Source organism: Nitrosomonas sp. GH22 (assembly GCF_009833115.1).
Taxonomy (GTDB): Bacteria; Pseudomonadota; Gammaproteobacteria; order Burkholderiales; family Nitrosomonadaceae; genus Nitrosomonas; species Nitrosomonas eutropha.
The window spans coordinates 1-57,671 of the sequence record NZ_QRCA01000008.1 but is presented as its reverse complement, the minus strand read 5'-3'; the positions used below and the strand labels follow the sequence as shown (position 1 = coordinate 57,671).

Sequence of the window (57,671 nt, the reverse complement as noted above, 5' to 3'; positions counted from 1 at the left end):
GCGGGCAAGGATGATGAGACCGGATACCTGGTAAGCAAAATAAAAGGGGGCAGCACTGGTGTATGGGGTCAGATTCCAATGCCTCCAAACGTCAATGTCAGTGATGGGGATGCCAAAGCACTGGCAGAATGGATCTCGACACTTAAATGATCTGATCATCAGCTATAAATTTAAGCCGATACCGGGAACCGTATCGGCTTTTTTGTTTCCGGGCCGCCAATCCAAGCTATCAAGAAAGACCGCTTTATTTGACAACGTACCTGGCTTTCAATACATTTCTTTGAAACATTCTTTTTAAATATCCAGCCATATAACAATTATGCTTACGGTTTTCCTTGATTTCGGCTCCGTCACGCGCGGTGATATTGATCGGGCAGCGCTGGAGCAGGCCGTATCTCCCTGGATTTATCATGACAACACCTCCCGTGAACAGGTTACAGAGCGGATCAAGGGAGCTGAAATCATCATCAGCAATAAAGTGCAGCTGGATCGGACAGCCATATTTGCAGCAGATCAGCTAAAACTGATTTGTGTCGCAGCCACCGGTTATAACAACGTCGATCTTGCTGCAGCCGCTGAGCGCAATATTCCGGTATGTAATGTACGCAACTATGCCACTAGTTCCGTTGCGCAACACACGCTTATGTTCATGCTGAACTTTGCCTGCCGTTTCGTGGAATATCGGCAGCTGATAAAAAAAGGGGGATGGCAGACCAGCACCTACTTCTGCCCGCTTGATTTCGGCGTTATGGAATTGGCAGGAAAGACGCTTGGTATCATCGGGCATGGCGAGCTCGGTAGTGCTGTGGCAAATATAGCCAAAGCATTTGGTATGAAACTGTTGATCGCCGAATATAAATCCGCCTCATCCATCCGGCCTGGGCGCATGGCATTCAATGATGTTATCCAACAAGCGGATTTCATTACGCTGCACTGCCCGTTGTCGGCAGATACCCGGCATTTGATTGGCAAGTGGGAATTTGATCTGATGAAACCCTCGGTATACCTTATTAATACAGCCAGAAGCGGCCTGATCAATGAAGACGACCTGCTGCAAGCCCTTTATTCTGGCCGTATTGCCGGCGCAGCTATCGACGTCCTGCAAGCAGAGCCGCCGGTTAATGGCAATCCCTTGCTGGATTACCCTCATCCCAACCTGCTTATTACACCCCATTCCGCCTGGGCCAGTGTGGAATCTAGACAACGCATGATCAACCTGCTGGCAGATAACATACGTAATTTCCTGCAAAACAAGCCTTTTAACCAGATTAATACAGCGTTGCAGTAATTCTGGATACGCATATAGACCAGGTAATGTCCACCGCCGCACTCTACTGCTTAGAACCTGTTCAAGGAAAAATCTGAATGAAAGCCACACCTCTTGCGATTCCTGATATCTATCTAATCGAACCCAAAGTATACGGCGATGAACGCGGCTTCTTTTTTGAAAGCTTCAATCAAGCCAGTTTTGAAGAAATCATCGGCAGGCCGGTTCAGTTCGTGCAGGATAATCACAGCCGCAGTATGAAGAATGTCCTGCGCGGCCTGCATTATCAGATTCAGCAACCGCAGGGCAAGCTGGTGCGTGTGGTGCAAGGTGAAGTGTTCGACGTAGCGATTGATCTGCGCAAAAGCTCAGCAACCTTTGGCCAATGGACGGGGGAAATCCTTTCTGCAGAAAACAAATACCAACTCTGGATACCTGAAGGATTTGCCCATGGTTTTGTCGTACTGAGCAATACCGCCGAATTTCTCTACAAAACCACGGATTACTATGCACCTGTCCATGAGCGCTGCATTCTCTGGAATGACCCAACACTCGACATTGCCTGGCCAGCAGGTATTCAGCCTGCTCTATCCACCAAGGATGTCCTGGGAACCCCATTTGATCAGGCCGAGGTCTTTGACTAACGCAAGAGCTTCTGCAACACCAATGGAAATGTGCGCCAACTCCTGGCGCAATACGGCTTGAAGTATCCTGACAGCCCGGAAATCTCGAAGAAACTGATTTGACTATGTCCCACCCTTTTTATCAGCATCGCCGCATACTGATTGCAAGCCTAGTCGGCACAACCATCGAATTTTATGATTTTTATATTTATGCCACGGCAGCGGCACTGGTATTCGGACCTTTATTCTTTCCTGCAGAATCTCCGTCTGCACAATTAATGTTGTCATTCCTGAGCTTTGGACTCGCCTTCCTCGCGCGGCCAGTTGGCGCAATATTATTCGGCCATTTTGGTGATCGTATTGGAAGAAAATCAACACTGGTCGCCTCATTGTTGCTGATGGGCATATCAACCCTGCTGATTGCATTCTTGCCCACCTACGCGACAGCAGGCTGGATAGCTCCGTTACTATTGTGCACCCTGCGTTTTGGTCAGGGACTGGGACTTGGCGGCGAATGGGGCGGCGCGGCTTTATTGGCTGTTGAATACGCTCCCCCGGGATGGGGTGCGCGGTTTGGTATGATTCCTCAGTTAGGTGCTCCAATTGGATTCATTGCCGCAAACGGATTGTTTTTGCTTCTCGGTACGGCGTTGAGTGAAACAGACTTTGCAGCATGGGGATGGCGAATCCCATTCCTTACCAGTGCAATTCTGGTTGGACTTGGTTTATGGGTGCGGCTGAAAATTAATGAAACACCCGAATTTACCCGGGCACTGGCAAAAGATCCTCCCATTCCGGTTCCCATCGGCGAGCTGATACGCAAGCATGCCGCTATCACCTTTGCCGGAACGTTTACAGTAGTTGCCTGTTTTGCCATCTTTTATCTTTCAACCGCTTTTGCACTGGCTCATGGCACTACGACACTTGGATACGATCGTGAGCTGTTTCTGCTCACTCAGCTTGCAGCAATATTATTTCTGGCTATTGGTATCGTTCTCTCGGGAATACGTGCCGATCAGCATCACGCAAACCAGGTACTGGTATGGGGATGTGCAGCGACAATTATCCTGGGCTTAATATTTGGACCAGCCTTGGGGGCGGGATCGCTATGGCTGGTCTGGATGGTGCTTTCGCTTGCCCTGTTTATAATGGGGTTTGTTTACGGCCCGCTTGGCGTATGGCTACCATCGCTTTTCCCTCCGCGAATACGCTATACAGGCATATCTGTTGCCTTCAACTTAGGAGGTATTCTAGGCGGCGCACTCGCCCCCCTTGCCGCACAGGCACTTAATGATGCGGGAGGCACATCCTTTGTTGGCCTTTATCTGACAATGGCAGGCATATTCAGCCTGGCGGGATTAAAAATGACTCAACAATTGATACCAAACCAGGTACACAAATTGAATTAAGGGTAGATATCTGTTAATCAACTGCCGCCTTACCACCTTTAACCAGATATGGATTACTCAATGATGATGTCTCAAGAAAAAATTCAGGAAAGGAATCAGACTTCAAAGAAAAATGGATATAAGGCTTGATTGAGGCCAGCGTCACCTGCCAATCAACCAATTCAATGAAAACAACCTGTCCGAATATTACCGCACCCAAGCTGGCGTGTGATTTTGATGATTTGAGATTGAATGATGATATTCTGCTGCAGGACCATGTAAACCCATTTTTACTCAATAGCCGGTTAGCTTCATCCCACAAACGAAGAAAGGTAAACCCGAGTCTGTAGTGAGGGTTTACATAAACATCAAAATCCCATGCTGCTTGCCTGGTTGGTAGCGGAATATAACGCGCTCGCACTTCATCTTCCTGATAAGGACCAAGCATCAGCCAGATAAACCCTAAAAACTCCTCATCCTTAGAAGCAACCAGGCAGATTGCTCCATTTTTGAAACGCTCTCGAATGACGGATATTGGCCGCGGAAAATGATGAATAACCGAATCCTGTTCATCTATTTGTCTGATTACTATTTTCTTACCTCTTGCCAGAGGTAAGAAAGAATTGTTGTTAACAGGCTGTGCAACTAATTGATACTTAAAAATTCTTATATTCCCATAAGATATCTTGAAAAGCAGCCTATGCAAAACTAAAAATCCGGTATTCATCCAACCAATCGCAGATATTGACTGACTAATATATCTGTATATTTTCACTACATTATTGATAATGATCATTATCTAATTACCTCGAGTAACCAAATATTTTTATTGCCTTTTACGACATAATAAATATGTCGTAACCAATTTAATCTTTCGAGAAAATACTATTCTAGATCTCTCTTTTACTTCACTCGGATATAGAAACTACTTTCATGAGTAAAACTTTTCCCACTGTCACTTACTTCATCAATACGCTCCTGTAGAAGAAACATTGCCAATCTCCAATGAGACAACTTCTCCTTGATATTACTGAAATCGGCCCGCCGTCACTGGACAACTTTATTCCTGAAGGGAACGAAGAGTTGCTGTACACACTGAAGAATCTGGTTGCCGACAATCGTCAAGATCGTTTTTATTATCTGTGGGGAAATACAGGAAGCGGTAAAAGCCATCTGCTGCAGGCGGTAACCAATATTTTTCTGGAACAGCAGCGCAATACACACTACATTGATTGCAATCAGGCTGATGAAATTGACTTCAATCTAACCGCAGATTGCATAGCAGTTGATAACATTGAACAACTGGATGATGCTGAACAAATTAGACTGTTTAATCTTTATAACCAGATCCGTGAAAGCAAGTATGGGATATTTTTGGCTGGTGGCACCCGACCGCCTGCACAATTGGGTTTGCGTCCGGATCTGACTACTCGCCTGGGCTGGGGATTGGTATATCAAGTACACGAATTAACGGATGAAAAAAAAATAGAAGTTATGCAAGACTATGCAATCCGTTGCGGATTTGAGTTGCCTCTGGATGTTTGCAACTACTTACTGAAGCATGAACAACGGGACTTATCCTCCCTGATCAGGCAGGTCAGCGCGTTGGATCAGCTTTCGTTGACTAGGCAGCGCCCCGTCACCCTTCCCTTGCTGCGTGAACTGTTATAATCAGCACCGGTTTCGGACGATCGTCAATCTCGGAATATCAGGATGATTGCAGTTGCTCCGTTCAACTTTGAAACGAATCTGCTGTTTTTCCTTACACAGCTTTATTACATCCATTTTTTCTTATACCGATCAGCATCATGAAACTGGCATTATTTGACCTGGATAACACACTCCTGGCTGGTGACAGCGATTTTCAATGGGCACAGTTCCTGATTGAACAAAATGTTCTGGATCGGGAGGTCTACGAAGCTCGTAACATTGAATTTTACGAGCAATACAAAGCGGGCACACTGGATATTCATGAATTTCTGAATTTTCAGTTAAAGCCTCTTTCCCGCCACCCGCGCGAACAATTAAATGAATGGCGCAGTCGTTTTGTCAAACAAAAAATTGCACCATTGATTGCTCCCGGCGCTTGTGAATTAATTGCCGGGCATCAGGCTGAAAAGGATTTGTGCATTATTATTACTGCCACCAATAGCTTCGTAACCGCCCCCATTGCCAGCATGCTGGGTGTTGATCATCTAATTGCCACCGAACCGGAACTGGAAAATGGTGAATTTACCGGCCGCGTAACCGGCACTCCCTCTTTCCGGGAAGGTAAAATAACCCGGCTGGAACAATGGCTGGACATGCATAACCTCACCTGGCTTTCTTTCCTGCAAAGCTGGTTTTATAGTGACTCGCTCAACGATCTGCCACTCCTCAAAAAGGTGACACATCCTGTTGCGGTGGACCCGGATGCCACACTCCATGAACATGCGAAAGAATGCGGGTGGCGTATTATTAGCCTGCGCCAATAGCACCTCAATCAGATAATTTACATTCTTTAACAAGGAGAAAACAAAATGAAACATACTTCCATAGCATTCCTACTACCAGCAATTTTGAGTCTTTTACTTTCATTTAGCGCACAGGCTGCTGACAGCTATCCTGAAAAAGCAGGAGAAAAGCTGGCTACAGGCGTTGCCAATATCGTTACTGGCATTGGTGAAATCCCTAAAAATATGATGATTTCCAGCCAGAAAAAAGGAACTATCTACGGTGTAACAGCAGGATTTTTCGTGGGCATCGTTCAAACAGTGGGGCGGACATTAAGTGGTGCGCTTGATATCGTCACCTTCGTAATACCCACTACTTCCCTCGTTCAACCGACTTATATCTGGAATGATTTCAATCGGGAAACAACCTATTCAGCCTGGCGTATGCGTTGATAATATTGAGTTTGATATCAATTACCCTTGCCAGGATTCGCTCCGACTGGAAGAAACACATGAAGTCAAGACAGACAATACAGCTGGTTCCGATATAATATCGGTTTTGTGAAGGATCGGCAGCATGCGACTCATACAAAAAGCACTCACCTTCGACGATATATTACTGCTTCCCGCTCATTCCGAAGTCTTGCCCAGGGATGTTGACCTCACCACACAGCTAACCCGTTCTCTCCGGATCAGGATTCCGATTGTTTCAGCCGCGATGGATACAGTTACCGAAGCACGACTTGCTATTGCTATCGCCCAAGAGGGCGGGATCGGCATTATCCACAAAAATATGCCGATCAGCGCCCAAGCAGCGCAGGTTGCACAAGTAAAACGCTTCGAAAGCGGCATTGTCACTGATCCGATTGTCGTCTCTCCAGACATGACCGTCAGAAGCGTTCTGGAACTGATTCGGCAACACAACATATCCGGCTTGCCCGTAGTAAAGGGCAAAAAGGTTGTAGGCATTGTTACCAACCGCGATCTGCGGTTTGAAACCAACCTTGATCAGCCGGTCAAAAATATCATGACCCCGAAGAAGCGTCTGGTTACTGTCCGAGAAGGCATCTCACAGGAAGAAGCACTGGCCTTACTGCATAAACACAGGCTTGAGAAAGCACTGATTGTCGATGAAAACTTCGAATTGCGCGGGATGATTACCGTCAAGGACATCACCAGAACAACCGAACATCCCTATGCCAGCAAGGATGAACGGGAACGTTTATACGTGGGTGCTGCAATCGGGGTGGGGGAAGGCAGTGACGAACGTGCCGCCGCTTTGGTGGAAGCTGGTGCAGATGTAATTGTCGTGGACACAGCACATGGGCATTCGCAGGGCGTATTGGAACGCGTGTACTGGGTCAGGAGAAATTTTCCTGAAATTCAGGTAATCGCCGGTAATGTTGCCACGGCTGCAGGAGCCAAAGCATTGGTAGATCATGGTGTTGATGCCGTAAAGGTTGGAATCGGTCCAGGTTCAATCTGTACCACCCGGGTCATCGCTGGTGTTGGTGTCCCGCAAATTTCAGCAATTGATAATGTTGCTACTGCACTGCAGGGTACAGGTGTACCAGTTATCGCAGATGGAGGTATTCGTTATTCCGGTGATATTGCCAAGGCCATTGCTGCAGGGGCAAGCGCAGTCATGCTGGGAGGTCTACTGGCTGGAACAGAGGAATCCCCAGGTGAAGTCGAGCTACTCAAGGGTAGAGCCTATAAAAGTTATCGCGGCATGGGCTCATTATCTGCCATGCAACAAGGATCAAGCGATCGCTATTTTCAGGAAACCGAGCGCCATGAAGCAGAAAAACTGGTACCCGAGGGCGTGGAAGGTCGCGTTCCTTACAAAGGCTCTCTCGCCAATGTCATCCATCAACTGACAGGAGGTGTCCGTTCCAGCATGGGTTATCTGGGATGCCATACCATCAGTGAAATGCATGAAAAAGCTGAGTTTATCGAAATCACGTCTGCCGGAATCCGGGAATCTCATGTGCATGACGTTCAGATCACCAAAGAAGCCCCCAATTATCACGTTGAATAACCCTTTACTGATATGCATTCAGCAATTCTTATCCTGGATTTTGGCTCGCAGTACGCTCGTTTAATCGCACGGCGCATCCGGGAAACCAGTGTTTACTGTGAACTCCACCCCTTTGATGTCAGCCCGCAATTTATTCGGGAATTTTCTCCTGTTGGCATCATTCTCTCCGGCGGGCCGGCATCCATCTTTACCAATGACGCGCCGCGTGTGCCTCAAATTGTGTTTGAACTGGGTGTCCCTGTTCTCGGCATATGTTATGGAATGCAGGCCATGGCAGCTCAGCTCGGAGGAGAGGTGGAAAATGCGCAAACGCGCGAATTTGGCTATGCAGAATTGTTAACAGAACCATGCAGGCTGTTCCAGGACATCAAGGATCGCATCAGCTCTGATGGCAAACCCGCTCTTGATGTATGGATGAGCCACGGTGACCGGGTTAATAAATTACCGCCTGGGTTCACAGCCATTGCCTTCAATGCAGCCACTCCCTTTGCAGCCATGGCTGACGAAACACGCAGGTTCTACGGTGTCCAGTTCCATCCTGAAGTCACTCACACCCTCCAGGGAAAAGCTATCCTCGATCGTTTCGTTCATGATATCTGTGATGCGGGCTATGACTGGAACATGCCGGATTACGTAGAAGAGGCCATTGGCCGGATACGCGCGCGCGTCGGCGGCGATAAAGTCATCCTGGGATTGTCTGGGGGGGTAGATTCTTCAGTAGCCGCCGCACTAATCCACCGCGCCATCGGTGATCAGCTGGTATGCGTATTCGTAGACAACGGCCTGCTCCGCCTGAATGAAGCCAAGCAAACCATGGAAACCTTTAGCCGGAATCTTGCGGTCAACGTCATCTACGTTGATGCTAGCAGACAATTCCTGGAGCAATTGAAAGGAATCACTGATCCGGAACAGAAACGCCGCACCATCGGCCGCGAATTTGTGGAAATCTTTCAGCAGGAAGCCGCAAAAATTGAAAACGTCAAATGGCTGGCGCAAGGCACCATTTATCCGGATGTCATTGAATCTGCCGGCAGCCACACAAAGAAATCAGGATTAATCAAATCCCACCATAACGTTGGTGGTCTACCAGAAACACTTCGCCTCAAATTGCTGGAACCACTGCGTGAACTGTTCAAGGATGAAGTACGAGAACTTGGCCTGGCACTGGGGCTTCCGCGTGACCTGGTATTCCGTCATCCCTTCCCTGGACCGGGACTAGGTGTCCGTATTCTGGGAGAAGTTAAATACGAATATACAGAATTATTGCGTCAGGCTGACGCCATCTTTATTGAAGAGCTGAGAAACGCTGGATGGTATGAAAAAACCTCCCAGGCATTTGCTGTTTTCCTGCCAATAAAATCAGTTGGCGTTATGGGAGATAAGCGCAGTTATGAGTACGTCATCGCACTGCGCGCCGTTCAGACTGAAGATTTCATGACTGCACAATGGGCTGAGCTGCCTTACACCTTGCTTGCCAGAATCTCCAACCGCATCATCAACGAAATTCGTGGCATCAACCGCGTAGTTTACGATATCTCAGGCAAACCCCCAGCAACAATTGAGTGGGAGTGACGGGCACTGGCTGGCAATGTCTAGCAACGGCAGGCATTTCGGCTGAGGGTAAAAGAACTTTCCGCTAAGCGATAGACTGTATGTAAACACAGTATTGCAAGGACGCGGAACATGCCTCATGTGGCGGCCAGGACGGCCAGCCGGGATCGGGATACTGGTCGTTACCAGAGCCACCGACCCGAGCAAACCCTTCTCTATCAGATCGTTGACGAGTATTACCCGGCATTCGCTGCGCTTATGGCAGAGCAGGGAAAGGAATTGCCGGGCTATGTGCAACGGGAATTTGAAGAATTTCTCCAATGCGGGCGGCTGGAGCATGGCTTTCTACGGGTTCGCTGCGAGTCTTGCCACGCCGAGCACCTGGTCGCTTTCAGCTGTAAGCGTCGCGGTTTCTGCCCGAGCTGTGGGGCGCGGCGGATGGCCGAAAGTGCCGCCTTGCTGGTTGATGAAGTACTGCCTGAACAACCCATGCGTCAGTGGGTGTTGAGCTTCCCGTTTCAGCTGCGTTTCCTGTTTGCCAGCCGGCCCGAGATCATGGGGTGGGTGCTGGGCATCGTTTACCGCGTCATTGCCACGCACCTGGTCAAGAAAGCGGGCCATACCCACCAAGTGGCCAAGACGGGCGCGGTCACCCTGATCCAGCGTTTTGGATCGGCGCTCAATCTGAATGTTCACTTCCACATGCTGTTTCTCGACGGTGTGTATGTCGAGCAATCCCACGGCTCAGCGCGTTTCCGCTGGGTCAAGGCGCCGACCAGCCCAGAGCTCACCCAGCTGACGCACACCATCGCCCACCGGGTGGGTCGCTATCTGGAACGGCAAGGCCTGCTGGAACGGGATGTCGAAAACAGCTATCTGGCCTCGGATGCGGTGGATGACGACCCGATGACACCCCTGCTGGGGCACTCGATCACTTACCGTATCGCTGTCGGTTCACAGGCGGGGCGAAAGGTGTTCACTTTGCAAACTCTGCCGACCAGTGGTGATCCGTTCGGTGACGGGATTGGCAAGGTAGCCGGGTCCAGCCTGCACGCCGGCGTGGCGGCCAGGGCCGATGAACGCAAGAAGCTCGAACGGCTGTGCCGGTACATCAGCCGCCCGGCGGTATCCGAGAAGCGGCTGTCGTTAACACGAGGCGGCAACGTGCGCTACCAGCTCAAGACGCCGTACCGGGACGGCACCACGCACGTCATTTTCGAACCATTGGATTTCATTGCAAGGCTGGCCGCCCTGGTACCGAAGCCCAGAGTCAACCTAACCCGCTTCCACGGGGTGTTCGCACCCAACAGTCGGCACCGGGCGTTGGTCACGCCGGCAAAACGGGGCAGGGGCAACAAGGTCAGGGTGGCTGATGAACCGGCAACACCAGCACAACGGCGAGCGTCGATGACATGGGCGCAACGGCTCAAGCGTGTTTTCAATATCGACATCGAGACCTGCAGCGGCTGCGGCGGCGCCATGAAAGTCATCGCCTGCATTGAAGACCCTATAGTGATCAAGCAGATCCTTGATCACCTGAAGCACAAAGCCGAAACCAGCGGGACCAGGGCGTTACCCGAAAGCCGGGCGCCACCGGCTGAGCTGCTCCTGGGTCTGTTTGACTGACGAGCCTGAAGGCCAACGATACCAATCAAAATGCTGCGTTCACAGCGCCGCGGCAGGGATCCGCCGTGCTGGTTGTCGGAAAAGGAGCCGCTAGTGGGAAAGAGGAGGGTAAATTTTCAGCGTTGCTGGCTCCCCGTCAGCCGGATTGGGTTGCATCGCAGGGGTGTCGAAAGAGTCAACTGCGGTCCAAAGCTGTTGGACTTGGGTGAAAAGGGCGTTTATTCTTCCTATACGTTGTCGGCAGCGGGCCAAAAAGGAATACGTCCATGCCCATCGAGGTGAAACCGGCTGTGAGCGCGGGTTCAAGCATATAGCCCGACAGGCGCGTATCCTTGCCGATCACGACACGATGGCGGTGGTCACCGCGACGAAAGACACGGCCAGCCGCCATGCCGACGCGCAAGGCGGTTTCCGCCGTCATCGCGCCTTCGTTGGCTTTGCCACGAATACCGTCTGTGCCGAAATATTTGCGCACCATAAGGTCGATTATCCTGTCGTCGGGTCGCCCTCAAAGGGGACATGCCTGCTGAACCGCGAATATAGAGAAATATCCCGAATGTGCAGTTAACGAATTCTTGCGGTTTCTTTCAGCGCCGCCAATACCGCCAGCCCGTCGCGCAAGGGGCGCGGCTCGTGTGTGCGGATGAAGTCAGCTCCACCTGCGGCGGCGGCAAGCTCTGCAGCGAGTGTCGCGGCCCCGACATCCCCCGGACCACGGCCTGTGAGCGCGCGCAGAAAGGATTTGCGCGAAACAGACAGAAGCACCGGCAAATCGAAGCGCAGCCGCAATTCATCGAACCGCGCCAGCACCGAGAGCGAGGTTTCGGGAGCAGCCCCCAGAAAAAACCCCATGCCGGGATCAAGGACAAGGCGGTTGCGTTTGATACCGGCACCCGTCAGCGCCGCGATGCGCGCGTCAAAGAACGCCGCAATGTGATCCATGATGTCGCCAGCGGGTGCCTCGCGCCGATCTGCCTGCCCGTCTTGCACCGAATGCATAACGACGAGTTTGGCAGATGATTTCGCCAATTGCGGATAGAACGCAGCGTCTGGAAAACCGCGAATATCATTGAGATAGGCCACACCACGCGACAAGGCATAGGCTTGCGTCGCGGGTTGATAACTGTCGAGCGAGACGGGAATGCCATCTGCCTTGAGCGCGTCCAGCACCGGCGCGATACGCGCGATTTCTGTGTCGGACGAAACAGGCGCGGCGTCGGGATTGCTGGATGCCGGACCGAGGTCGATCACATCTGCCCCCTCGGCCATCAGCTTACGCGCCTGCGCAATGGCTGCGTCTGGCGCCAGATACCGGCCTCCATCGGAGAAACTGTCCGAGGTTATGTTGACGATGCCGAAAATGATGAGCGATTTATTCATGGGGGCTTCTATAATAATAATAATCGAGCATGAGTCTCATACGGATGCTCGGGTCGAAAGGGAATCCCCAGGCGAGTAACCTGTTTGCGGTGATCCATTAGCTGCAGGAGCAGAAGAGCATACATCTGGAAGCAAAGCCAGGAAAGCGGCCTATGGAGCTGTGCGGCAGCGCTCAGTAGGCAATTTTTCAAAATATTGTTAAGCCTTTTCTGAGCATGGTATTTTTCATGGTATTACCAATTAGCAGGAAAATAAGCCATTGAATATAAAAGATAAAAATGTCTTGTTTACAATAGAGTGGGAATAAACCGCCACGTATCAATGGTACCCTGTATGTATTTATGTCGTCATTCAATTAAACACAATGGAACATGAATTCTGGCTACAAAGCTGGCGCGAAGGGCGTACCGGTTTTCATCAACTACGCGTACAGCCGTTACTGCAGAAATACTGGCCAACACTTGATCTACCAACTGGCAGCAAGATATTTGTTCCACTGGCTGGCAAATCATTGGATATGGCTTGGCTGGCTGCGCAAGGCTACCGTGTATTGGGTGTAGAGCTTTCACTACTGGCAGTACAGCAGTTTTTTGCCGAGCATGGTCTGAAACCTGCGGTGAGAGAATCTCGCTATGGCACACATTACACAGCCGGGAACATTGAGGTGATCTGTGGCGATGCTTTTGCGCTGGATGCAGCGCTGCTTTCCGATTGCAGCGGTATCTACGATCGTGCTGCGCTGATCGCTCTGCCACCCGAGCTGCGCGTACCCTATATAAACGAACTCATGACATGTCTGCCGGCTGGTTGTAGCGGTTTGCTGATCACACTTGAATATCAGCAGCAGGAAATGGTTGGGCCACCGTTTTCAGTTGAAGAAGCCGAGGTACTGAAGTGCTATTCACCCCGCTGGTGTGTCAAGCTGCTGGAACGAAACGATATCCTTCCCCAAGAACCTGGTTTTGCTGCACGTGGCCTGACAAAACTTGCCACAGCAGTGTACCAACTCCAACGACTTGCTGTATAAATCAACAAACGGCGTGGGGTACTGTTGATAAAACAATACTGCACGGATAACCTCCCTCAAGAAATACAATCTCTCACCATAACTGATCGCATAACCTAAAGTCGGTTGCGGAGCGGGGACAAGCTGGAAGTCAAATTTTTGATATGTTTCTTGAGGTGGAGCACAGCACATTCGCAATAACATTCCTCGCAATAACCCTGCCCTGCATTTGTAATGATCAATCAAAATTGAACTTTTCCCCTACACTGTCGTTGCAAGTAACTCCAGAGTTGATGTAACTCTTATATACGGTGAGCCTATGCAAATAGAGCCAACCAAGGATGCACTACCTCGATGTAATTCCGTTAAATCCAATTAACATGAAATTTAATCCCAATTACCCCAACGACAACAACAAGGGGCAACGTCAACTGTGGAATGCGCTCAAGAACGCTTTTGAGCAGGATGAAGGTGTTGCGTACTACCGATACCCTATCTTCGCAACGAGTAAACGAGGGCGAAGTGAGCCTGATTTCCTCATGATTCATCGCCGCTTCGGCATATGGATCTTTGAAAGCAAGGGCTGCACGATTGGAAATATCGCAGCAATTGAGGGCCACGACTGGCAAATGCGCGACTGGTACGCTGACAGCATGTCTCCTATAAGCCAGATCGAAGCGCAACTATTTGAAGTCAGGGCGTTATTTAAACCAAGCCCGATGTTAGAAAAACTTAAAATACCATTCGAGTACCGGGTTGTACTGCCGTTCATTTCAGCCTCTGAATGGGCTATGCAAGGTTTTTCGAAACATCCAAGTACAAATGGTGTTGTCTGGCTTGAAGAAGATATTTTACAGACATCTTTCAGGCAACAGGTTAAAGCTGTTTCATCTGCCTATATGCCCACACTTGACGATGCTCAATGGGAGCAAATTCTCGGAGTATTTCGAGGTATCGCTACGACCGAGCCACCTAGACAACCCAATCCAGGTGCCCCTGTTTCTTGCCATAGCAGGGTGATTCATGCCGTTGAAAGCCGTTTGCGTATTTTGGATGAGAAGCAAGATCGAATTTCTCAGGAAGTCCCTGAAGGTCCCCAGCGCATGCGTGGAATCGCCGGAAGTGGCAAAACAGTCTTGTTTACAAGACGAGTTGCACAGATGCATGCATCTAATCCGGATTGGGAAATTGCATTTGTTTTCTGGAGTCGTTCACTTTACCAACAAATTCGAAATCTTATTGATAAGCACTACCGACGATTAACCGGCGCAACCCCTGACTGGAATAAGTTGCATATCTGGCATGCATGGGGAAGCAAGGAACTCACCGGATTCTATCGTGAATTGGCATTCCGGTGGAAATGTCGCTTCTTGAGTTTTGGGGATGCAGAGAAAATGACAATCCATGGAGAATCAGCATATGAAGCTGCCTGCCGCAACCTCGAAGAAGAATGCAAAAGTTGTCCATCATTGCTCGACGCCATCGTTATTGACGAAGGACAAGATCTGCCGGCATCTTTCTATCGAATAGCTCATCATGCGCTACGTGCACCAAAACGCCTCTATTGGGCTTATGACGAAGCACAAGGAGTAGATTCTCTGATCGTCCCGAATGCCTCAGAGATATTTGGCAGGGACGAGCAAGGTCGTCCTTGTATTGATCTATCTGGCAGCTATGCGAGCGGCATGCAGAAGGCGCATAATATGAATTGTTGCTATCGAACTCCTCGTCAGATTCTTTTAGCAGCACATGCCATCAACATGGGGTTATTTCGAGAAGGGGGGCCACTTCAAGGAATCACACGTAAAGAAGACTGGATCGCTTTGGGTTACCAAGTGGTAGAAGGTGATTTCAGTGCAGCAAGCGTAAAGGCATGTGCCACCGTTATGCTCCAGCGTCCGGACAAGACAAGTGGCCACCCCATTGACAATCCCGAGTTCGGAGCACCGTTGGACAAATCAACAATCTTGGTGATTCATGAGAGCTTAAGCCAGGCAGAAGATGTTGATTTCGTTGCAACCAGTATTCACCGTGATCTTGAATCAGGTCTTCGTCCAGAAGATATTGCAATCGTTGGCCTTGAGCCCACACGCTATCTGTTCCCGCAAATTGAGGATCGCCTCCGTACACTTGGCATCAGGGTTCTCTCCCTGAACAACCAAAACAAGGATCAATTTCATCAAGCAGGATATGTAACGATTTCAAGTATTCGGCGAGCCAAAGGTAATGAAGCATACAAAGTCTATGCCCTCAATCTTCACATGGCGGGAGCTTTACAAGCCAAAAGCCCGGAAAAAGAGATGATTGCTCGAAACCAGATATTTGTTGCGCTGACTCGTACGAAATTATGGTGTGTTGCTGTCGGGAGACCTGGATCTATCATGAAAGAACTACTGGATACCTCAAAGAACAATGGCTTTCTTCGCTTCCCTGCCTTCAATCAGGCCAGCCTGAAAAGATCAATGAGTGATACGGATGCTTTGCAAGAAAACTTATGTAGCCAAACAACTGTAAGCGCCTAACGACACTATCTGTTATTTTTTCTATACTAAATAATTTAATGAACTCTGGCATTAACGGCAATAGTTCATCGGTACGATCTGGGCCAGACAAAGAATTTAATGAGTCAAACCGCCATGGAGCCAATACTGCAGCGGATACACTGTGCTTATCTACTTTTTTTACAAAACTACAGCATCACCCAGGATGATGCGAGCGCCTCTACCAAATCAACTCAAATCCCATGGCTCCCCAATCTGAACTGACATTGCGCGGTATTGTTATTGGCATTTTTATTACACTGATATTTACTGCTGCCAATATTTATTTTGGGCTAAAGGCGGGACTCACGTTTGCCACGTCGATTCCGGCGGCAGTAATTTCGATGGCGGTGCTGCGCAAGTTCCAGCATGTAACCATCCAGGAAAACAACATTGTACAGACGGTAGCATCAGCGGCGGGCACGCTGTCGGCGATTGTTTTTGTATTACCAGGCCTGATCATGATCGGCTGGTGGCAGGATTTTCCGTTTTGGATGACATTCGGCATTTGCCTGACCGGCGGCGTGCTGGGCGTGATGTACACCATTCCGCTGCGGCGGGCACTGGTGACTAATTCAGACTTACCGTACCCTGAAGGTGTGGCTTGTGCCGAGGTGTTGAAGGTCGGTACCGAGACCGGACGTTCCGGCAATGATGAAGGGAATCACTCAATCGGTCGTATCGGGTTGCGAGTAGTGATTGTTGGGAGCATCAGCTCAGCAGTTTTTGCTGTGATTGTAGCAACCAGGTTATTTGCTGCTTCCGTTTCGCACTACTTCAACGTGGGTACGCGCAGTGTGACGGGATTTGACTTCAGCTTGTCGCTGGCACTATTTGCCGTGGGACATCTGGTAGGCTTGTGGGTCGGGCTGGCCATGCTGGTAGGTGCGTTGGTAGGATGGGGATGGGCAGTTCCACATTACAGCACCTTGCTTGATGTAGCAAACGGTTCGGCTGCACAGTTGGCGCAAGCCGTGTGGTCAGAAAAAGTACGCTTTCTGGGCGCAGGCACCATCGGCGTAGCTGCGGTATGGGCACTGGTCAAACTGGCGCGGCCAGTCATCAGCGGTTTACAGAATGCCTGGCGTTCAACCCGTATGCGCAAGGCCAGGCATGGCGATGCGTTGCCACGCACTGAATGCGATATCCCGATCTCCATCGTGTCTCTAGTCATTGCCATCACCATCGTACCCATCATCTGGCTGCTCATGGATTTCGTCCGCACCAGCGGACTGCATGCGCATGTGATGCCGCTGGTGGCAGGCACTACACTTTTTATTTTACTCATCACAATTTTGGTCGCAGCCGTATGCGGTTATATGGCTGGCTTGATTGGCTCCAGCAACAGCCCGCTATCGGGGATAGGGATTTTGGTCATCATCGTGGTTTCACTGCTGCTGATGCTCGGCTTCGGACACCTGTACCCTGGTGACGAGGCACAGGCGCTAGTAGCGTATGCACTATTTGCCACCTCCATTATTTTCGCTGGAGCCACTATTGCCAATGACAACCTGCAAGATCTCAAGACTGGACAACTGGTGGATGCCACACCGTGGAAGCAACAGGTAGCGCTGGTGATTGGCGTTGTCGCAGGCGCAATTATCATCCCTCCGGTATTGGATTTACTACGCGAGGCCTACAGTTTTGTCGGTGCACCAGGTGCTGAGCCGACACGTGCGCTGCCTGCACCACAAGCGGGTTTGATTTCGACATTGGCACAAGGCGTGATCGAGAACAGCGTCGCCTGGAATCTGCTTGGCATGGGTGCGCTGATTGGAGTTGCAGCTGTAGTCATTGATGAACTGCTGGCACGCACTCAAACAGCTACCAGACTGCCGCCACTGGGGGTGGGACTGGGAATGTATCTGCCAACATCGACTACGCTGATAGTGGTGTCAGGCGCTTTGGCCGGCGCTGTATTCAATCATTGCGCTGAATGTAAATCTGGGCCGCGCGCTGATACTATCAAACAACTAGGCGTGCTGCTGGCATCGGGGATGATCGTAGGTGAAAGCCTGATAGGCGTGGTACTGGCAGCTGTTATTACATTTTCCGGTAGGGATGCACCATTAACATTGGTAGATGACGAATTTGCCAAGACTTCGCTGTGGCTAGGCGGGATCGCGTTTATGCTGCTGTTAGCCGCGCTGTATTACTGGATTATGCAAATGGAATCGCAAGCGACAAATCAAAACGAACACAGCATTACATCGTCAGTTAATGTGCAGGAGTAATCTGGGTATCTCGTGGAGCCATTACATCGAGTCGGCCACCTGGCTGGATTTTTGAAGATGAATGCCTTTCAGACGGATAATTCCTGTGACACATATTTATTTTGAGATCGTAATCGGAATTCCCAGTGATTTGGCGTCGGTAATCGTCAACCGGAACAACACATAAAGTAACTGGAAAGCATTTCGATTCCAGTGAGTATCTGCGCCGGTCGTATCCACTGTGTAATACTTTCCGTGTGAATAAGCAAACATATCAATATTGCCAGGCTGTTTATCAGCAACAATCATGCCCATGGTTTGTGCGGGATTCTCATTACCGGCAAGGGGGGGTGTGCGCGAGTCTTTTTCTACATAATATTCCGCTTCTTCTCCCAGTGCATGGCTCAGGAAGTTAAGTATGCTATGAAAACTCCTGAGCCTGAACGCGCCCTGAATTGGCCATTCTCCCCCCGGATAACCCGGGCGAATATCAAAAGCGACATCATTCTCAACCCATGGATTGATCAGATCATCCAGCTCCGCACGCTCTTCACAACAGAGAATATTAGGATCGTAGTTAGTGATGAGAATCGGACCTGGCAGTTGTTTGCTCAGTGTGTAAATGTTTTTTTCCGAGTCATGATCCACGGCAAAATCTTTTTCAATAGCCTGAAATAATCCTTCTGCTGAAATGCCACTATCAGCAATTTTCCAGCTACGCTCAAATATCAAAGGCTCGGCGTAGAGCTGATTTTGATCCTGAATTGCGGAGAGATGGAGAACGATACGACGAAACATTTCGTAGCCGGTACGATCCGATGGATTATTACGATAGGCGGCTTGGTGCTGATATATATGCTGCCGGAAACGCATGCGGCGTTCCTGCTCGCTGGTAAGTGGAAAATAAGAAAAAAAATGTCCGGCTTCACTTCCCCTCTTACCTGTTTCCTCTGCCGTGCCTTTTTTAGCCTCTAAACGCATCCTGTGATGACGACCTCGTTTTTCAGGTTTTTCAGAGACCGGCGCATCCTGAGCAGTGCTATATAGCCCGGAATCAAGCAAACGGACTTCTTGCGCCATCATGCGCAGCATCAAATCAATATCAAAATGCTGACGCAGTAACAGTGTCAATTTGTGCTGGCTGAAGGGAGTCAACAGGCGTTTGGTAAATTCATCGCTGGCAATCGGATCAATGCTGAAAGTAGGACTCTCCGACACACTGCCACCAAAAATGGGGGCCAGCATGCCGCCGCGTTCTCCGGTTAATGCTGGTGTGGCGCCCGCACTGGCACTAAAATCAAATGTCGCAGCAATGCTGGAGACCCGAGTGAAATGTAGCGGTTCATGATGCTGAGCGCGCGCAATGTTAATTAAAAGTTGCCTTGATTCCGAGCGAAGGGCAGCCTGATCATACAACTCAACCGCCCGATTCAAGGCGATCGGCGACAAACAGCCTGAAATTGTTGCAGCAATACATATAACCAGCCCTGTACGTACCAGCAATTTCATGAAGATCCTCGTCAGAGCAAGCATAATTCAGTAATTTGGGAAGCGAAACAGGTCAGCGCATCTATTCACATCACTCCGCTGCGGTCATTCTATCATGGCTTCCATATAATGCGCATGCAGGCGCCTCAGCAGAACCAGCAAAACCGCGCTGACCGGCAGCGCCAGCAGAATTCCGATAAAACCAAATAACTGGCCAAACGCCATTAATGAAAAGATTACTGCTACCGGGTGTAAACCAATCCGCTCTCCCACCAGCCGGGGAGTAATCAGCATACCTTCCAGCAGTTGCCCTGATCCAATCACAGCCCAGATTATTATTACACTGCTCCATTCCTGAAATTGTGTCAGAGCAGCGAGAGTCGCCAATGTCAGGCCAGTTATTGTTCCCAGATAGGGCACAAATACCAGCACACCGGATAGCAACCCGATCGGCAAGGCGAATTCCAGCCCAACCAGCCATAGCCCTGTCACGTAATAGATACTCATGATGGTGATTACCGCTATTTCTCCACGCATAAATTCAGCCAGCACATCGTCTGTTTCTCTGGACAGAGCAAAGATTTGTTTTTGCCAAGTCGGCGGAATTAACTCCCCCACTTGTTTAATCAGAATATTCCAGTCTCGCAGCATGTAGAACAGCACCACTGGTACTAATACCAGATTTATTAAAAATCCCAGTATCGCCAGCCCACCACTTTTCAAGGTTGGCAGTGCCCTGGCAGCCACTCCACCTGCACTTTGCCAGTGTTCTGTCAGCAGTTGCTTGAGCATCTCAACATCGATCTGCAATTCAATATCAAAATTTCCTTCCACCCAGGGAATGAGACGATTACTAAGCAGATCAAGAAAAGAAGGGATGCGCTCAATCAGGCGCGAGATCTCTTTTTCAAACAATGGCAACATAATCAAAATCATGGTGATAAAAATACCGATTGCCATCAGCATGACAAAAACGGTACTCAGCGTCCTGGGAACTCTTCTGACTTCAAGCCAGGTAACCAGAGGATTACAAATATAGGCAATGACTGCTGCCAGTAAAAAAGGCGTGAGAATGGGGCTAAGCAGATAAATCAGGGCGCTGATAATGCCAATGAGCGCCAGATACCAGAGGAAACGGGAATCCGGGGAATATTTGTTGTCCATTTACGGTAAATTATGCCTCAATACGGTAAAATCATGCCTTAAAAACTCCACTCTAGCCTTAACACTGCGAGAACTCAACTTGACTGTATCCAATTTCACAGATCCTGACAAAAACCAGATTTCCTACCGCGCATCCGGTGTTGATATCGATGCGGGAAACCGCCTGGTGGAGATAATCAAACCTTTTGCACAGCGCACCCTGCGCCCGGAAGCGCTGGGAGGGATCGGTGGATTTGGTGCATTGTTCGAAGTCCCTGGAAAATATCGACAACCGGTACTGGTATCCGGAACGGATGGAGTCGGCACCAAACTCAAGCTGGCATTCCAGTATGCACGACATGCAACTATTGGCATTGATCTGGTTGCCATGAGTGTGAACGATATTCTGGTACAAGGTGCTGAACCACTATTCTTTCTGGATTATTTTGCCTGTGGCAAACTGGATGTAGAAACTGCTGCACAGGTGATTCAAGGCATTGCGCACGGCTGTGAGCAAGCCGGCTGTGCGCTGATTGGCGGGGAAACAGCAGAGATGCCTGGCATGTACCCGGAAGGCGAATATGATTTGGCTGGTTTTGCTGTAGGTGTAGTGGAAAAAAATCAGATCATCGATGGCTCCAGCATCCGAGAAAACGATCTTGTGCTGGGGATCGCCTCAAGCGGGCCGCATTCCAATGGATTTTCACTGATCCGCAAAATACTTGATCGTCATGCAGGGCAACCTGATACTGGGCTTGATGAAACCTGGCTCGTAGATGCGCTCCTGGCACCGACTCGAATTTATGTGAAATCAATACTGGCATTACTGGCAGAATTGCCCGTCAAAGGATTGGCGCATATTACCGGCGGTGGGCTGCTTGAGAATATTCCACGTATCTTGCCAGATAGCGTCATGGCCCATATCGACCAGAGTGCCTGGGTGCGCCCTCCCCTGTTTGACTGGCTGCAACAACATGGCAATGTCACGGACGAGGAAATGCTGCATGTTTTTAATTGTGGAATTGGCATGATTGTAATCGTAGCACCGGAGCATGCTTTGACTGCCACTAATATCCTGCGCAGCGGTGGTGAAACCGTGTGGCAAATCGGTGATATCAAATCGCGTAAATCTGGAACGCCATCTATCGTCATTACCTGAAGGAAAGGATCATGAAATCAATGGTGATCCTTATTTCCGGTCGCGGTAGCAATATGCAAGCGTTACTGAAGGCCGGGCTACCAGTTGCAGCAGTAATCAGCAATAATCCGACAGCAGAAGGATTGGCGTTTGCCCGCGAACACGGTATTCCAGCCCATGCGATTGATCATCATGCTTTCCCTGATCGGAAAACTTTTGATAATGCTCTGGCGGAAATCATTGATTCATACCAGCCTCACCTGGTTGCGCTCGCCGGCTTCATGCGTATCCTGTCAGAAACATTTGTTGACCATTACCAGGGCCGGCTGATTAATATTCACCCTTCTCTGTTGCCAGCATTCCCCGGACTGGATACCCATACACGAGCTCTGCAGGAAGGAGTCAAAATTCATGGTTGCACAGTTCATTTCGTCACCTCGCAACTGGATCATGGCCCCATCATTATCCAAGCCGCCATACCGGTACTAGCTGATGATACGCCAGCAACGCTGGCGGCGAGAGTGCTGACGCAGGAACACCGCATTTATCCGCAAGCAGCAAACTGGTTTCTGCAGGGACAATTGACCTTGATAGAAAATCATGTTGAAACTGGAATAGCCTGTGATAGTCAGAAAGTTCTATATTCTCCCGGGATCACGTCATGAAATTTTTATTTCCCATAATCCTGTTCTGGATAAGCAGTATTACTTGCGCTGCTGATTTGCCTGAACGTATTGATATCGACTATGTACTCAACGGTCTTATTGGTCAGGGCAAAGCACATGAAACTCTGCTTATACAAAACCAAAACGGAGCTCAGCATTACACCCTTAGCAGCGAAATTTCAGCCAGCGGGTTTCTTAAACTGATCAAACGTGGCAGCATTCTTCGCCACAGTGAGGGCATGATTATTCCGGGCGAAGGAATGAAGCCTCTACACTTTTCAGACCAACGTGGCGGAAAACCTGCACGCACGGTTGAATTTGACTGGGGCAAGGAGCGCATCATTTATCGCCGTAAAGGCCGTGAGATGATAGAGAATCTGCCAAAAGGAACACTGGATGAATTAAGTCTTGCTTATCACTTCATTTTCACCGCCCATCCCAAACAGACGCTGACCATATACGAAACCGATTACCGCGTTCTGCGCCCGGTTCACTATGCTGTTACCCATGAAACACTGGATACACCAATGGGAAAACTGGCCACGATCGTACTGACGAAACAACAAGAGCCAGGTGATGCGTTCCGCAAGAAAATCTGGCTAGCAACGGATCATCATATGCTGCCAGTACGTATTATTTCGACAGAAAAAAGCGGGATGGAAGTAGACCAGCTAGTTACTAAAATAGACTACAAGTCTCCAGCAAGTTCCACACAATGACCCATTTAAACTGCTTATGCGCCTGACTCCCGAACGACTGAATCTGCTGATTATCGCCGTACGCAAGGTGTTACCTCTACAAGCTCCGGCAGATGTGCTACTGCGACAGTTTTTCCGGGATTATCCACAGCTGGGACAAAATGGTCGGAGCATGATTGCAGAAACTGTCTTTGGAATCCTGAGACATCGATTTTTCCTGGAAGTACTGACCGGAAAAGCAACTGCTCGTGAACTGGTATTAGCCTATCTGGCCAGATTCCAAGGTATGAATCTACGGGAATTAACCCCACTCATCCGGGAGGTGGAATCCAAATGGATCCAACAAATCAAAGCGGTAAAACTGGAGGAACAACCACTGTTCATACGGGCAGAGTTCCCGGAATGGCTGGTGGGAAAATTGCAGCAATCCTGGTCGGATGAAGATATTTTGTATCTTGGCCAAGTTTTGCAACAACCCGCTCCATTGGATATACGTGTCAACAGCCTACTTGCAAAACGTGAAGAAGTAATTGCTGCACTAAAACAAGAAGAAATTGAAGCTCAGCCCACGCCCTTCTCTCCCGTTGGTATCCGCCTCACTGGCAATCCAGCAATCAACCGGAACGCATTGTTCCTTTCCGGAAAAATTGAAGTGCAGGATGAAGGCAGCCAGATTCTCGGTTTTCTGCTGGCACCCAAGCGAGGCGAGATGGTAGTAGACTTTTGTGCTGGCGCGGGAGGTAAAACATTGCTGCTCGGCGCATTGATGCATTCTCGCGGGCGCCTGTATGCTTTTGATATTTCTGAAAAGCGGCTCAACAACCTCAAACCCCGGCTCAAACGCTCTGGATTATCGAACGTTCACCCGCAACACATTGATAGCGAAAAAGATATCAAGCTGAAACGATTAGCGGGAAAAATTGACCGGGTATTAGTCGATGCCCCCTGCAGCGGACTGGGCACTTTACGCCGTAATCCTGACTTAAAGTGGCGACAAAGTCCGAAAAGTATCAATGAGCTGCAGAAAAAACAAATGGCCATTCTTACGGCCGCCGCAAAATTGCTAAAATCGGGAGGGCGTCTAGTTTATGCAACCTGCAGTCTGTTGCCAGAAGAGAATCAGCAGGTAATTGAACGCTTTTTAGCAGATCATCCACAATTTTCCATACTTAATTGTGGAGAGCTGCTTACACAACAAAAAATCAACTTGCCTGATACAGGTGAATTTTTACAGCTCTCACCGCTATACCACAATACTGACGGCTTCTTTGCTGCTGTTCTGGAACACTCCAGAATGGAGTCCGAAAATTAAAAAGGGGCCTTAGAGAAAAGGCCCCTTCAGAATGCAAGCAGCTAACTTGAGTTACTGCTTGCAGAAATTAATTATTATTGTTATTTCAGATCGTCAATACCGGCACCAAAATTGATATGGAATGCCGCTCCGTCGATTACAAGCGCTGGAACTGATTTTACTCCAGCTGCTTCAGCTTCACCGATACGTGATTTATCCGTACCCAAGTGTACATTTTCAACTGTATATTTTGAAGGATCAATAGCATTGGCGACAGCCTGTTCAGCAGACACACAGACAGGACAACCGGCATGATAGAAAATAGCTTTTGATGCCATGTGTTTCTCCTTAACTAAGATTCATTAAAACGACATTCTCAAAACGGAATATCCTGGTCCCTGTTCGAAACCATACGGCATTTAGAACTGCTTACAGGCATTCCAATTTTTTATTTTAACACATAAAATCAATGAAATGTATTCGCATGGCTTACTGATGCAAATGTATCAATATGGTGGCGGTGATGGCGGATAACCCGACGGCGGTGGAGGAATATATCTGCCCGGAGCAGCAGGTGGATAGGAATAAGTTCCCTGGTTTACATTCCCGCCCGATCCTTCAATCAGCCCGGCAGAAACCGGAACACGATGACCATTGGCATACATGCACTGGATATAGGCAATATCATAACGCTCCTGACTAATAGAACCAGACGACTGCGCAGTACCACTGCCTACCAGTCCGCCTCCCAGCAGACCTGCTCCCGCACCAACAGCAGCACCACGCCCACCACCAAACGCCGCTCCCGCAGCAGCTCCTAGCGCCGCACCAACAGCAGCGCTTTCCATGCCGCTGGATGCCGCTGAACTCCTGGGTGTCTGGAAATCGGTTTGCTGGCTGGCAAACTGTCGACACAAATAATCATCACTGCGAAACTGATCAAAACTTTTACCATTACCCGGTAATATCATGACACTTGGTCCGGTTGGTACATTCACACAGGCCACAAGAAGGATCGCAACTGGAAAAACAATTAATCTGGAGAAGTAACGCATTGTATGCTCCTGTATTATTGGGCAGGTCTGGGAGGAACTTTTATCCATCCACCCGGGCAGCGTTCCACTTCCGGATAATAGCCGGCGGGGTTCTCGCAATAATACCAGTAATTCGTCACGGCTGATTCAGGGGGTGGCGGGGGGGGTGCCGGCTGGACAGGCTGTTGCTGCTGGATATAAATAGGTGGATCAGGCGGCACAATCACAACCGGAGGATATACGACGGGAGGATAAGCGGGCCAGTAAAAGCGGTTGTCCAGGTAACCGTAGGGACGGTAGTAAGGTTGCCGGTAATAGGGATAATAATGCCGCCCGTAGACAAAGTCCCCATAAATCCCGATATTCCGGCCAGGATAGCTAAAATGGCCATAAGACCCGAATGAACCAGCCAAGCCGACACCCAGAGAAAAATTAGGCCGACTCGAATAATGACGATGTCCATGAGAATATCTACTATGGTTATGACCATGGCTATAACTCCATGAAACGTCACTCATTGTTATTCCGGTTAAAATCAGAGACAGATAAAGCCAATCGACCTTTTTCACTCATTGCTCCTCATATATCCGTGATACAGTTATTTTGAGGTGTACAGCTCTTATATTGCCCATTAGGCTGCATCCTTTAATAAAGGTTTCAAGTATACGCCGCTCTGGAAAAGCACATGATAGGCAGGCATTTTTACGAAAACAGAAAAGGCCCGCACTATTTTAATTGGAAACTGCGGTGTACGTTTTTTGAATCAAGAGTTTAATGTCTGACCGGGGAGATTTTTGATGTCTGGATTATTCAGCGCGCTTTCAAGAGCCTCAATTAACCTTTTTAATCCACGCATGTTATGGCTGTGGAGTTGGCCCATATTGGTATCGGCTATTTTCTGGTGGCTGATCGGGATGTTTTTCTGGACGCCACTATCAGGCTGGCTGCTGACTGTCATCCCGGTAGATACGCTCCAGAACTGGCTGGAAACTTCACATCTGCAGGTGATCGCTGACGGGGTGGAGACTGTGATCAACCTGATCATTTTCATGATATTAACGATCACAACCAGCCTGGTGATTACCGCATTGTTTACCATGCCAGCTCTGGTCAGTTTTGTAGCAAAACGCTACTACCCTGATCTGGCTCCGATGCGGGGTGGAACAATCACCGGCAGCCTGCGCAATGTCCTATTGGCCATCGCGATTTTTATCGTAATCTGGATAGCAACCATCCCTTTATGGTTTACCGGAATTGGCCTGCTGGGGCCTCTGCTGGCGGCAGCTTATTTGAATCAGCGGCTGTTTTTCTATGATGCGCTGTGTGACCATGCAGACAACTCCGAGCTAAACAAGCTATCAACCATGAATCGACCGGCACGCTGGAGTCTGGGTTTTCTGACAGGGTTGCTACAATTCATACCATTTTTAAATTTTTTTGCACCCACTCTGACCGCACTGGCTTTCATACACTTCGAGCTAGCACGCCTGGCACAATTGCGTCGCACAACGAATTGATTACCACATAAACCAGGTTTTTCACCCTTTCCACAGAATCAAGTTTTTCCTGTCCGGGTCGATACCGGAAGATATCACACCAGGAAGAATCTGAAATGTCATATGGAAAATTAAAACTTTTAATCATCGGCCATTCCAAAGCTGATGTAAATCAGCTAAGTACCGATTTTAGTCGTAACGGAAAACAGCTGATTTACCAACATGCAAACAGTTTACCCGACGTCCGGGCGGCATTGGATACATCAAGCTGGGATGCAGTCATTGCAGAATATTCAATGGCTGGATTTGATGCCTTGCAAGTGCTGGATCTGCTTAAAACCCGCCACCAAACGACACCCTTTATTCTGTACACCTCGATAACAGATGAGCAAGTAATACTCTCGGCATTACGCAACGGGGCAAGTGACTGTGTACCAAAAGGACATTCGACGCGGCTGATACTGGCTATCAATCGAGGTTTTGAGCTCATGGATCTGAAACGCAGGAAACGTCAGGCCGATAGCCATATTTACCGTATGACCTATTATGATGAACTGACCGGCCTGCCCAAACACAATCTGTTTTGTGAAAAAGCAGCTGCACTGCTGTCAAACAACGCTGTGATTGATGGCATGATCGCTGCTATTTATTTCATCGATATCAACCGTTTGTCACGCATCAATAGTAAATATGGCTACAGCATCAATGATCAGCTAATACAACAATTCGCCAGCCGTTTATCCATCTACTCCGACAACAGCTGTATTCTGGCACGCACCGAAGGAGGTAATTTTGTTTTTCTCAAAACCAGCCTGGCCAACACCAGCCAAGCACAGATATTCGCAAACCAGTTGCTAAAGCTCGCCACCACACCTTTTATCATTAATGATCTTGAATTTTATATCACCCTGACGATAGGAATCTGCCTCTATCCTCGCGATGGCAGGGAAATTGAGGTGCTGCTGGCCAATGCCGAAAATGCATCATCTTTTACCCGAAAAATCTGGCCTAATACCTATAGATTCTATGCCCGGGAAATTGGTGAAGCTTCGTTACAAAAGGTCAAGATTGAGCAATCATTGCAGAAAATCATTAATGACAAAGAACTCGTTCTACATTATCAACCGGTGATTGATCTCATGACCGGAAAAATTATCGGAGTCGAAGCACTGGTCCGCTGGCGTCATCCGGAACTCGGACTCATTCCTCCAGATAAATTTGTTCCTCTGGCTATTGAATCCGGCTCCATTGTCAAAATAGGCAAATGGGTATTACATGAAGCTTGCAGACAAGCCAAATCTTGGCAAGATGCCGGCCTTGAACCCGCTTTCATTGCAGTCAACCTTTCTGCCATAGAACTGGATCAGCTCCAGTTAATTAATCACGTTGCTGAAGCATTACATGCGACGGGGCTTGACCCTTCAAAACTGGAGCTAGAAATTAATGAATCTGTATTAATGCAGGATATAGATGGAAGCACCAGAATCTTGAACGAACTAAAGAAAATGGGTGTAAAAATCGTGATGGATAATTTTGGCACCGGCTACTCATCTCTCAACCATCTGCGGCGCCTGCCCATCGATACCATCAAGATCGGTCAACCACTCGTTCAGGATATCGCCAGCAAATCTGACAGCTCCGTAATCATTACAGCCATTATTGCGCTTGCCCGGAATCTCGGCATGCAAATACGAGCAGAAGGTGTTCAATCACAAACACAACTCGATTTTCTGAAACAAGCCAACTGCCATCACGTTCAGGGATTCTTATTCACTCCCCCACTTTCAGCAGAGCATTTTTTACCACTTATCGAGCAACGCAAAACTGGTACTTTTTCATAACTTTGCACAGTATGGCGGTCACCGCCACATGCATGAAGATGATACGAACCACCTCTGCTTTACCTGTCCCGTTTTCAGAATAAACCTGACAAGTGGAAATTGCTTTATTATTTCTGCTGTTCGGAATGGTGCTGTGAAACGGGTAAATTCCACCAGCAAATCTCGAATTATCCAATCTACCAAGCTGTAAATACTACTTTTTAGAGGTAATAATGAATGTAAAAAAACTATTGGGCATCGTTCTTTCAGGATGTCTATTTTTATCGATAAATGCCCAGGCTGCCGGGGAACACATGACACCACACTACGTAAATGTTGCAGATGTAACAACACTGGAAAAAATAGATACCAAGGTTGGTACTGGAGAAGAAGCCGATATTGGCAAAACCGCCAATGTGCACTATACAGGCTGGTTGTATGATCCCACTGCGGAAGACCATAAAGGCATAAAATTTGACAGTTCTCACGATCGTGGCACTCCCTTTTCATTCCTGCTTGGTGCTGGACGGGTTATCAAAGGATGGGATCAGGGAGTACTGGGTATGAAAGTTGGTGGAAAACGTACCTTGATTATCCCCTCCGCCATGGCATACGGTACCCATGGCGCCGGAGGTGTCATCCCTCCCGATTCAGCGCTGATATTTGATGTGGAATTGATCGGCCTGGAGTAACCAGGGGCTGGGCCCGGCGGGAAAACAGACAAATACCACCTGTCGGGTTATTTATCGCCAGCTTCCTTTGTTTACCTCCCTCCAGGGAGGGATTCCTTTCTGCACTTCATCAACTTATAGTAACAAGCTAACCGGCGTGAATTAAGAATACCTTCCTGCGCCGCTTGTAATAATCTGCAACCCGGCTCTGAAACATGCCGGCAATTCCGGAATTTGCACTGTTTCAGAAAAGGACGAAATTCGACAAACCCCCATGCCAGTGATTCTTCATCCAGTTGTTGCAGACCGAATTCCTGAAAACCAGGGGAATCAATGATGCTACTGTTCGTATCAAGATGAAAAAGACGAACATGGGTAGTCGTGTGTCGTCCGCTATCCAGTGCATCGGAAATTTCTGCGGTTGCCTGCTGCGCCACTGGAATAAGTGCGTTAAGCAGCGTGGATTTGCCCACACCAGATTGCCCCGCCAATAGACTGATCTGTCCGCCCAGGAACGGAACAAGTGGCTGAGCGTTGGCTTCCGCACTGATCTCCAGTACGGGATACCCCAGCTCCCGGTAAAACACCAAGCTTTGTGCAACAACCTGCCTTTGCACATCCTTGTCAATTAGGTCGATCTTGTTCAATATAATGAGCGGCTTGATTCCCTGGTTTTCGGCAACAATCAGACAACGATCAAGCAATTCAAAATTACAAGTTGGAACAACCGCCAGCACAAAAATCAACTGCGTGACATTGGCCGCGATCAGTTTTTCACGAAAGAGCTCGCTACGATAAAAGAGGCTTGAACGAGACAGGATAGTTTCGATAATACCCTGGCCGTCAGTGGTCGGAAGTATTTCAACCCAATCACCACATACCACTCCTTTTTTCTTACCGCGTACAACACAGGAATAAATAGTATGTGCAGTTTCGACTTCAAAATGACGGCCATAGGCTGCTACTACCCTGCCGAGCAATAGCGATCCGGCTTTATTTACGCCAATATCTCTGGCTCTCAAGATATGAGCAACATATCGACTTTCGCCGCACAGATAAAGTCATTTTCCGATAATCCGCCAATGGCGTGCGTCGTATACTCTACACGGCACTGGTTATAACCAACCATCATATCCGGATGATGATCTTCCTGATGTGATACCCAGGCAACCGCATTGACAAAAGCCATCGTCTGGTAATAATTCTTGAAAGAAAAAGTCCTCCTGATTCTGTTATCTGCCAGTTGCCAGCCCTGCTCCAACTGCTTCAACAAATTTTCAGCTTCTTCTTTCCTCAATGGAGGAACTCCTCCCTCGCACGGCTTACATTTCCGGTCAGCCAAGTCACAGATATTAGTCATGCTGCAGCTCCTGTTGTGATTATTTTCTTGAGATGCGCAACCCGAATTGCTGCTGGCGGGTGCGAATCATAAAAAGCAGAATGTAGCGGATCAGGTGTCAGTGTCGCAGCGTTATCCTGATACATCTTGACCAGCGCCTGGATCATATCTGCCGCCGATGATTGCTGAGCTGCATATTCATCTGCCTCAAATTCATGTTTGCGTGAATAGATACTGGATAATGGTTGCAGCAAAAAGGTAAATACCGGCATCACCAGAAAGAACAGCAATAGTGCCATGGCAGTTGATGGCACATCAGTCACCTGAACACCCAGTCCATTATAGAACCACGGTTGCTGCATTAGATAACCCAACACCCATAGAAACAACAGGCTGACTACAAATGACAGTGCAATCCGCTTGATGACATGATGCTGTTTGAAATGGCCCAGCTCATGTGCCAGCACCGCTTCGATTTCCGCAGCTTCCAAACGGTTCAGCAACGTATCAAAGAACACAATCCGCTTGGTTTTACCAAACCCGGTAAAATAGGCATTACCATGACTGCTGCGACGAGAGCCATCCATAACGAACAACCCACTGGATTCAAAACCACACTTCCGCAACAGATTTTCAATACGAGCCTTGAGCAAATCATTTTCCAACGGCGAAAACTTGTTGAACAGCGGGGCAATCCAGTTAGGATAAACCGCCAGTAGAAACAGGTTAAAACCTATCCAGGTCAACCAAGTATATAACCACCAATTATCTCCTGTTTTTTCCATCAACCACAGGACACTCAACAACAATGGCGCACCCAACAATGCCACCACCACAGTCTGCTTGACAAGATCAGTAAAAAACATGGCTCGTGTCATCTTGTTGAATCCGTATTGCTGTTCAATAACGAATGTACGGTAATAATTAAAAGGGATTGCAACTATACTCAGCAGAGCTAATACACTAAAAATGAGTACCATCCCATGCCATAGCGGATCACTGAACCAGGAATACCAGAAGTCCGACAGCAATTCCAATCCACCACCCAGTGTCAACACTAGCAACAAACCTGTGTTGAGCAGTATGCCTGGATAACTCAGGCGTACTTTTGCACAGGTATAATCAGCTGCTTTCTGGTGAGCAGATAATTCAATTTGTGAAGCGAAAGCAGCTGGAACCTGGTCGCGGTTTGCTGTTATATGGCGTATGTGCCGGGTAGCCAGCCACAACTGCACCAGCGTAGTCAATGTCAGCACAAGAATAAAAACAATGGTGAAAATATGCATAAAACCACCTGGAAATTAAGTATCTGAACAGGACATGCTAGGATTTTACTCTTTATGCACCCCCGGAAAACAGAGGAGCAGACCGATCACGACGAGTATACTTGGATGTGACACAATCCTATCTTGAAAATTCACGTAACAAACATTCAGAATTATGGCACAAGACAGTAACAACCTTATCTGGATAGACATGGAAATGACCGGTCTGAATCCGAATACTGACTGCATTATCGAAATCGCCCTGGTCGTCACAGACGCGCAACTCAACACAGTAGCTGAAGCACCGGTACTGGTCATTTCACAACCAGACAGTGTCCTTAACGGGATGGATAAATGGAACCAGTCCACACACGGCAAATCTGGCCTGATCGATAGGGTCAAGGCTTCAACATTGAGTGAAGCCGAAGCAGAAGCTCGCATGCTGGCATTCTTGGCGCCATACGTCCCGGCCGATATCTCGCCTATGTGCGGAAATTCAATCTGCCAGGATCGACGTTTTCTAGCCAGATGCATGCCACAACTGGAAGCTTATTTTCATTACCGCAATCTGGATGTCAGTACACTCAAGGAATTGGCCAAACGCTGGAAACCTGAAGTTGCCCAGGGATTCAACAAACAAGGTAAACATGAAGCACTGGCTGATATTTACGACTCAATAGAAGAACTCAAACACTATCGCCAGCACCTGTTTAATATCTGAATGTCCGTGATTCATCTACTACAGGAGCTCAATGAATGACTCAACGCACTGCATTTACACTTACTATCAGCCCCAAAATACCGGCACGCTTGGATCGGTTGGAGGAACTAGCAAATAATCTCTGGTACAGCTGGGATCGGGCCACACGCGCCCTGTTTTCGAGGCTTGATCCACAGCTATGGGGAATTGTAGGGCACAGCCCCAAAGCGTTTCTCAGACGGGTGAATGAATCCGCACTACTCCAGGCGGCAGAAGATCTGACATTCCTCGGCCATTACAATAGTGTTCTGTCTGCTTACGATTCCTATCATTCGGAGCCTTCTCGCCACCAGACCATTAAGGGGCTGAATGTGCGTGATCAGGTTGCGTATTTCTGTTTTGAGTTTGGTTTTCATGAAAGCCTGCCGGTTTATTCTGGTGGTCTTGGCATTCTTGCTGGCGATCACTGCAAAGCTGCCAGCGATCTGTGTCTCCCTTTTGTTGCAGTTGGACTGCTTTATCGGCAGGGCTACTTCTTCCAGACTATTGATGGTCACGGTAATCAGCAGCCTGTTTACTGCGACTCGGATTTCGAGGATCTGCCGGTAAAACCCGTACTACATGATGATGGCTCGGAAGTTAGAATATCTGTGCAATTCCCCGGACGGATCGTTACCGTCAAAGTATGGCGAGCACAAATCGGACATGTCAGTTTGTATCTGCTCGATACCGATCTTCCGGATAATTCCGAACATGATCGTCTGATCACACACCAGCTTTACGGTGGAAACAACACCATGCGCATCGAGCAGGAAATCATCCTCGGCGTGGGCGGGGTAGCCGCTCTCAGGGAAATGGATATCAAACCCACAATCTGGCATAGTAATGAAGGCCATGCTGCCTTCATGATGTTGGCACGCGCTCTTGAGCTGGTACGACAAGGGCTGGATTTTGCCAGCGCAACAGAGGCGGTAGCAGTCAATACAATCTTTACCACCCATACGGCCGTTCCGGCGGGTCACGATCATTTCCCGGAAGACATGATGCACCATTATTTTCAGGAAATTTATCACGAACTGAAAATTTCCCGGGAAGAATTCATGGCGCTTGGTCACACTTCAAATAATCATGACTTCAACATGACCGCGCTGGCCATTCGCATGTCGCGCATGCATAACGGCGTCAGCAGAATCCACCGAGATGTCTCCGCCAATATTTGTCGGGATTTGTGGCCACAGATCGAGCCAGAAGAAAATCCAATTGACTATGTTACCAATGGCGTCCATGTACCGACATTTCTGGCACAGGAATGGGTGGATCTATTTGACCGCCGCCTGGGCCCGCAATGGCGCAACAAACAACAGGACCCCGAATTCTGGTCAGGCATTCATAACATTCCGGACCATATATTCTGGAGTGTACGGCAGAGCCTGAAATCACAAATGTTTTACGGTATCCGCGCGCGCCTGACCGAGCAGAATTTACGTAATCATGGCTCTGAAGCCCATCTTGATCGCCTGCTCAGATTTGCTGATCCGATCAACCCGAATATATTGACACTGGGCTTTGCGCGCCGTTTCGCTACCTACAAGCGCGCCAAACTACTGTTTCGCGATCTTGACTGGCTGCGTAAACTACTGCTTGACCCCGAACGCCCGGTATTACTGGTTTTTGCCGGCAAGGCCCATCCAGCCGATCTGCCTGGCCAGGAATTGATTCGACACATCTATCAGATCGCAGATATGCCAGAATTCAGAGGGCATATCCTGCTGGTGGAAGGGTATGATTTGCGCCTCGCCCGGCGACTGGTATCAGGCGTTGATGTCTGGCTCAACAACCCTATCTATCCACTGGAAGCCAGTGGTACATCAGGCATGAAAGCAGGAATCAATGGCACACTCAATCTGAGCATACTGGATGGCTGGTGGGGAGAAGGCTATGATGGCAAAAACGGGTGGGGAATCAAACCAGTTTCGGAGAATCTGGAAGCCTCATTACGCGATGCCGAAGAAGGTCGGGCTTTCTACGAAATCCTGCAAGATCAAGTCATTCCACTCTATTACGATCACGGCAAGTTTGGTTACTCGGTCGAATGGGTAAACATGGCCAAACATTCAATGACCTCTCTGTTGCCACAATACGGAACCAGGCGAATGGTTGGAGAATATATCCAGAAGTTTTACACACTCGCCAGTCGGCAAGGGGCGGGCTACAGTCAGGATAATTTTGCAATCGCTAGAGATATTGCCGCCTGGAAAGCACGAATAAATGCAGCATGGAACGGCGTAAGTGTGCGACGACTCGACATACCCAGCAAGCAGCTCGAATTTGGTAACGCCTTGCATTTTAAACTCGCTGTGAAGTTAAACGGCCTGCAACCAGAAGATGTCGTCGTGGAGTTGCTGCTCTCGCGGCAATACAACAAAGTCAGGCTTAATCAGTTCCAGAATTTTCGGCTGGAATGTACCGGCATCATCGAGCCGAACGAGCATCAGTTCGAACTGAACCATATACCGGAATTGTGCGGCAGACAGCAATATTATCTACGTGTCTACCCCTATCACCCGCTGCTGACTCACCCACTGGAAATGGGCAAGATGGTATGGCTGTGATAGCCAGTCCATTATTATTCTTGTTATGACAATACCAACGGAAAATTGTCGATCAGCCGAATTTGATCCAGCCACGCCGCGCCCAATATGACCAAACCAGAATCGCATGCTGTTGCCGGTAACAGCGTGCGATTCTGGCGTACCGAAATATAGTCAACTTTCCAGCCGTGCATATTCAGCCTTTCGATGGCAGACCATTCTAACGATGGAAAATTTCGTTCACCCGAAGCAATACTTTCTCCAATTTTCTTCAGATTACAAGCCAGCTCGCTCGCTTTCTGCCGCTGGATGTTATCAAGGTAATTATTACGTGAACTGAGCGCCAGACCGTCTTCTGCCCGTATCGTCTGGCCAGCAATAATTTCTACGGGCAGATTCAGTTGAGCAACCATCCTGCGGATAATCTGCAGTTGCTGGTAGTCTTTTTCACCGAATATTGCAACCTGTGGCTGCACGATATTGAACAGCTTCAATACAACCGTTGTCACCCCACGGAAAAATCCAGGGCGACAAGCACCTTCCAGCGTATCTGCCACAGGTGGAAGCAGTAACTGAAATTCCTGCGGGACAGGAAAAAGTGTTTTTTCACCTGGAATAAATACGATATCCACACCATATTCTTCCAGCAAGCGACAATCGTTCTCCTGGGTACGTGGATAGCGGTCATAATCTTCATGCGGAGCAAATTGCAAACGATTGACGAAGATACTGACGACGGTACAAGCAGCATGCTGCTGAGCGATCCGCACCAGAGATAAATGGCCCGCATGCAGATTACCCATGGTTGGCACCAGGGCTATTGAAGCTTCATCTTGGAGCCGCACACGCAACGATGCAATATCAGTGATTATTTCCACGTAAATGATTCGTATCGCACCTGTCAGAACATATGTTCATGCGCAGGAAATTCTCCGGTTTTGACTGCTTTCACATAATTCCTGACTGCCACCTGAATACTATCTGCACCTGCCATGAAATTTTTGACAAAACGCGGCAAAGTACCACTACTGATGCCTAACATATCGTGCAACACCAAGACCTGTCCCGAACATACCGCACCAGCACCAATGCCGATAGTCGGGATGGATAGTGACCGGGTAATTTCCTCTCCCAGTGCAGCCGGGATCAACTCCATCACAAGCATGGCCGCCCCTGCTTTTTGCAATAGCAGTGCATCCTCCAGCAATTGTCTGGCACCATCAGGTGTTTTCCCTTGAATTTTGTAGCCGCCTAACTGGTGGACAGACTGAGGTATTAACCCGATATGGGCACATACCGGAATGCCACGACAGGTCAAAAACTCTATGGTTTCTGCCATATGCCTTCCCCCTTCAACCTTAACCATCTGCGCACCGGCAGCCATTAACCGAACGGCATTCCTGAATGCTTCCCGTGGAGACACCTGGAACGTACCAAACGGCATGTCAGCCAGGATAAATACGCTGTGAGTACCGCGCTCTACACAGCGAACGTGGTAGATCATTTCATCCAGTGTAACCGGCAAAGTACTGGCCTGACCCTGTATCACGTTTCCGAGCGAATCTCCCACCAGCAGAATATCAACTCCCGCGTTTTCCAGCACCGCCGCAAACGTTGCGTCATAACAGGTCAGGGCCGCTATTTTCCCCTTCTCCCGGTAAATATTCTGCAGTGTCAAAACCGTTATACGTTTTGTAACCGGCCGATCCATCTGTTAACTGGCTCCAACATTAAAATATTCACGTGCACTGCGCATCTGGTCAATGCGCGTCAGTAACAGATCAAAATCGGCAATACTGTTCGCCAGATCAATATGTTCGCTATTCACGATCATGACCGGCGCCCGATCGTACTCATGAAAAAATTGCATATAGCGCTCTGCCAGGCGTCGCAGATAATCCTCAGATATGTTCTGTTCCAGCGTATTGCCACGTTGCCGGATGCGTTTAATGAGGACTTCAGGTGAAACCTGCAGATAAATCACCAGATCAGGCACCGGTGCATCGAGGGGCATCTGTTCGCAGATCTGCCGGTATAACCCGTGCTCGGGTTCACTCAACGCAACAGCTGCAAACAACTGACCTTTTTCAAATAAAAAATCACTCACGACAGATTGTGAGAAACCATTTTCCTGCCTCATCAATTGCAGTTGTTGCCTGCGCTGGAGCAAAAAAAACAACTGGGTTGACAAGGCATATCTGGGCGTATCCTCATAGAATTTCTCCAGAAATGGATTAGCCTCCGGCTGCTCCAGCATAAGTGAACAGTTCAACCGAGTTGCCATATTACGGGCAAGGCTGGTCTTACCCGCACCGACAGGTCCTTCAACAACAATATAGCGGCAGCGCTCAAGATTCATGATGATGCAATATACTCCAATGGTTGTTTCGTACACGCAGCCAGACAAGCGGCAGCTGAGCCTCTTCCCGGAATCACGCAATCTGCTGCGATTTCCAGCAAGGGTTGCAGTACAAAAGCGCGCTCATGCATACGTGGATGTGGCAACACCAGTTTTGTATCACTGTGTTGCAGGTTTCCAAATAACAGAATATCCAGATCAAGGATGCGCGGAGCGTTAGGAAAAGTACGCACACGACCGCAAGCACGCTCGATTTCCAGTAGAATATCGAGCAGGTGATGCGGTGTCAGATTTGTTTCCATCTGTACTACCGCATTGATGAAATCGGGCTGATCGGTATTGCCAATCGGGGCAGTACGGTAAAACGAAGAACGTTTTACCAGACGTGAATGTTCCAGCTCGGCTAACAGCAGTATTCCACGCCTGACCTGAGACAAAGGATTTTCCAGGTTGCTGCCTAATGCAATAAAAATACGGCTGATAGATTCAGGATGAAAATCAGATGTCATGAAATATCCTGATTAACGGGAGAGTCTACTTTTACACTTTCCGATTGACTGCTACGGCGACGTTTTCTGCGACGTTTTGTCGGTGCTTCCTGCAGCAACATTGCTTCCCGGGCAGCATTATCAGTATTTTTGAATGTTTGCCACCATTGCCCCAGCTCTTCGTCGATTTCTCCGCTTTTACACCGCAACAGCATAAAATCATAGGCAGCAGGGAAATGTGGATGCTCCAGCAGGCGGAATGGCTTACGACCTGCGCGCGCCAAAAACCTTGGCTGCAAGGACCAGATATCATAAATAACGCCATCATGCCTGCGCGGAATGGCCAATCGGCGGCGCTGAGCCGCCAGAACATCGCCCATCGCTCTATGTAATAATGCGGGAATATTTTTTTCACCCGCCTTCAGATGAATATTCCATACCGCCAACACTTCATGCCACAATAACGCTGCAAATAAGAATCCGGGAGAAACCGGTTTACCCTGCCGCACCCGCTCATCTGTATTTTTTAGTGCCAGAGAAATAAATCGTTCACCCAGAGGCTGCTCCAGAATTACATCCAGCATCGGCAGTAACCCATGATGCAATCCTCGCGTTCGCAGATCAATCACAGCTGTCAGTGCATGACCAGAAAACAATAGCTTCAGCATCTCGTCAAACAGGCGTGCCGCTGGAACATTCAGTAACAATGGCGCAAGATCACCAATAGGTGCAGCTGTCCTGTCATCGATCTGAATACCCAGTTTGGCAGCAAGACGCACTGCCCGCAACATCCGTACCGGATCTTCCCGGTAACGCTGCTCAGGATCTCCGATGATGTTCAACCGCTTTGCCATGACATCTTCGAAACCACTTAGATAATCAATAATCTCTTCTGTAGCAGGATTATAGAACAAGGCATTGATAGTGAAATCACGACGTCTTACATCCTCTTCCTGGCTGCCAAAAAAGTTATCGTGCAACAACCGTCCGGTGGCATCAATATAGGCACACTCTTTGTCAGACTGAATCAGATCATCAGCCGCCTTACCGCGAAAAGTGGATACTTCCACTGTTTCTCCCTTGCTCATGACGTGCACCAGCCGGAAACGCCGACCAATAATGCGTGAATGACGGAAGATTGCGCGCACTTCTTCGGGCGTGGCATCAGTGACAATATCATAATCCTTGGGCTTCAGCCCTAACAGCAGATCACGGACGGCACCGCCCACAATATAGGCAGAATAACCTGCTTGCTGTAAAGTCAGTGCAACTTTCAGCGAACCGGCACTAATGCTGCTGCGCGAAATTCCATGCCGCTCACATGCAATGGCCCGGAATGCCGGGGCAGCTGTAACAGAAACTGTAGAGCCGAAGGAAAAAATATGATGCAGAAATTTACGGATCATGCCTGGATGCAATACCTGTGAACGACAAATTATACACCTGGTAACAAATTAGACTTTGATGAAACACTGGCCCACAAAAGAAAATGGCAATCGGGCATTGGTTATTCCGTATCCGAGTATGCGACAAGATCGTATTAAAGCGGTCAAGGGATCTTAGTCTCGACGGTATCCCAGCAATCCCCACGCCATCCGGATGAAGTAATAGCATATCCAGTTCAGCGAACGTTTAATTCGTGACCGGCCTCTCCAGGAATGCTGTAACACCGGACAAGAGACTTCCAATGTCCGTTGCAGACTGCCCCGTAATCCCGCTGCAAATATCCGATCTAAGATAATGACATTGGCCTCACGTGCCAGCAATAAACTGAACGGATCAATATTGGAAGAACCAACAGTAGACCAGGAGCCGTCAATAACTGCCACTTTGGCATGCAGATACCCTTGTCGGTACTCGTAGATACGGATACCGGCATCCAGCAGGTGGCCATACAGGGCATGCATGGCGTAATATTGCAAGCGATATTCCGATTTCCCCTGTAGCAGAAGGATAACCGAGACACCACGCTGTGCGGCCTTGATCAGCGCCTGCCGAAAATTCTTCCCGGGAAGAAAATAGGCATTGGCAATAATGATTTCCTTGCGAGCAACCGCTATTGCCCTGAGATAGCAATGCTCAATACTACGCCGGTTACGCAGATTATCCCGGATAACCAACGATGCACGCTGATGGCCTGCCGGCAGATTATTGCTGACAACAGAAAAATAATTTGTCCAGCGCTTTTTGAAATAAACCCATGCAACCAACATCCACAGATGCCTTGCTGTAGCATGAATTTTTTCCAGTAGCGGACCGATAATTTGAACAGCATAATCGAATCGTGGAAATAACGCATCAGATTCGTAGCAATCATCGACAATATTAATTCCTCCCACAAATGCCAAACTGGCATCCATAACCGCCAGTTTGCGATGCATACGACGCAAGCGGGAGCGTTTGAGCCGGAATGAAAAAAACTCCGGCCGATATATCAGTACTCGCACACCTGCTGCAAGCATCTCCCGAATTACTTTCCCGGGCAGGCCGAGCGAGCCAAACCCATCAATCAACAGATGGACAGCTACCCCGCGTTGTGCTGCCCGTTTAAGCGCTTCAGCAATTCGGATACCGGTTGTATCGTACTGAAAAATATAAGTTTCGAGATAAATTTCCTGCCTGGTCGAATCAATGGCCGATTCCAGCACCGGGAAATATTCCGTGCCGGAATGCAGTAGTGTTATACAGTTTCCTTCGACAAAATCAGGCAAACTCATTTACGCATAATCTGGGCCGACAACGCAGCATGGTCTGAAATTCTGGACCAGGGGCGATTATGAAAAATCCGGGCATTTTTTACCTGAAAACCACGGATATAAATTCTATCCAGACGCAGCAACGGCAAAACAGATGGAAAACTGCGCGCCGCCTTACCCTGCGTATACTGAAAAACCTCAACCAGATTCAAGCGACTGGCCAAAGCCTGATTTGCCACACCACGCCAGTCATTAAAATCTCCCGCGAGTACGAGCGGTGCATCAGGCGGTACCAGTTGCCGGATGCGGCGCTCTATGGCCTCCAGCTGCCGATACCTTCCACGCTTAAACAGCCCCAGATGCACACAGATGCAGTGCAACGCGTCTTTCCATCCGGGAATGGCCAGCTCGCAATGTAACAATCCGCGACTTTCAAATCGGTGTGCCGAAATATCTTCATTCTCCCAGCTTGATATGGGAAAGCGGCTGAGAATGGCATTGCCGTGATGGCCATGGTTATAAACCGCATTCTTTCCATAGGCAAAATCCGACCACACTGCATCCGCCAAAAATTCATACTGAGCATCTTTCGGCCAATCCTGAAAGCGGCTGGCATGCAGCGTATGCTCCCCGATCACCTCTTGCAAAAAAATGATATCGACATTCAGGCTACGCAAATAGTCACGCAATTCATGCAATACCACACGCTGATTAAAAAACGACAGCCCCTTGTGAATGTTATAAGTTGCGATATGTAATGTCCGATTAGATTCACGCATTGCTTCGTTTCCTGGCAGAGAAGCAATCCTGTCAGTATCCGCAGACAAAACCGGCAATTTCACCATCGATACTATTTCGAGACCTCAAGCATCTTTTCGAGCGTCAGCCTGGCCAGACTGGCCTGTGGTTCCGGCACGCTAATCTGATTAACCACACGACCCTCAGCCAGATTTTCAAGTGACCAGGCCAAGTGCTGTGGATCGATCCGCGCCATAGTCGAACACATACATACCATCGGCGACATGAACTGAATAATTTTGCCTTCGGACTTGAACTCCTCAGCAATGCGACCAACCAGATTCAATTCCGTCCCGACCAGCCAGCGAGTACCGGCTTTCGCTGCCCGGATGGTATTGATGATGTACTCGGTCGATCCAACAAAATCAGATGCCTTACACACCTCAAAGCTGCATTCCGGATGTGAAATAACCAACCCATCCGGATATTGGTTGCGAAAGCGAAGGATATGCTGCGGCTGAAACATTTGGTGAACGGAACAATGCCCTTTCCATAAAAGGATTTTGGCTTTTTCAATCTGTTCTGGTGTCAATCCGCCCATGGGTTCATCAAAATCCCACACTGGCATTTCATCCGACGATAGCCCCATCTTGTATCCGCTCCAACGACCTAGGTGCTGATCAGGGAAAAACAGTACTTTTTCACGTCGGTCAAATGCCCATTGCAGAATCTTTACAGCGTTACTGGAAGTACAAACGATACCACCATGTTGTCCACAAAAGGCCTTTAGATCAGCACTGGAATTGATATAAGTTACTGGTGTCACCCCCTCATCCGGGTCGAGCACTTCTGTCAGTTCACGCCAAGCACGTTCTACCTTGGTGAGATTAGCCATATCTGCCATAGAGCAACCTGCGGAAAGATCAGGCAGGATGACGGTTTGTTCAGGGCTGGAAAGAATATCCGCTACCTCTGCCATGAAGTGCACCCCGCAAAACACCAGAAAATCAGCATCTGTCTGCGCGGCGAGATAAGAAAGCTTAAGTGAGTCTCCGGTCAGATCGGCATGCCGGTAAACATCTGCACGCTGATAGTGATGTGCCAATATAATGGCGCGCTTTCCCAGCTTCTGTTTAGCTGCAACGATCCGTTGCGTACATACTTCATCTTGCAGTAATTCGTAATTCTCAAAATCGATTGCGTTTGCTTGCATAATCAATCCAGCTTTATTTATCGTGAAATATGACCATAATCACATTAAGATACTTATTCAAGCAAAAAGTGCAAATTAAAAAGCTGTTCTGCAGATTCTGCAATACCCGCCGAAAACAAAGATACTTGGCTCTGAATGCGACAACTATTGTGAAAAAGGGACTCTGCTATAATTCCTAAAAACAGCGCATTAACAGTGTGTTGTCTGTTTTTAACTATACTGTTTGATCGGGAATGACCGGAGAAACAATCCATATTCATCATAAAGTCTATGCGTAATATGTCTTAACATGACACGTTCATTATTTTCAAGACCGTCCATATGGTTGGTTATTTTGCTTCTGCTTACTCTCTGGCTGGACAGCGTCCTGCAGCGCCCGCGCCTGCAGCAGGGCAACGATTTGCAGCAAGAGATAGACTACATCATTGAAAATCTTAACGGGATACAGGTCAACCATGAATTTGAACGAAATCGTTTTTTCTCAGCTGACAAACTGATCCACTACTCAACAGAAGACATAACGCAGCTGGAGCACGTACGCTTTACCAGCATAGAACCGGATAAACCACTGCTCAGAGTGACTTCTGATTGGGCTGAGCTGACTAAAGATGGAGATGATATTTTCCTAACCGAAAACGTTTCTATTATCAGGGGAGAAGATCTGGACAAAGACAAGGTAACCATGCTGACTGATTTTTTACACCTTATTCCGGATACTGATATCGCCAAAACCGATCGACCAGTTACCGTGATCAGAATGAACAGTGTTCTCAACGCCGTAGGGTTGTTCATGAACAATCGGACCGGTGAGATTTTGATGCAGTCCCGGGTCAAAGCACATGACGAACGTACACCACGCTCATCCCGCTAGAGGATGCCGCACCAACACGGATTCTGATTCTTCTGGTTTTCTTATTTTACTTTTTGTATCTATCGGTTTATGCAATCTCAATGTTTGTTCCTAAGCTTGTCTCTCATGTTTTTCTCAGCCACTGCCCTGGCTGAACGCGCAGATCGCGATAAGCCAATTCATCTGGAAGCCGATCGCGCAACTGTCGAAGATTACAAGCAAAAAGGGGAGTTTCGTACCAGCATATTTACCGGGAATGTCATATTGACCCAGGGAACGCTTATTCTTCGTGCAGATAAAGTCGTGATGAAGGAGGACAGCACGGGTTACCGGCACGCTACAGCTTATGGCAATCTGGTCAGCTATCGTCAAAAGCGTGATGGCGTTGATGAGTACGTTGAAGCATGGAGCCGACGCGCAGAATATGACAACAAAACCGACAAAATAGAATTGTTTGGAAGCGCGCGACTGAAACGCGGCACCGATGAAGTAGAAGGGGATTATATCTCCTACGATATAGCAAGCGACTTTTTTCAGGTATTTGGCCAGCCTCAAGCGGAAAATGATAAAAATTCTGATCACAGGGTACGTGCCGTGATTCAGCCAAAAGCGAAACAACCTGACGCAGAAACAGAAAAATAAAACTATCAAAAAATATATTTACCACTGTATATCGCCACTCCGGGTCATCTTATGAGTGAATTAAGAGCTGAAAATCTGAAAAAAAAATATCAGTCACGCACCGTCGTGATGGATGTATCTTTCTCTGTTCGCAGCGGCGAGGTTGTTGGTCTGCTTGGCCCTAATGGTGCAGGCAAAACCACCTGTTTCTACATGGTGGTTGGACTGGTTCCATTGAACGGAGGGGAAATATTTCTGGATGAACACAATCTGAGCCAGCTGCCGATTCATCAGCGCGCCCGGTTGGGGTTAAGCTATCTTCCCCAGGAGGCATCAGTTTTCCGTCGGCTTTCGGTCGAAGAAAACATTCTTGCAGTACTAGAATTACAACACTTTCAGAAAGATGAAATGCAGCGGCATCTGGACGGATTGCTACATGACCTGCATATCGGTCATCTGCGTGAGAGCCTAGGCATGAGCCTATCGGGTGGTGAACGCAGGCGTGTAGAAATTGCACGAGCACTGGCATCCCAGCCGCGCTTCATCCTGCTGGACGAACCCTTCGCTGGAGTAGATCCAATTGCCGTTATGGATATCCAGAGAGTCATCGGTTTTCTCAAATCACGCGGAATCGGTGTACTTATCACAGATCATAATGTGCGAGAAACACTGGGGATTTGTGACCGTGCCTATATCATCAGCGAAGGAACCGTGCTTGCCAGTGGAGTCCCTGCTGAAATCATCAATGACGGACGTGTCCGGGAAGTTTATCTGGGGGAGCATTTCAGGCTCTGAAAAATATGAAGCCGACTCTGCAACTCAAGCTTTCTACCGGCCTTACACTGACACCGCAACTGAAACAATCAATTCAGCTGCTTCAACTATCTGCACTTGAACTCAACCAGGAAATCTCACGTATTGTCCAAGAAAACCCTTTGCTTGAGCTGGATGAAGATATCGATCAAGAAAAACTTGAAACTGAAGGACAAGATTCTTCGTTAGTATCATCAGATTTATCTGCTACAGCAGAAGCTAATGAATCCCATGATATTAGAGAAAACACTGAAATATCGAACGACTGGCTAGATGACTCATTGTATTCAGATCAGGGGGCTTTTTTAGACACACGTAGACAAGATGATGAGGAGTATGATCAGGACTATTCTCGCCTGGTTAGCAAACCCGCCAGCTTGCGTGAACACCTGCTCATGCAAATCAGCTTGAGGCAACGTTGCGAACGAAAAAAGAAAATTACCGCGCTGCTGGTGGATAGTCTGGACGATAATGGTTATTTTACTCAGGATCTGGAAGAGCTTGCCAAGTTACTTCCGGTTGAACTGGAAATCGACATCACGGACCTGAAGTCAGCCCTTGCTTATATTCAGCAACTGGATCCGCCCGGCGTGGGAGCACGCAATCTGCGGGAGTGTCTGTCTATACAGCTTTCAGCATTGCCGGATGCAACGCCACTACGAACGGAAGCACTCAAACTGGTCAATGAGCACCTGGAAAGTGTCGCTGCCAAAAATTTCCCATTGCTCAGGAAAGTTCTTGGCTGTGATGAAACCTGTTTACAGTCAGTTTACCAGTTGATCACTCAACTCAATCCCAAGCCTGGCGATGATTTCAACGCAACAACAGCACGTTATGTCATTCCTGATGTGATTGTGACCAAATCGGCTAGAGGCTGGGTGGCACAGCTCAATTCCGATTCAGTTCCGCGTGTGCGCGTTAACCATTTATATGCCGACATTCTGAAGCAGAATCGTAATGAAGCAATCCGACCACTGATGGAGCAACTGAAAGAGGCCCGCTGGCTGATCAGAAATATCGACCAGCGCATGGTTACCATACTCCGGGCCAGTCAGGCGATTATTGATTGCCAGCAAGCATTCCTGGAGCATGGCGAAACAGCTGTGCGCCCCCTTGTTATGCGTGAAATTGCCGAAGTTCTTGGATTACATGAGTCAACCATTTCTCGTATCACAACCCAGAAGTATATGCGGACACCGCACGGTATCTTTGAGCTCAAATATTTCTTTGGAAGCCATATTCCCGCTGAAACGGGTGAAGCACATTCAGCCATAGCTATTCGTGGACTTATTAAGCAATTGATCCAGAATGAGGATCGAAAAAAGCCACTTAATGATAGTCAAGTTTCACAAATACTCGCGCAGCAGGGTATTGTTGTTGCTCGCCGTACTGTTGCAAAATATCGGGAGTTCATGCATATTCCCCCGACTAATTTACGTAAAATACCCTAGGAAAATTCTGAAAAAATCAGCTGATTACCATGAAGCAAATCAAGGTGAAAAAGTACAGTTCACAAATAGCATATGTGTACTCGAAACCTGATTTCAGGTCGGTATAGCCAGACAGATACTTTCAGAGTTTTCCATGATACCCTTGAACACGACTCTCTCACATAAGGAGAAATAATGAATTTGAATCTCACCGGTAATCACGTGGCAATCACACCTGCCATGCGTGACTACGTTACGTCCAAAATCGAGAGGAGCACACGCCACTTTGACAATATCATGGCTATCAATGTGACCCTTTCCGTGGATAAACTCAAACAAAAGGCTGAAGCCACGGTTCACTTACCAGGTAGAGAGATTTTTGTCGAGGCCGATAGCACCGATATGTATGCTTCAATTGATAGTCTGGCAGATAAGCTGGCTCGCCAGATCCTTAAGCATAAGGAAAAAAATATTAGACAGCGCAACGATCAGGGTGGGCTGAAAGATCAGGAATTTGAACAGCCCGAATAAACCCGTCCACTTCTCCTCATATATTTGTAAAGAACTGCAGCAGCAATGCCAGAAAAATCTCGAAAAATGGGACCGTACCTAATCAACAGCCAACTATAGCCATGTTGCCCGCGCAGCGGAAAAGATGACCTACGGAACATCAGCAAGTTGGGCACATATATAGTGAGTGATATAAAAAAACAGTCCCGTTTTCAATAAGAAGAAAACACCGCCTAATTTCCTAAAGTGGTTTGAATCTCCATGAATCTCATTACTCAATTATTGCCGGAATCCAACATTATTATTGATCTGGATGTGACCAGCAAGAAACGTGTATTTGAGCAAGTTGGTCTGTTATTTGAAAATACCCTGCATATTGCGCGCAGCCAGGTTTTTGACAGCTTGTTCGCACGTGAGAAACTCGGATCAACCGGGCTTGGTCAGGGAGTCGCCATCCCGCATGGCCGGATCAAGGGACTGCGCGAAGCAGCTGCAGCGCTGGTCAGAATGAAGGAAGCTATACCTTTCGACGCTCCAGACGGCCAACCTGTCAGTATTATCTGCATCTTGCTGGTGCCGGAAAAAGCAACAGATCAGCACTTGATGATACTGAGCGAACTAGCACAAATGTTTAGTAATAAAAGCTTCCGCGAAAAACTGCGCCATGGCCGGAGTGCTAAAGAAATTCATCAACTCATCTCCGAGTGGACGCCTGAACATGTCTCAGGTTAGCGTCAAACAACTATTTGAAGAAAACAAGGAAAAATTATGTCTGCAATGGGGTGAACCGCCGCCTGCCATAGACAGGCGGCTTGAGAATCACCTGATCGCCAGCTCAACACAGGAACTGATCGGTCATCTCAACTTTGTTCATCCCAACTGGATACAGGTTCTGAACCAGATATCCGTCAAATATCTTGAACAGCTTGATGATTTTTCTCTTCAAAAAAGGCTAAATCAACTAGCTAGAAGTCAACTTTCCTGTCTGATCGTAGCAGACGGTGCGCCAATCCCGTATTCCATCAGACAGTTCGTGAATGAACACTCTATCCCGCTGATTCGTTCAGAAATTGCCAGCCTTGAGATTATCTGGGGATTGCAAACCTATCTTGTGAGAGTACTGGCGCCCGTTATCAGTCGGCATGGTGTATTACTGGATGTACTTGGAATGGGTGTCATGATCACCGGAGAGAGTGGCGTTGGTAAAAGTGAACTCGCTCTGGAGCTTATCAGCCGCGGACACGGCCTGGTTGCAGATGATGTCGTCGAATTACGCCGTATTGGCCCTGAAACGCTGGAAGGCAGGTGTCCGCCGCTGTTGCGAGATTTTCTTGAAGTACGCGGACTGGGATTGCTGAATATTCGTACCATATTCGGAGAAACTGCAATTCGGCGACACAAAAATATGAAGCTGATCGTGCAGCTTGAAAAAACTGCTGGCAGTAGTATTAATGCTTATGAACGACTGCCACTGAGTAACCTCAACGAAATTATTCTGAATGTCAGTATCCGCAAGGTGACTATTCCAGTTGCCGCCGGCCGTAATCTGGCAGTATTGGTAGAAGCAGCAGTCCGGAATTATATTTTGCAACTCCGGGGAATTGACAGTACCCAGGAATTTGTCCGCCGACATGAATCAGAAATGAATGGGAATACCGCAGAGCACTTCGACGATCCTCATACTGAATGAAGTGTAAAGTAAAAATCTGCCATATAACTACCTTGCTTCTATATGAAAACTCTGGAAAAAGAACAGGCTATGACAAAGCAAATCCAGATAAAATATACGATTCACAAGCAGTAATTGTGTACTTCAAGCCTGATTCCGGCACAACATAACCGAGCAGCCGTTCTTCAAAATCTTCCCGGAAAAATATGAGCGAAAAGAAAACAATTACGATTGCCTTGACTGGCGCATCCGGTATGCCATACGGTATTCGCCTGCTGGAAATACTTCTGCAGCAAGGTCATCGAGTTTATTTGCTTTACTCTCAAGCTGCTCAAATTGTGGCGCAACAAGAAATGGCCCTGACACTATCTCCTCGTCCCAAAGAAACAGAAGCTTTCCTGAATAGCTATTTCAATATTGAGCCAGGCCTGCTCAGAATTTTTGGTCGGGAAGAATGGTTTGCACCAGTTGCTTCCGGCTCCAACCCGGCTGATGCCATGGTAATCTGCCCCTGTACTATGGGTACTCTATCCGCTGTGGCAGCCGGTTTAGGACAAAAACTAATAGAACGTGCGGCAGATGTCATGCTGAAGGAACAGCGCAAACTTATTCTGGTTGCCAGGGAAACACCCTTCTCTGTTATCCATCTAGAAAACATGCTGAAACTCGCTCGCAGCGGCGCAGTGATACTTCCCGCCAATCCCGGCTTTTACCATTTACCCGAGAACATTCAGGATATCGTTGATTTTATCGTTGCACGTATACTCGACCAGCTTGGTGTAACACATACCCTGATGCCCCGCTGGGGGAGTGGTAACTAAGTAAGCTGAAAGATCTTCTCCGAATTCACTACCAGAAACAAAAAACCAGCTAATCCCGGACAAAGCTGTTTCGGGCTGCACAATCGGAAACCGTCAGCGGCATAAGGCCAGCATCTGTTCTGCACAAAATAGATTGTTCAGTCACAATATAATCCATCGGAATATCGTGTTGCTGCGGATGAATCGTTGGCAGGCGCAGCATCTCAAATACCACACCAATAGCGAGCGGACGCGGATTCATCGTTGCGAGTGTGCGATCAAAATAACCGCTGCCATAACCAAGACGATAACCTTGTTCATCAAAACCAAGCAGTGGAATGATAATACTGTCAACAGTGATTTCCCGGGTATTGTCGGGGAACGATATTCCGTAAATATCCTTTTTCATTGGCGCTCCCGGCCACCATTCGATGAACCTGAGTGGCTCTCCTTTACCGATTACCTCTGGCAAGGCAAGAGTGGCGCCACGCGCTCTCAAATCTGTCATGGCTGGCACTGGGTCATATTCACCCTGATGCGGCCAATAAAAACCAATCCGCTGATTCTCAAGGATAGGAAAGCCTTGTGTCAGTGCGGCGGTAATTGCATCACTCCAGAGAACGCGCTGTGCTGCTGGGATCTGCTGGCGTAATTCGCGCAGATGAGTACGCTGCTGCTGTTTCCAAGGCTGGGAAGTTACGTTACTCATGACAAGATTGGAGTAAGGGTTGGGTCATTAACAACAATTTTCTGACAGGAACGGGGATCGCCCGTTGCAAAGCTTCCTCAATTGTCATCCAAAGAAAGTCATTTTCCTCGCTATTTTCTTCATACTCTGGCAGATACATTATTGATTGCAGGAGTTGCGGCTGAATAATCAATTTAAAATGCGTAAACGTATGTTGCAAATGAGGAAGCTCAGCAAATTTTAACACCTGTAGATGTAAATTCTTTTTACAGTAATCAACACTGTCCTCATTAATGGAAGTTTCCGGGAAACACCACAATCCACCCCAAATACCGGAAGCCGGCCGCTTCTTTAGCAAAATACGGCCTTGATTCAGGAGGATTAAATGTACAATTTCTTTGATAGGAGGCGTTTTCCTGGGCTTGGGAACAGGCAAAACAGCCGTCAGATCATTCTGATATGCATAGCAATCAGCCTGCAACGGACAATGTTCGCAACGTGGTTGGGTACGCACACAGACCAGCGCTCCAAGATCCATTAGTGCCTGGGTATAGGATGCTATAGTTTTATGATCTTCTTCAACAGGCAACAGATCTTCCGCCAATTGCCACAGTTGTTCTTCAATCATTCTTTCACCTGGGTGCCCGTTAACACCAAAGTAACGGATCAAAATACGCTTGACGTTTCCGTCAAGAATCGTGCAACGCTTACCAAATGCAAAAGCAGCAATGGCCGCTGCGGTAGAACGGCCTATCCCTGGTAATCGTTGAAGTGTAGCGATATCCTGCGGAAACGCGCCACCATACTGCTCCATTATCATACGTGCTGTCCGGTGCAAATTGCGTCCGCGTGAGTAATAACCCAAACCGCTCCATAGCGTGAGCACTTCTTCAACCGGCGCGCTGGCAAGTGGTGCAATATTTGGAAAAACAGTCATAAAACGCTCGTAATATGGAATAACCGTACTGACCTGTGTTTGTTGCAGCATTATCTCGGATATCCATATAGCATAAGGATCACTGATTCCCTGCCATGGCAGGGAATGTCGCCCGTATACAAGCTGCCAGCGGATCAACCTACCAGCGAAAAAATCTGATTCAACAGCTGAAGTCCGAGGCCGTCTGGTTGCCTGTTGAATCATAAATTTAACGGTACATCATAATTATATTTTCTGGTTATCATTTTTCTCCATGTATTTTCCCAACAGAAGAGCCTGCAGGATAATGAAGACAAACATAAGCCCCATGAAGCCAAACAATTTGAAATTTACCCAGGTATCAGTCGAATAGTTGTAGGCAACATAAAGATTAAGAGCCCCCATCGCACCAAAAAAAACTGACCAGCTGATATTGAGCCTCACCCATACCGGTTCGGGCAACTTGATCTGATCCTTCATCATAGCTCGGATCAGATTTTTTCCAAAAAAACTGTGTGCCAAAAAGAGAATGACAGCAAATAACCAATAAAGCACGGTAGGTTTCCATTTAATAAAAGTCTCATCCTGCAGGATGAGCGTTGCACCACCAAAAACGATAATGATTGCAAGACTCACCCATAACATATTGTCAACCTTACGATGGCGCAACCACACCCAGCCAATTTGAGCAAAAGTAGCGACGATGGCAACCGCTGTCGCGCTGTAGATACCGTAAATTTTGTAGGTGGCGAAAAACAGGATTATCGGAAAAAGATCAAAAAGAAATTTCATTCAAAATACCCCTAACGTTGCCAATATAATCATAATTATGCTGTTCGTTATATCAGTGACATGTTTACCTTAATGCAACATCATCAAAAATAGATGTTATCTAACTGAAGTCTGGCTGATCATAGATAATGCATCCAGGTTCCCAAGATCTAACAGCTGATCAGCAAGATCAAGTATTGCAGGGCGCGCCGAAAGAATCAGAACTGTGCGATTACTAAGTAATACGCACAGCGCGCGCATCAAGAAAGGATTATCAGTATCGAAACAGGCAATACTTTCATCCAGAATAATAATACCGGGATCCTTTAATAGCGCTCGGGCAATAAGAATGCGCTGGCGCTGGTCATCGGAAAGCACATCGTTACATTTCTTGAGCTTCGTTTGCAGACCATGTGGCAGCTTACAGATAAATTCCATTGCCTGACTAGCATGTGCTGCTGTAGTAATCGCTATCTCCTTACTGCAACGTAAACTGCCGTAGGCAATATTTGCTGCAATTGTGTCAATTAAAAGATCTTCATCTGGAGTAATCCAGGCGATATTGCCACATAATTCAGCATGGCTTATCCGACTAATATCTTTATCATCCAGCAAAATTCTGCCGGTTGATGGTTGCTCGAAACCACAAACAAGATCGGCAAATAGTTTGTTAATACGAGCATCATGATTTATTAATGCAATTTTCTTTCCAGGAGCGATTTCAAGGTTAAAGTAGGGTAACCAAGATTTTTCCTGATAATCCTTATAACTAACACTCTCAAGCCGCAGCTTACCCTTGGCACGTTCAACCCGGACAGCAAGAGTATTTTCAACAACCATTTCAGAATTCTGATCCAACAATGAAAAAATAACGTGCAATGCTTCATTACATTGCTGCAGTAACAAATTGATATGAGACAATCGCTTCAACGGAAAAACAAGCATCAGCCCTGCCGTAAAAAATGCAACAGCGTCCTCTACAGTCAATTGGCTCAGAACAAGTTGTTGCAAAAAATAATAAAGAATCCCTGTAAGTATCCCTATCAGGAAAATGGAGGCCAATAATTCCAGTAGTCCTGTCTGATAGATCTGCCTCAGTAAAGTAAGTTGTAATTGCCTGAACATATTTCGGATACGCTCAACCTCTTGTTTATAACCTTTATCCAAGAAGATAACTCTGCTATGTCGCAGTGTTTTGGATATCACTCTGGAAACTTCATGTTGTTCTTGATCCAGCATACTTCGCTGATAAGTATTCGCATAAAATATTTGCCTGATTAAAAGCGCTGCAGCCAGCACTGTTAGTATCAAAAAGGATATATCCGGATTCAGCCAGATCATTATTGAAAATAATCCGACTACAATCAGGGAATCTCTGTATAAACAGATTCCAAGTGAGATAGCATTGCGATATAGCTTTTCTATAGATTTGAAGAAGTATAAGGAAATTGTGTTAGCAGGAAGATCGGAACAAGCTGGCGGCAATATCAGTAATTTCTTGAATATTTCCACACGTATATCCAGTATGAGCCCGTCAAGCAAGCGATGAATCACATAATATCCTGACCAACTGGCGATAACGATTACTAACAAGAGTACCACCAATATCAAAGGAAGTGATTGCAGTAACTGCCGGTTACCTCCGGGTAATATTTGAGTAAATAATTGCCCTGCTATTAATGGGATTAATGAAGCTGAGATAGCAGCCAATCCACCAACAACAATAATGATTATAAAGGATGTCCAGTGGGATCCATTCCAGGTTAAAAAGCGCTTCAACAGTTCAATCTGAATCACTAGCCGCTTATCTGGCATTGCAAGGGGGTAAGATGAGGGAATCAGTGTAACAAGTAAAACTACATCAAATCACGAGGATACTGATAGTAACCTAACGATACAAAACATCAGAAGATATTTAGAAAACACCAATTATTTAATACAGTTTATTACTATAAATAAAAATTCGCTCAACTAATAATTGAATCAAGTAAGACACTACAGATGGAAATCAGGCGATGCTCACAGAAAAACTTTGGCTTTCTGATTAACCTTAAAGACTAACTGCCCGAAATATCAACCAAGCTGTCATTTTATGATACAGGTTGCTTCAAATTGTCGAATAATTCAATAAGATCTACTAGAAAACATGCGTGTGTTATCGCAGGTTTGCAGAGATGAGATTCAATAAAAACTGAATAAAGCTCATGTGAGTAACGATTATCAAAGATAATTCGAGCTGAAAATACAGAAAAAGCAGGATAATTTAAATTATCCTGCTTTTTCTTACTTTTTTAATTCTAAGTTAGAACTCAGCAGTACGAATGATAATATTCTTAATCTTCTTCGGTATTGCTTTCACTTTCTTCGGAAGAAGATTCGTGTTCATGCTCATGCTCATGCTCAGTGGCATTTTCATCCTCAGCATCTCCATGATGGTGTTCATGTGCCTCTTCTTCTTTAGTGTCGGCAGACGCTCCTTGAACTAACGATGTAAATCGAGCAGTATATGTTTTATTATCCTCTGGTACTGCGAAAACAGATATTACTGTTTCGGGAGTAATTTTAAAATCGCCTGTTCCTTTCATGAAATTTGCAAATATAGGCGTCAATTTTATTGAAACTTTGTTTCCATCTTTATCAAAAATATTTGCTTTTGCTGATCCGCCCTTAGAAAGTATTTGATCACGATTGTTTTGATCAGTAATATACAAACGTAATTCACCATCCTTAGCCAGCAACTCAAAGTGATACGGACCTGTTGCAAGCAATTGCCCGCCATGCGCTCCTTTTACTACTTTTGAATCCTCACCTGGATGTGAATGTGCCCACGCTGAACCAGTCAACAAAACAATCAAACCAGAAAAAACAACACCGACTAGAAAATTTTTCATACCACCCCCTCTCACAGTTAAAAATTGCTCTACAAGCTCTACAATTTTATTATTAAACCTACTTAAATAGGCCAACTAAAACTCTTCTTTCTGAAGTCTCTCTTGATAGAATTAATGTGCATGATTATGCAGCTGTGGCAATATCTCCTTTTCCTGATTAAGTTGCTGAAGTTGATCAGTAAGTAACACCAGGTTATCCCAGCCAGATTGATCCATCGAAGGTATCCATCGTGCACGCAAAAAGCCAAACCGATCAACAAGAAATTCCATGTGATCAGGTATATTACCTTTTCCTAGAATATCAGGATATTTAAGGGTTCGCCTATATAAAATGTAACTATCTTTTATTTCAAGCCATCCATCCCTTACCACTTCAATAGAGTTATTGGCAGCAAAGTCAGCTATTGCTGTTTCACTGTATTCATCTAAAGGAATGGCGAGTATAACAGTATTTAAGTTTCTAAATTTTTCGTAATTTTCGCTCAACTCTTTCAATCTTTCTAAAGAACTGGGCCAGCTAAAAAATGCCAGCAAAACATTTTTATTTTGTCGATATTCTTTAAGAGTACCAGTAGTGTCAGTATAGGTTGTAAACTGGAAATCAGGTGGTGTCGTTGAGAGTTTATACGAAGCAGCAATGGGACCCAGCCACCTTAGCTGATAGCCACTCGACATTGCTCGAATATAATTAACAATATCCCATCGATCCTCTTCCTCTAGCTTTTCAGAAAAACCAGGCATGCCTGCTTCTTTAATACCATGACTTATCCAATGAAAAAAATCGCCAGCAAGATGTCTCGATGTATATAAATCAGTGAGTAAATCTGTAGGCATCTTCGGTAAGGTTTTAGCAAGAATGCCATTACCTATCCCTTGCGGCCCATGACAAGTGGAGCAAAATTCAGAAAAATGAGCTGTTCCATTCGAAATTGAAATTGCATCAAATGGAATTGGTGTATTTCGATATGTTTCAGGAAACGCATCAACAGCAAATTGGGGTAACGTAACAGCTGCGCAACCTAACATTAGCGCCATTGTCACCATATTATGTTTTCTGGGACTCCTGTTTTTTTTTATCCCCAGCAAGAATGAACCAATCGCTGTAACAAATAAAATGACTCCCAATACCAGAAAAAACTGAACACCTGGATCTTTCCATGTCCCCGCTCCCAAAGTTCCCTCTATTGTGAAGCGGAATGAATAAGGCCAATTTTCAACTATTGCATGTTTAGCGGGCACAGAGTTGGAGAGGATTGTTGCAAACAATACAAGCAACAATGCGAATAAAAATTCAATCCGAACCCATTTCCTTAATTTTTCCACACCAATATTGGCAGCATCCCCATCATAATCATAGTTTTCTGCCTGAACAGCTTTATGCATTACTTTTGAAAATAGGAAATTCTTCCGTTCACTTTCCTTTTTAAGCTCGGAGAAATTAATCGAATCACAAACTCGTTCAAATGAAGGAAGCCACTTTGATCGTGCCTGGAAAGCTATCAATAAAATAACCACCAATAAAGAAATTTTGATGATCAATGCCCAGCCATAAGTGCTCGCAACCAGTGCATGATAATAATTCTCAACCATCCGATCTGTCAGAACCAGGCCTGTTAATATAATTACAGTCATAACGGGCAAAGCAATGAAAGAAAACTTCTTAAGGCTTTCTACATTCAAAACCAGTTGAGTACCCTTTTCCTCACAATTACGTCGATCAAAAATAATAAACAAAAATGCCGGCAGCGCACCAAACCACACTCCAGCCATCAAAATATGCATGACATAAACAGGAGCATAAAACAAGAAATTCTCGTCTGAACCAGCATGACTTACCATAGCAGAAGCTATCAAAGGCAGAGATGCCAAGCCTGCAACCATGACGTAATGCCATCTGGCCCGCTCACGTTTTAGCGAGACAAATGTAGCAGCACCCAGCAAAAGCAAAGCTGATACCGCACGTACTGCCCACATGTGCCCCATATTGGTATGCTGGACAATTTTTATCCATGCATCAGGCTTCCATACGTTTGATTCAATCCCTGTTGCTTTTCCCGTAGTAGTTGCCAAAATCCCTACGAGACCAATTAAAATTATACAAGCCAACAATGGAAATAATTTTTCTAAACGTAGGATCCAGTTATTACTAAATAACTCCTTCCTTGCGCCCGCTACCGCGAGATAAGTACAACTGCCAAGCAATACCAGATTAGCAACAAGCTGTGACCAACGAGCGAGTATCGCAACAACTTCCATTACTTTTACTTAATTTTATTTTTCTTAACTGTAAATTTATATTCTGAATCCAGTACGTGCCCATCTACTGACAACACCCTAAACTTAACTGTATACCGACCTTCTGCTAATTCCGGCAGCTCCAGGTAGATAGATTTTGAATCATCTGGATGTGCAAGAGGTTTTTTTTCCGTTAAAACTTTATTATTCGCATCAAGCAAGGAAAGCGAAGCATAATCTGCCTCAATTTCCTCATTGAACCATAACCTAATTTGTTGCGGAGGATCGGCAAGAACAGCTCTGCGCGCAGGCTCAGCTTTAACTAGTTCAGCATGTGCAAACACAGCAGTGGGATGCGCCACCAGAATTACCAATCCAAATCCTAGAATTGCAATATTCATCTTTACCGTGGTAGCTAGCTTTATCATAATAAATTTAAAATAATTATTCTTGATCATATCATTATCCTATTGATAATTAAGACAAATAAAAGAATCGGGATTACTATTCACCAAATAAAACTTATTTTAGTATTCCTGTACGAATGATCCGACTATGTATTTTTTTCTTTTTGATT

The 57,671-nt window shown here is 47.2% G+C and carries 56 protein-coding genes (1 of these 56 running past the window's edge); 30 read left to right on the top strand and 26 right to left on the bottom strand.

Features of this window, described 5'->3' with window-relative positions:
- The 4 genes from ABF86_RS01805 to ABF86_RS01790 form a co-directional block, all read left to right on the top strand.
- Positions 1–150 carry the 3' portion of a c-type cytochrome gene (locus ABF86_RS01805; RefSeq protein ID WP_011635250.1) on the top strand. 162 nt of this gene lie to the left of the window's left edge, so only the last 150 of its 312 coding nucleotides appear in the window; its start codon lies beyond the left edge, outside the window; the stop codon is at positions 148–150.
- A gap of 169 nt (positions 151–319) precedes the next feature.
- Positions 320–1,288 carry a 2-hydroxyacid dehydrogenase gene (locus ABF86_RS01800; protein ID WP_011635251.1) on the top strand — a complete coding sequence of 323 codons (969 nt, stop codon included), beginning with the start codon at positions 320–322 and terminating at the stop codon, positions 1,286–1,288.
- 77 nt (positions 1,289–1,365) lie between these two features.
- Entirely contained in the window at positions 1,366–1,911 is a 546-nt protein-coding gene (rfbC, locus tag ABF86_RS01795) for a dTDP-4-dehydrorhamnose 3,5-epimerase (protein ID WP_074685493.1), read from the top strand.
- 104 nt (positions 1,912–2,015) lie between these two features.
- The gene (locus tag ABF86_RS01790) at positions 2,016–3,299 is read left to right on the top strand and encodes an MFS transporter (RefSeq protein ID WP_074456329.1); all 1,284 of its coding nucleotides are present in this window, start codon (positions 2,016–2,018) and stop codon (positions 3,297–3,299) included.
- A gap of 13 nt (positions 3,300–3,312) precedes the next feature.
- Here ABF86_RS01790 and ABF86_RS01785 read toward each other — a convergent pair whose 3' ends face one another.
- Positions 3,313–4,074 (bottom strand): hypothetical protein, encoded by a 762-nt coding sequence (locus ABF86_RS01785; protein WP_074456330.1) that lies wholly within the window; start codon positions 4,072–4,074, stop codon positions 3,313–3,315.
- Positions 4,075–4,283: 209 nt separating this feature from the next.
- Between ABF86_RS01785 and hda the strand changes: the two genes are divergently transcribed.
- The 6 genes from hda (at position 4,284) to ABF86_RS01755 (ending at position 10,928) form a co-directional block, all read left to right on the top strand.
- Positions 4,284–4,949 (top strand): DnaA regulatory inactivator Hda, encoded by a 666-nt coding sequence (gene hda / locus ABF86_RS01780; RefSeq protein ID WP_074685495.1) that lies wholly within the window; start codon positions 4,284–4,286, stop codon positions 4,947–4,949.
- A gap of 137 nt (positions 4,950–5,086) precedes the next feature.
- Entirely contained in the window at positions 5,087–5,752 is a 666-nt protein-coding gene (locus ABF86_RS01775) for an HAD family hydrolase (RefSeq protein WP_011635256.1), read from the top strand.
- A gap of 45 nt (positions 5,753–5,797) precedes the next feature.
- Positions 5,798–6,163 carry an exosortase system-associated protein, TIGR04073 family gene (locus tag ABF86_RS01770; protein ID WP_011635257.1) on the top strand — a complete coding sequence of 122 codons (366 nt, stop codon included), beginning with the start codon at positions 5,798–5,800 and terminating at the stop codon, positions 6,161–6,163.
- Positions 6,164–6,287: 124 nt separating this feature from the next.
- Entirely contained in the window at positions 6,288–7,751 is a 1,464-nt protein-coding gene (guaB, locus tag ABF86_RS01765; protein WP_011635258.1) for an IMP dehydrogenase, read from the top strand.
- 12 nt (positions 7,752–7,763) lie between these two features.
- Positions 7,764–9,323, top strand: a complete 1,560-nt coding sequence (guaA, locus tag ABF86_RS01760; protein WP_074456332.1) for a glutamine-hydrolyzing GMP synthase — start codon at positions 7,764–7,766, stop codon at positions 9,321–9,323.
- Positions 9,324–9,434: 111 nt separating this feature from the next.
- The gene (locus ABF86_RS01755) at positions 9,435–10,928 is read left to right on the top strand and encodes an IS91-like element ISVsa3 family transposase (RefSeq protein ID WP_001120888.1); all 1,494 of its coding nucleotides are present in this window, start codon (positions 9,435–9,437) and stop codon (positions 10,926–10,928) included.
- A gap of 175 nt (positions 10,929–11,103) precedes the next feature.
- On the opposite strand, the gene ABF86_RS01745 is transcribed toward ABF86_RS01755, so the two are convergent.
- The gene (locus tag ABF86_RS01745) at positions 11,104–11,406 is read right to left on the bottom strand and encodes a phosphoglucosamine mutase (RefSeq protein WP_000251875.1); all 303 of its coding nucleotides are present in this window, start codon (positions 11,404–11,406) and stop codon (positions 11,104–11,106) included.
- An 86-nt stretch (positions 11,407–11,492) separates the two neighbouring features.
- Positions 11,493–12,308, bottom strand: a complete 816-nt coding sequence (sul2, locus tag ABF86_RS01740; protein ID WP_001043260.1) for a sulfonamide-resistant dihydropteroate synthase Sul2 — start codon at positions 12,306–12,308, stop codon at positions 11,493–11,495.
- Between the two features lie 364 nt (positions 12,309–12,672).
- Between sul2 and ABF86_RS01730 the strand changes: the two genes are divergently transcribed.
- The 3 genes from ABF86_RS01730 to ABF86_RS01720 all read left to right on the top strand — a co-directional run bounded on the left by ABF86_RS01730 (position 12,673) and on the right by ABF86_RS01720 (position 18,088).
- On the top strand, positions 12,673–13,335 hold the full coding sequence (locus tag ABF86_RS01730) for a thiopurine S-methyltransferase (protein WP_074456333.1): 663 nt from the start codon (positions 12,673–12,675) through the stop codon (positions 13,333–13,335).
- A 359-nt stretch (positions 13,336–13,694) separates the two neighbouring features.
- The gene (locus tag ABF86_RS01725; RefSeq protein WP_074685382.1) at positions 13,695–15,836 is read left to right on the top strand and encodes a nuclease-related domain-containing DEAD/DEAH box helicase; all 2,142 of its coding nucleotides are present in this window, start codon (positions 13,695–13,697) and stop codon (positions 15,834–15,836) included.
- Positions 15,837–16,057: 221 nt separating this feature from the next.
- The gene (locus ABF86_RS01720; protein ID WP_074685376.1) at positions 16,058–18,088 is read left to right on the top strand and encodes an oligopeptide transporter, OPT family; all 2,031 of its coding nucleotides are present in this window, start codon (positions 16,058–16,060) and stop codon (positions 18,086–18,088) included.
- A gap of 96 nt (positions 18,089–18,184) precedes the next feature.
- Here ABF86_RS01720 and ABF86_RS01715 read toward each other — a convergent pair whose 3' ends face one another.
- Both ABF86_RS01715 and ABF86_RS01710 read right to left on the bottom strand, forming a co-directional pair.
- Positions 18,185–19,576, bottom strand: coding sequence for a hypothetical protein (locus tag ABF86_RS01715; RefSeq protein ID WP_074685374.1), 1,392 nt, complete (start codon positions 19,574–19,576; stop codon positions 18,185–18,187).
- 84 nt (positions 19,577–19,660) lie between these two features.
- Entirely contained in the window at positions 19,661–20,719 is a 1,059-nt protein-coding gene (locus ABF86_RS01710) for an AI-2E family transporter (RefSeq protein WP_074685372.1), read from the bottom strand.
- A 79-nt stretch (positions 20,720–20,798) separates the two neighbouring features.
- Here ABF86_RS01710 and purM point away from each other — a divergent pair, with 79 nt between their 5' ends.
- Genes purM through ABF86_RS01690 form a run of 4 tightly spaced genes read left to right on the top strand, consistent with a single transcriptional unit; the run spans position 20,799 to position 24,511 of the window.
- The gene (gene purM / locus ABF86_RS01705; RefSeq protein ID WP_074685370.1) at positions 20,799–21,857 is read left to right on the top strand and encodes a phosphoribosylformylglycinamidine cyclo-ligase; all 1,059 of its coding nucleotides are present in this window, start codon (positions 20,799–20,801) and stop codon (positions 21,855–21,857) included.
- A gap of 11 nt (positions 21,858–21,868) precedes the next feature.
- Positions 21,869–22,501 carry a phosphoribosylglycinamide formyltransferase gene (gene purN, locus ABF86_RS01700; protein WP_074685368.1) on the top strand — a complete coding sequence of 211 codons (633 nt, stop codon included), beginning with the start codon at positions 21,869–21,871 and terminating at the stop codon, positions 22,499–22,501.
- The gene (locus tag ABF86_RS01695; RefSeq protein WP_074685366.1) at positions 22,498–23,220 is read left to right on the top strand and encodes a DUF3108 domain-containing protein; all 723 of its coding nucleotides are present in this window, start codon (positions 22,498–22,500) and stop codon (positions 23,218–23,220) included. The genes purN and ABF86_RS01695 overlap by 4 nt, the downstream gene beginning before the upstream one ends.
- Positions 23,221–23,236: 16 nt before the next feature.
- Positions 23,237–24,511, top strand: a complete 1,275-nt coding sequence (locus tag ABF86_RS01690) for an RsmB/NOP family class I SAM-dependent RNA methyltransferase (RefSeq protein ID WP_074685364.1) — start codon at positions 23,237–23,239, stop codon at positions 24,509–24,511.
- A gap of 80 nt (positions 24,512–24,591) precedes the next feature.
- Here ABF86_RS01690 and ABF86_RS01685 read toward each other — a convergent pair whose 3' ends face one another.
- From ABF86_RS01685 to ABF86_RS01675, 3 genes are all read right to left on the bottom strand, one after another.
- The gene (locus tag ABF86_RS01685; RefSeq protein WP_011635274.1) at positions 24,592–24,828 is read right to left on the bottom strand and encodes a thioredoxin family protein; all 237 of its coding nucleotides are present in this window, start codon (positions 24,826–24,828) and stop codon (positions 24,592–24,594) included.
- Between the two features lie 168 nt (positions 24,829–24,996).
- The gene (locus tag ABF86_RS01680) at positions 24,997–25,545 is read right to left on the bottom strand and encodes a YMGG-like glycine zipper-containing protein (RefSeq protein WP_011635275.1); all 549 of its coding nucleotides are present in this window, start codon (positions 25,543–25,545) and stop codon (positions 24,997–24,999) included.
- A gap of 14 nt (positions 25,546–25,559) precedes the next feature.
- The gene (locus ABF86_RS01675; protein WP_193565655.1) at positions 25,560–26,042 is read right to left on the bottom strand and encodes a hypothetical protein; all 483 of its coding nucleotides are present in this window, start codon (positions 26,040–26,042) and stop codon (positions 25,560–25,562) included.
- A 279-nt stretch (positions 26,043–26,321) separates the two neighbouring features.
- Between ABF86_RS01675 and ABF86_RS01670 the strand changes: the two genes are divergently transcribed.
- The 3 genes from ABF86_RS01670 (at position 26,322) to ABF86_RS01660 (ending at position 29,532) form a co-directional block, all read left to right on the top strand.
- Positions 26,322–27,041: an EI24 domain-containing protein gene (locus ABF86_RS01670; protein ID WP_011635277.1), complete on the top strand. Its 720-nt coding sequence runs from the start codon at positions 26,322–26,324 to the stop codon at positions 27,039–27,041.
- Positions 27,042–27,136: 95 nt separating this feature from the next.
- Positions 27,137–28,861 (top strand): EAL domain-containing protein, encoded by a 1,725-nt coding sequence (locus ABF86_RS01665; RefSeq protein WP_011635278.1) that lies wholly within the window; start codon positions 27,137–27,139, stop codon positions 28,859–28,861.
- Positions 28,862–29,073: 212 nt separating this feature from the next.
- Complete coding sequence (locus tag ABF86_RS01660) at positions 29,074–29,532, top strand: FKBP-type peptidyl-prolyl cis-trans isomerase (RefSeq protein ID WP_011635279.1); 459 nt, start codon at positions 29,074–29,076, stop codon at positions 29,530–29,532.
- Between the two features lie 71 nt (positions 29,533–29,603).
- On the opposite strand, the gene rsgA is transcribed toward ABF86_RS01660, so the two are convergent.
- From rsgA to ABF86_RS01645, 3 genes are read right to left on the bottom strand one after another with little or no spacing between them, the layout of a single operon-like run.
- Positions 29,604–30,533, bottom strand: a complete 930-nt coding sequence (gene rsgA, locus ABF86_RS01655) for a ribosome small subunit-dependent GTPase A (RefSeq protein WP_074685360.1) — start codon at positions 30,531–30,533, stop codon at positions 29,604–29,606.
- A complete protein-coding gene (locus ABF86_RS01650) occupies positions 30,530–30,871 on the bottom strand; it encodes a 4a-hydroxytetrahydrobiopterin dehydratase (RefSeq protein WP_074685358.1) in 342 nt (113 codons plus the stop codon). The genes rsgA and ABF86_RS01650 overlap by 4 nt, the downstream gene beginning before the upstream one ends.
- Positions 30,868–32,136 carry a M48 family metallopeptidase gene (locus ABF86_RS01645; protein WP_074685356.1) on the bottom strand — a complete coding sequence of 423 codons (1,269 nt, stop codon included), beginning with the start codon at positions 32,134–32,136 and terminating at the stop codon, positions 30,868–30,870. Before ABF86_RS01645 ends, ABF86_RS01650 begins: the two co-directional genes overlap by 4 nt.
- Positions 32,137–32,290: 154 nt before the next feature.
- On the opposite strand from ABF86_RS01645, the gene orn reads away from it, so the two are divergent.
- Both orn and glgP read left to right on the top strand, forming a co-directional pair.
- Complete coding sequence (orn, locus tag ABF86_RS01640) at positions 32,291–32,836, top strand: oligoribonuclease (protein ID WP_074685354.1); 546 nt, start codon at positions 32,291–32,293, stop codon at positions 32,834–32,836.
- A 35-nt stretch (positions 32,837–32,871) separates the two neighbouring features.
- Positions 32,872–35,427, top strand: coding sequence for an alpha-glucan family phosphorylase (gene glgP, locus ABF86_RS01635; RefSeq protein WP_074685353.1), 2,556 nt, complete (start codon positions 32,872–32,874; stop codon positions 35,425–35,427).
- 23 nt (positions 35,428–35,450) lie between these two features.
- On the opposite strand, the gene panC is transcribed toward glgP, so the two are convergent.
- The 8 genes from panC to nadA form a co-directional block, all read right to left on the bottom strand.
- Positions 35,451–36,284 carry a pantoate--beta-alanine ligase gene (gene panC / locus ABF86_RS01630; RefSeq protein ID WP_074685351.1) on the bottom strand — a complete coding sequence of 278 codons (834 nt, stop codon included), beginning with the start codon at positions 36,282–36,284 and terminating at the stop codon, positions 35,451–35,453.
- Between the two features lie 23 nt (positions 36,285–36,307).
- Complete coding sequence (gene panB, locus ABF86_RS01625) at positions 36,308–37,117, bottom strand: 3-methyl-2-oxobutanoate hydroxymethyltransferase (protein WP_074685349.1); 810 nt, start codon at positions 37,115–37,117, stop codon at positions 36,308–36,310.
- 3 nt (positions 37,118–37,120) lie between these two features.
- Positions 37,121–37,765 carry a deoxynucleoside kinase gene (locus ABF86_RS01620; protein WP_074685347.1) on the bottom strand — a complete coding sequence of 215 codons (645 nt, stop codon included), beginning with the start codon at positions 37,763–37,765 and terminating at the stop codon, positions 37,121–37,123.
- Positions 37,762–38,274: a 2-amino-4-hydroxy-6-hydroxymethyldihydropteridine diphosphokinase gene (folK, locus tag ABF86_RS01615; protein ID WP_074685345.1), complete on the bottom strand. Its 513-nt coding sequence runs from the start codon at positions 38,272–38,274 to the stop codon at positions 37,762–37,764. Before folK ends, ABF86_RS01620 begins: the two co-directional genes overlap by 4 nt.
- Positions 38,271–39,659: a polynucleotide adenylyltransferase PcnB gene (gene pcnB, locus ABF86_RS01610; RefSeq protein WP_074685343.1), complete on the bottom strand. Its 1,389-nt coding sequence runs from the start codon at positions 39,657–39,659 to the stop codon at positions 38,271–38,273. Before pcnB ends, folK begins: the two co-directional genes overlap by 4 nt.
- A gap of 153 nt (positions 39,660–39,812) precedes the next feature.
- Positions 39,813–40,970, bottom strand: coding sequence for a cardiolipin synthase ClsB (gene clsB / locus ABF86_RS01605; RefSeq protein WP_074685341.1), 1,158 nt, complete (start codon positions 40,968–40,970; stop codon positions 39,813–39,815).
- Positions 40,967–41,728 (bottom strand): endonuclease/exonuclease/phosphatase family protein, encoded by a 762-nt coding sequence (locus tag ABF86_RS01600; RefSeq protein WP_011635291.1) that lies wholly within the window; start codon positions 41,726–41,728, stop codon positions 40,967–40,969. Before ABF86_RS01600 ends, clsB begins: the two co-directional genes overlap by 4 nt.
- A 71-nt stretch (positions 41,729–41,799) precedes the next feature.
- The gene (gene nadA / locus ABF86_RS01595; protein WP_011635292.1) at positions 41,800–42,900 is read right to left on the bottom strand and encodes a quinolinate synthase NadA; all 1,101 of its coding nucleotides are present in this window, start codon (positions 42,898–42,900) and stop codon (positions 41,800–41,802) included.
- 289 nt (positions 42,901–43,189) lie between these two features.
- Between nadA and lptC the strand changes: the two genes are divergently transcribed.
- The 8 genes from lptC to ABF86_RS01555 all read left to right on the top strand — a co-directional run bounded on the left by lptC (position 43,190) and on the right by ABF86_RS01555 (position 49,614).
- Complete coding sequence (lptC, locus tag ABF86_RS01590) at positions 43,190–43,771, top strand: LPS export ABC transporter periplasmic protein LptC (protein WP_074456173.1); 582 nt, start codon at positions 43,190–43,192, stop codon at positions 43,769–43,771.
- 105 nt (positions 43,772–43,876) lie between these two features.
- Complete coding sequence (gene lptA / locus ABF86_RS01585) at positions 43,877–44,392, top strand: lipopolysaccharide transport periplasmic protein LptA (protein WP_240142186.1); 516 nt, start codon at positions 43,877–43,879, stop codon at positions 44,390–44,392.
- Positions 44,393–44,443: 51 nt separating this feature from the next.
- Positions 44,444–45,166, top strand: coding sequence for an LPS export ABC transporter ATP-binding protein (gene lptB, locus ABF86_RS01580; RefSeq protein ID WP_011635295.1), 723 nt, complete (start codon positions 44,444–44,446; stop codon positions 45,164–45,166).
- Positions 45,167–45,171: 5 nt separating this feature from the next.
- Positions 45,172–46,635 carry an RNA polymerase factor sigma-54 gene (locus ABF86_RS01575; RefSeq protein ID WP_074456172.1) on the top strand — a complete coding sequence of 488 codons (1,464 nt, stop codon included), beginning with the start codon at positions 45,172–45,174 and terminating at the stop codon, positions 46,633–46,635.
- 174 nt (positions 46,636–46,809) lie between these two features.
- Complete coding sequence (gene raiA, locus ABF86_RS01570; RefSeq protein ID WP_011635297.1) at positions 46,810–47,145, top strand: ribosome-associated translation inhibitor RaiA; 336 nt, start codon at positions 46,810–46,812, stop codon at positions 47,143–47,145.
- A gap of 240 nt (positions 47,146–47,385) precedes the next feature.
- Complete coding sequence (gene ptsN / locus ABF86_RS01565) at positions 47,386–47,856, top strand: PTS IIA-like nitrogen regulatory protein PtsN (protein WP_011635298.1); 471 nt, start codon at positions 47,386–47,388, stop codon at positions 47,854–47,856.
- Entirely contained in the window at positions 47,843–48,814 is a 972-nt protein-coding gene (hprK, locus tag ABF86_RS01560; protein ID WP_011635299.1) for an HPr(Ser) kinase/phosphatase, read from the top strand. Before ptsN ends, hprK begins: the two co-directional genes overlap by 14 nt.
- Before the next feature lie 185 nt (positions 48,815–48,999).
- Positions 49,000–49,614: a flavin prenyltransferase UbiX gene (locus ABF86_RS01555; protein WP_011635300.1), complete on the top strand. Its 615-nt coding sequence runs from the start codon at positions 49,000–49,002 to the stop codon at positions 49,612–49,614.
- A 49-nt stretch (positions 49,615–49,663) separates the two neighbouring features.
- Here the strand turns inward: ABF86_RS01555 and ABF86_RS01550 are convergent, their stop codons facing one another.
- The 7 genes from ABF86_RS01550 to ABF86_RS01520 all read right to left on the bottom strand — a co-directional run bounded on the left by ABF86_RS01550 (position 49,664) and on the right by ABF86_RS01520 (position 57,552).
- Positions 49,664–50,302 (bottom strand): 5-formyltetrahydrofolate cyclo-ligase, encoded by a 639-nt coding sequence (locus ABF86_RS01550; protein WP_074685339.1) that lies wholly within the window; start codon positions 50,300–50,302, stop codon positions 49,664–49,666.
- Positions 50,295–51,422 carry an A/G-specific adenine glycosylase gene (mutY, locus tag ABF86_RS01545; RefSeq protein ID WP_074685337.1) on the bottom strand — a complete coding sequence of 376 codons (1,128 nt, stop codon included), beginning with the start codon at positions 51,420–51,422 and terminating at the stop codon, positions 50,295–50,297. Before mutY ends, ABF86_RS01550 begins: the two co-directional genes overlap by 8 nt.
- A gap of 21 nt (positions 51,423–51,443) precedes the next feature.
- The gene (locus tag ABF86_RS01540; RefSeq protein ID WP_011635303.1) at positions 51,444–51,989 is read right to left on the bottom strand and encodes a septation protein A; all 546 of its coding nucleotides are present in this window, start codon (positions 51,987–51,989) and stop codon (positions 51,444–51,446) included.
- Positions 51,990–52,085: 96 nt separating this feature from the next.
- Entirely contained in the window at positions 52,086–53,783 is a 1,698-nt protein-coding gene (locus tag ABF86_RS01535; protein WP_074685335.1) for an ATP-binding cassette domain-containing protein, read from the bottom strand.
- A 518-nt stretch (positions 53,784–54,301) separates the two neighbouring features.
- Complete coding sequence (locus tag ABF86_RS01530) at positions 54,302–54,934, bottom strand: hypothetical protein (protein ID WP_240142185.1); 633 nt, start codon at positions 54,932–54,934, stop codon at positions 54,302–54,304.
- A gap of 36 nt (positions 54,935–54,970) precedes the next feature.
- Positions 54,971–57,115, bottom strand: coding sequence for a CopD family protein (locus ABF86_RS01525; RefSeq protein ID WP_074685333.1), 2,145 nt, complete (start codon positions 57,113–57,115; stop codon positions 54,971–54,973).
- 5 nt (positions 57,116–57,120) lie between these two features.
- Entirely contained in the window at positions 57,121–57,552 is a 432-nt protein-coding gene (locus ABF86_RS01520; protein ID WP_074685331.1) for a copper resistance CopC family protein, read from the bottom strand.
- Positions 57,553–57,671: the final 119 nt, after the last annotated feature.

Bases quoted from the DNA above. Each gene is read 5' to 3' on its own strand.
- ABF86_RS01800 (WP_011635251.1), top strand. From the start codon at position 320: ATGCTTACGGTTTTCCTTGATTTCGGCTCCGTCACGCGCGGTGATATT.
- rfbC (WP_074685493.1), top strand. From the start codon at position 1,366: ATGAAAGCCACACCTCTTGCGATTCCTGATATCTATCTAATCGAACCC.
- ABF86_RS01790 (WP_074456329.1), top strand. From the start codon at position 2,016: ATGTCCCACCCTTTTTATCAGCATCGCCGCATACTGATTGCAAGCCTA.
- ABF86_RS01785 (WP_074456330.1), bottom strand. From the start codon at position 4,074: ATGATCATTATCAATAATGTAGTGAAAATATACAGATATATTAGTCAG.
- hda (WP_074685495.1), top strand. From the start codon at position 4,284: ATGAGACAACTTCTCCTTGATATTACTGAAATCGGCCCGCCGTCACTG.
- ABF86_RS01775 (WP_011635256.1), top strand. From the start codon at position 5,087: ATGAAACTGGCATTATTTGACCTGGATAACACACTCCTGGCTGGTGAC.
- ABF86_RS01770 (WP_011635257.1), top strand. From the start codon at position 5,798: ATGAAACATACTTCCATAGCATTCCTACTACCAGCAATTTTGAGTCTT.
- guaB (WP_011635258.1), top strand. From the start codon at position 6,288: ATGCGACTCATACAAAAAGCACTCACCTTCGACGATATATTACTGCTT.
- guaA (WP_074456332.1), top strand. From the start codon at position 7,764: ATGCATTCAGCAATTCTTATCCTGGATTTTGGCTCGCAGTACGCTCGT.
- ABF86_RS01755 (WP_001120888.1), top strand. From the start codon at position 9,435: ATGCCTCATGTGGCGGCCAGGACGGCCAGCCGGGATCGGGATACTGGT.
- ABF86_RS01745 (WP_000251875.1), bottom strand. From the start codon at position 11,406: ATGGTGCGCAAATATTTCGGCACAGACGGTATTCGTGGCAAAGCCAAC.
- sul2 (WP_001043260.1), bottom strand. From the start codon at position 12,308: ATGAATAAATCGCTCATCATTTTCGGCATCGTCAACATAACCTCGGAC.
- ABF86_RS01730 (WP_074456333.1), top strand. From the start codon at position 12,673: ATGGAACATGAATTCTGGCTACAAAGCTGGCGCGAAGGGCGTACCGGT.
- ABF86_RS01725 (WP_074685382.1), top strand. From the start codon at position 13,695: ATGAAATTTAATCCCAATTACCCCAACGACAACAACAAGGGGCAACGT.
- ABF86_RS01720 (WP_074685376.1), top strand. From the start codon at position 16,058: ATGGCTCCCCAATCTGAACTGACATTGCGCGGTATTGTTATTGGCATT.
- ABF86_RS01715 (WP_074685374.1), bottom strand. From the start codon at position 19,576: ATGAAATTGCTGGTACGTACAGGGCTGGTTATATGTATTGCTGCAACA.
- ABF86_RS01710 (WP_074685372.1), bottom strand. From the start codon at position 20,719: ATGGACAACAAATATTCCCCGGATTCCCGTTTCCTCTGGTATCTGGCG.
- purN (WP_074685368.1), top strand. From the start codon at position 21,869: ATGAAATCAATGGTGATCCTTATTTCCGGTCGCGGTAGCAATATGCAA.
- ABF86_RS01695 (WP_074685366.1), top strand. From the start codon at position 22,498: ATGAAATTTTTATTTCCCATAATCCTGTTCTGGATAAGCAGTATTACT.
- ABF86_RS01690 (WP_074685364.1), top strand. From the start codon at position 23,237: ATGCGCCTGACTCCCGAACGACTGAATCTGCTGATTATCGCCGTACGC.
- ABF86_RS01685 (WP_011635274.1), bottom strand. From the start codon at position 24,828: ATGGCATCAAAAGCTATTTTCTATCATGCCGGTTGTCCTGTCTGTGTG.
- ABF86_RS01680 (WP_011635275.1), bottom strand. From the start codon at position 25,545: ATGCGTTACTTCTCCAGATTAATTGTTTTTCCAGTTGCGATCCTTCTT.
- ABF86_RS01675 (WP_193565655.1), bottom strand. From the start codon at position 26,042: ATGAGTGACGTTTCATGGAGTTATAGCCATGGTCATAACCATAGTAGA.
- ABF86_RS01670 (WP_011635277.1), top strand. From the start codon at position 26,322: ATGTCTGGATTATTCAGCGCGCTTTCAAGAGCCTCAATTAACCTTTTT.
- ABF86_RS01665 (WP_011635278.1), top strand. From the start codon at position 27,137: ATGTCATATGGAAAATTAAAACTTTTAATCATCGGCCATTCCAAAGCT.
- ABF86_RS01660 (WP_011635279.1), top strand. From the start codon at position 29,074: ATGAATGTAAAAAAACTATTGGGCATCGTTCTTTCAGGATGTCTATTT.
- ABF86_RS01650 (WP_074685358.1), bottom strand. From the start codon at position 30,871: ATGACTAATATCTGTGACTTGGCTGACCGGAAATGTAAGCCGTGCGAG.
- ABF86_RS01645 (WP_074685356.1), bottom strand. From the start codon at position 32,136: ATGCATATTTTCACCATTGTTTTTATTCTTGTGCTGACATTGACTACG.
- orn (WP_074685354.1), top strand. From the start codon at position 32,291: ATGGCACAAGACAGTAACAACCTTATCTGGATAGACATGGAAATGACC.
- glgP (WP_074685353.1), top strand. From the start codon at position 32,872: ATGACTCAACGCACTGCATTTACACTTACTATCAGCCCCAAAATACCG.
- panB (WP_074685349.1), bottom strand. From the start codon at position 37,117: ATGGATCGGCCGGTTACAAAACGTATAACGGTTTTGACACTGCAGAAT.
- ABF86_RS01620 (WP_074685347.1), bottom strand. From the start codon at position 37,765: ATGAATCTTGAGCGCTGCCGCTATATTGTTGTTGAAGGACCTGTCGGT.
- folK (WP_074685345.1), bottom strand. From the start codon at position 38,274: ATGACATCTGATTTTCATCCTGAATCTATCAGCCGTATTTTTATTGCA.
- pcnB (WP_074685343.1), bottom strand. From the start codon at position 39,659: ATGATCCGTAAATTTCTGCATCATATTTTTTCCTTCGGCTCTACAGTT.
- clsB (WP_074685341.1), bottom strand. From the start codon at position 40,970: ATGAGTTTGCCTGATTTTGTCGAAGGAAACTGTATAACACTACTGCAT.
- ABF86_RS01600 (WP_011635291.1), bottom strand. From the start codon at position 41,728: ATGCGTGAATCTAATCGGACATTACATATCGCAACTTATAACATTCAC.
- nadA (WP_011635292.1), bottom strand. From the start codon at position 42,900: ATGCAAGCAAACGCAATCGATTTTGAGAATTACGAATTACTGCAAGAT.
- lptC (WP_074456173.1), top strand. From the start codon at position 43,190: ATGACACGTTCATTATTTTCAAGACCGTCCATATGGTTGGTTATTTTG.
- lptA (WP_240142186.1), top strand. From the start codon at position 43,877: ATGTTTTTCTCAGCCACTGCCCTGGCTGAACGCGCAGATCGCGATAAG.
- lptB (WP_011635295.1), top strand. From the start codon at position 44,444: ATGAGTGAATTAAGAGCTGAAAATCTGAAAAAAAAATATCAGTCACGC.
- ABF86_RS01575 (WP_074456172.1), top strand. From the start codon at position 45,172: ATGAAGCCGACTCTGCAACTCAAGCTTTCTACCGGCCTTACACTGACA.
- raiA (WP_011635297.1), top strand. From the start codon at position 46,810: ATGAATTTGAATCTCACCGGTAATCACGTGGCAATCACACCTGCCATG.
- ptsN (WP_011635298.1), top strand. From the start codon at position 47,386: ATGAATCTCATTACTCAATTATTGCCGGAATCCAACATTATTATTGAT.
- hprK (WP_011635299.1), top strand. From the start codon at position 47,843: ATGTCTCAGGTTAGCGTCAAACAACTATTTGAAGAAAACAAGGAAAAA.
- ABF86_RS01555 (WP_011635300.1), top strand. From the start codon at position 49,000: ATGAGCGAAAAGAAAACAATTACGATTGCCTTGACTGGCGCATCCGGT.
- ABF86_RS01550 (WP_074685339.1), bottom strand. From the start codon at position 50,302: ATGAGTAACGTAACTTCCCAGCCTTGGAAACAGCAGCAGCGTACTCAT.
- mutY (WP_074685337.1), bottom strand. From the start codon at position 51,422: ATGATTCAACAGGCAACCAGACGGCCTCGGACTTCAGCTGTTGAATCA.
- ABF86_RS01540 (WP_011635303.1), bottom strand. From the start codon at position 51,989: ATGAAATTTCTTTTTGATCTTTTTCCGATAATCCTGTTTTTCGCCACC.
- ABF86_RS01535 (WP_074685335.1), bottom strand. From the start codon at position 53,783: ATGCCAGATAAGCGGCTAGTGATTCAGATTGAACTGTTGAAGCGCTTT.
- ABF86_RS01525 (WP_074685333.1), bottom strand. From the start codon at position 57,115: ATGGAAGTTGTTGCGATACTCGCTCGTTGGTCACAGCTTGTTGCTAAT.
- ABF86_RS01520 (WP_074685331.1), bottom strand. From the start codon at position 57,552: ATGATCAAGAATAATTATTTTAAATTTATTATGATAAAGCTAGCTACC.